This window comes from Clostridia bacterium, from assembly GCA_017410375.1.
Taxonomy (GTDB): domain Bacteria; phylum Bacillota; class Clostridia; order RGIG6154; family RGIG6154; genus RGIG6154.
The window spans coordinates 1-57,671 of the sequence record JAFQQW010000058.1 but is presented as its reverse complement, the minus strand read 5'-3'; the positions used below and the strand labels follow the sequence as shown (position 1 = coordinate 57,671).

The following is a 57,671-nucleotide window of genomic DNA, read 5'->3' as shown; positions in this document are numbered from 1 at the left end:
TTATCATGGCAACCGTTATGGGCGGATGGTTTTGCACAAGTTACTTTTTAAGACCAAACTGGTTTTTTAACGGAACAATATGTGGTGTGCTGGCATTCCTTTTTATCGGGATATATGTATATTTTGCCTTGCTTGGTATCGGTAACGCGGCAGAAATGTTTATTATGATTGCAGGACCGTGGTATGTATTTCTTGTATACTATTACTATTATTATACCGATAAAAAGCAAGCGCTCGGTTCTTTGGGGTGCGTTGTTTTTCTTGCATTTGCGTTTACGCTTTTTACAACATTGCTCGGTCTTATTGAAAATCCGGCATCCTATCGTGAATTTTCAAGTCAAACCGACATGATAGCGGAAAACTATTTCAAAAATATCGGTAATGTGCATCATATTTACTGCTCTATTCTGATCGGTACAATGCTTTTGTGTATGTTACAAGGCAAATGCTTAAAAAAATGCTGGGTGAGAGTGGCGGCTTGGATTATTGTTATCATTTGTTTTTGTCTTGCACTTATTTGCTCAACCGGTACTGTTTTTGTTTGCGCTTTTCTTGCGCCTGTTTTGGTTATTTTGCAAAACAGAACGCCTGCAACCAAATTTGTGGTGACTATTTTTTCGCTTGCTTTCTTGCTGTTTTTTAAAAGTGTTGTTGGTGCGTGGTTACAGGAAGCGGCAACACACATTGAAAATCACTATATATCCTGGAAGGTTTATGATATGGGCAGCTCGCTGATTGGCGGTGAGGCGACCGGTGATATGGCGGCACGAAGCGACCGTTGGCTGTGGGACTTGGAGACTTTCTTCAACACCTATGGTCTCGGGGTTGGCTCTTACTATCAGGGGGCGGGCAACGGTACATATGTTGTGCACGAACATTCGCAGTTGTTCTCGGATATGGCAAGATATGGATTTTGGTTCACTGCGGCTATGGGTGTTTTTTACTACAAAATGGCTGAAACTATCAAAAAGGGGTTTGAAAAATTAAATTTAAACTGCAAATATACGGCTTTGTATATTATCTTCTTTATTATGTATGTTGCACAGCCCGTTATGTTAAATTTTATCATTCCTACATGTATTCTTTTTATGGTGCCGGCTTCGCCCTACATCATAGATTATGTTAATCAAAAAACCACGCGGAAATTGAAAAGGAGGTAAACATGGCGGAAAGCAGAACGCATAGTTCGTTTCAAAATTTAAAATACGGCATGTTGAATACACTCTTGATTACAATTTTGCCATTTGTTACCAGAACATTTTTTATCAAATTTTTGGGGCAGAATTATTTGGGGATTGATGCGGTTTTCTTAAACATCATCAATATGATTGAAATCGTAAATGTGGGTATCGGGACTGCCATTACATACAGTGTGTACAAGCCTATTGCGGATGGGGATACCGAAAAATGCCGTACATTGTTCCGCTTGTACAGAACGTGTTATTATATAATAGGCGTTGTGGTGCTGTGTATCGGGCTGGCTTTGATGCCGTTTTTGGATTCTTTGCTGAAAGAAACGCCGGATATCCCTGAAAATCTTTACGTAATTTATCTTTTTATGTTGCTCAGCACGGTTTCTTTCTATTTTTTTGCAGACAAGCAATGTGTGATTGTTGCACACCAAAAATCGTACATTGTTTCAAAAGTCAAAATAGTCAGTGTTGCGGCAATTAATATTCTGGAGATTTTCTTCTTGTTCCTGACAAAGAAATATATGGTATATCTCGCACTGCAGTCCTTACAGAATACCGTTATATACGGATTTGTTTCATATAAAGCCAAAAAGCTGTATCCGCAATTTTTTGGTGGTAAGGTGAATCCTGTTGACCCCGAAGACAAAAAGAATATTGTCAAAAATACCACTGCGTTGGTGTTCAATCGCGCGGGGAGTCTGATTATTAACTGCACCGACAGCTTTATTATTGCTTCTTGTGTAAATGTTGCTTCGGCAGGTTTTTATTCTAACTATCTTGTTATTAAAAATGCGTTAAACAATTTCACCATGATGTTTACCTCTTCTTTGACGGCAAGCATCGGTAATCTGAATGCATCTGAAAAAAGTGCCGACAAACAGAGGTTGTATGATGTATTCTGCCATACATATTTTGTTAATTATTTCATTCATGCTTTCTGTAGTATTTGTATGATTTGCCTGTTTGAACCCTTTATAGCACTTTGGTTGGGTAAAACTTACTGTATGGGTATTGAGGTTGTGCTGATTGTTACGGCAAACTTTTATTTCCTGGGTGTGCAGAAGACAGCTGAACAATTTAAATCTGCCTGTGGTCTGTTCTGGCAGGACAGATACAGAGTGTTTATTGAATCTATTATGAATCTGATTGTTTCGCTGATATTGGTACGCCATTACGGTGTGTTCGGCGTTTTGGCAGGTACGTTAATCAGTAACATTCTGGTTACCTTTTGGGTGGAGCCTTTGATTGTGTATAAACACGCTTTGCAACGCAATGTGTGGCTTTATTATTCCAAAAATGCGGCGTATCTGCTGATTGCGGCGGCAGGGGCATTCTTGATGTACAAACTGAATTTCTTGGTATTCGGTATGAAAACGAGTTTGGTCGCATTTGTGTTGCGCGCAGGGTTTACTGCCGTTTTGACCGCAGCATTCCTGCTTTTGGTGTTTGCGCGAAACAATTATTTGAAAGAAACTGTTAAAATGGCGAAAACACTTTTATTTTCCCGCTTTCTTAAACACGCAAAATAAGCTCAATATATAAATTGAAATGAGGAGAAAACGATGAAAAATATGACATCACTTTTCTTATCACAATCCTATAAAGATACCTGGGATGACTATAACCGCTCTTTGACCAAAGCCGGATTTGCCGGGTGGGATTATGTGGTGCTTACTGCATCCAACCAAAAGCAGGCAGAGGGGTTTATGATGCAAATTGAAGACAGACAGAAAAATGGTATGCTTCCGTCTGAAACTCATTTTGCGGTCATTCCCGACCCCGAAGGTAAACGTGTCGGCTCGGGCGGTGCAACTTTGGGCGTGTTGAAATATATTTCGGAACACGCAAAAACAACTGATTTTAAAAATCTGAAAATTCTGGTTATTCATAGTGGCGGTGACAGTAAGCGAGTACCACAGTATTCTGCGCTTGGAAAACTGTTTTCGCCTGTACCTCATACTTTGCCCGACGGCAGAGCATCTACTTTGTTTGATGAATTTATGATTTGTATGTCTTCTGTGCCTTCGCGCATCCGTGAAGGGATGTTGCTTTTGTCGGGCGATGTTTTGCTATTGTTTAATCCCCTGCAGATTGACTATTCCGGAGTAGGTGCTGCGGCAATTTCCTTTAAAGAAGATGTTCAAACCGGCAAAAACCACGGCGTATTTTTAAATGGTGAGGACGGCAATGTGCGTAAATTCCTGCACAAGCAAACGGTGGAAACTTTAACCGAACAAGGCGCGGTGAATGAACGCGGTGCGGTAGATATTGATACCGGTGCAGTTGTTTTCTCTGCCGATATGTTAAAAGCCCTTTTCGGACTTATTGCCGAAGAAGGTAAATTTGATGCTTTTGTAAACGAAACGGTTCGTCTTTCTTTGTATGGTGATTTCTTATATCCTTTGGCGAGCGACTCTACTTTGGAACAGTTTTATAATGAAGCACCCGAAGGTGAGTTTTGTGCAGAATTAAAAGAAGCAAGACAAAAGGTGTGGGAAGCTTTAAGACCTTTCCGCATGAAGCTTTTGCGTTTAGCACCTGCCAAGTTTATTCATTTCGGTACTACCCGTGAAATTATGGAGCTTATGGCAGAGGGCGTTGAAAATTACAAGGATTTGGGCTGGAGCAGACAGGTCAATAGCAGTATCACCAAAAATGCAGGTGGCTACAACAGCGTACTTTCGGATGAAGCGGAAATTGGCGAAAACTGCTATTTAGAGGTTTCGTATGTGCATCATGATGCGAAGGTGGGCAACAATGTGGTGCTGTCTTACATTGACATTCATGACGAAACGGTGCCTGATAATGTGGTTCTGCACGGCTTAAAGCAAAAGGATGGGAAATTTGTGGCACGCATTTACGGCGTGACCGATAATCCCAAAGAAAATATGTTCTTTGGACAGAGTTTAGAGGTGTTTTTAGAGAAAAACGGTTTAAAAGAAACCGATATCTGGGGGTCAGACAATCATACCCTATGGATGGCGAATTTATATCCTGCTTGCGACAACATTAAAGATGCGGTTGCAGCAGCACTTAACGTGTATGCTATGGCGCAGGGTAAGGGGGATAAAGAGGCATGGCGCAAGGCGGAAAGACAAAGCTTATCGTCAGGCTTTAACCATGCAGACCCCAAAGCCATTATTGACTGGAATCAGCGCATGCATGAGTTGGTTTGCATGGACGGTTTGGTCAAGCTTATCAAAGCAAAAGTGCCTGCGGAGGACGCGAAAAAACTGCTTCAGGCAGACAAATTAACCTGCATTCAGCAGGAATGGTTAGAGCGCAGACTGGCGCAGGCGGATTTCTCTATGGCGATGCGTCTTTACTATTACATCGGTGTAGCTTTAGGCGGTGCCGAGGGTGAAAAATTCATTGCCAAATGCTTTAAAACCATTCAGGAGGGCATTTTAAAAGGAACCCTGAATAATCTTAAATTTAATGAAACCTGTAAAATTGCAAAGGATAAGCACACCGTAAAACTGCCCTTAAGAGTCAACTGGGGCGGTGGCTGGAGCGATACGCCGCCTTACTGCATGGAAAACGGCGGTACAGTATTAAATGCGGCAATCTTCTTAAACGGCGAAAAGCCTGTGGAAGTGACTTTAATCAAGATTCCCGAAAAGAAAATTGTGTTTGACAGCCGGGACATGGATGTGCACGGAGAATTTGATACCATTGAGCCTTTACAGCAAACAGGTGACCCTTATGACCCCTTTGCGTTGCAAAAGGCGGCACTTCTGGCATGCGGTATCATTCCCAAAGAGGGACACAATTTAGAGGAGATTTTAACCCGTCTCGGTGGTGGGTTTGAAATGCATTCCGAGGTAACCAATGTACCCAAAGGCTCGGGACTTGGTACGTCCTCTATTCTGTCTGCTGCATGCGTGAAAGCTGTGTTTGAGTTTATGGGCATTGCGTTTACCGAGGATATGCTCTACAGCCATGTGCTTTGCATGGAACAGATTATGTCCACAGGCGGTGGCTGGCAGGATCAGGTGGGCGGTGTCACAAGCGGCATTAAATACATCACTTCCCGTCCTGCACTTAATCAGCAATTAAAGGTAGAGCATGTGGAAATTGATGAACAAACCAAAAAGGAATTAAACGAACGGTTTGCGTTAATCTATACGGGACAAAGACGACTTGCCAGAAACCTGCTTCGGGATGTGGTCGGCAGATATGTGGGCAATCAGCCCGATTCGCTGTATGCCTTAAACGAAATTCAGCGTGTGGCAGTGCTCATGCGATTTGAATTAGAACGTGGCAATGTGGACGAGTTTGCAAAGCTGTTAAACCGCCATTGGGAGCTTTCTCAAATGGTAGATGCAGGCTCTACAAATACCCTGATTGACCAGATTTTTGCATCCATAGAGGATTTAATTTGCGGTAAGCTCATCTGCGGTGCAGGCGGTGGCGGATTCTTACAGGTTATCTTAAAAAAAGGCGTGACCAAGGAAGCCGTACACAAACGATTAAAAGAAGTGTTCCAGGACAACAGCATTGATGTGTGGGGTTGTTCGTTGGAATTTTGAGTAAGGAGTATATAATGAGAGAAAAGAATGTAAGCTTTGAAAACAAAACCATACTGGTAACCGGTGCGGCAGGCTTTATTGGTGCAAATTTGGTGTTATCGCTCATGAAAACCGATACGCCCATGCATATTGTGGGGTTGGATAACATGAACGATTACTATGATGTGTCTATCAAAGAGTACCGTTTAACCGAAATTGAAAAGGAGCAGGCAAAGCATAACGCAAAATGGACCTTTGTAAAGGGCAATATTGCAGATAAAGTGATGCTGGAGGGCTTATTTGAAGAACACAAATTTGATGTGGTGGTAAACCTTGCGGCACAGGCAGGGGTGCGGTATTCCATTACCAATCCCGATGTGTATATTGAGTCCAATTTAATCGGGTTTTACAACATTTTAGAGGCGTGCAGAAACCATCCTGTAGAGCATTTGGTGTATGCCTCCAGTTCCTCGGTTTACGGTTCGAACAAAAAAATTCCCTATTCCACAGACGATAAGGTGGACAATCCCGTGTCGCTGTATGCGGCAACCAAGAAGTCCAATGAGCTTCTGGCACACTCCTATTCAAAGCTTTATAACATTCCTTCCACGGGGCTTCGGTTCTTTACCGTTTACGGCCCTGCAGGACGTCCCGATATGGCATATTTCGGCTTTACCAATAAGCTGATTAAAGGCGACACCATTGAAATTTTCAATTTCGGCAACTGCAAGCGTGATTTTACCTTTGTGGACGATATTGTAGAGGGTGTGATGCGTGTTATGGCGTGTGCACCCGAGAAAAAAGCAGGGGAGGACGGCTTACCGCTTCCGCCCTATGCGGTATATAACATCGGCAACAACTCACCCGAAAATTTACTGGATTTTGTGGATATTCTGCAGCAGGAATTAGTAGGTGCCGGCGTGCTTCCGAAGGATTTTGATTTTGATGCACACAAAAAGTTAGTACCCATGCAACCGGGTGACGTGCCGGTAACCTATGCAGACACCTCTGCTTTGGAAGCGGACTTTGGCTTTAAGCCGTCCACGTCACTTCGAGAGGGATTAAGAAAATTTGCAAAATGGTATAAAGAATTCTATTTATAATTGGAGTTAATATAAGTTATGATGAGATGTCAGGAGAAGTTTTTTGAAATTTATCACAGAGAAGCGGAGGCGCTTGCCTTTTGTCCTTACCGCATTTGCCCCATTGGTGCCCACAGCGACCATCAGTTGGGCAAAATTACGGGCTTTGCCATTGACAAGGGCATTCATATCGCCTACCGTCCCAAACAGAACGGGGTCATTGAATTAAATTCCCTGCAATTTGACAAGCGTGCGCAGTTCCATGTATCGTCCATTCCAAAGGAAAAGCAGAACGACTGGGCAGATTATCTGCGCGGTGCGGCACTGGCCCTTGCCAAAAGAAGAAACTTAGAAATCGGGCTTTGCGGTGTGATTGAGGGTAGCTTGCCTATCGGGGGCTTATCTTCCTCGGCGGCGGTTATCATTGCGTTTTTGTCCGCACTTTGTAAGGTGAACAATGTAACCCTTTCTCCGATTGAAATGATACTCACTGCAAAGGAAGCGGAAAATAAATATGTGGGTGTTTCTTGTGGTAAGCTGGACCAGTCTTGCGAAGTGTTTTCCAAAAAGGATAAGCTTTTGTACTTAGATACAATGGACGACAGCTTTGAGTTGATTGACACAAATCCCAACATGAAGCCCTATAAGCTTATGGTGCTGTTTTCAGGCGTGGAAAGAACCCTTGCAGGCTCCAAATTTAACATGCGAGTGGACGAATGCCGTTCGGCGGCGTATGCGTTGCAGGCGTATGCAGGTATGGAGTACGGCAAATTTGAAGAAGCGAATTTAAGACACGTTCCGTATGAAGTGTATTTGAAATACAAAGAAAAACTGCCTGAAAACTGGGCAAAGCGTGCCGAGCACTGGTACACCGAATTTGACCGGGTGCAAAGGGGTGCAGAGGCCTGGAGAAAGGGCGATATTGAAACCTACGGCAAGCTTTCTTTTGAAAGCGGTCATTCTTCCATTTATAATTGGGAAACCGGCTCGCCCGAGCTTAAAACCCTTTATGAAATTATGACCAAAACTGACGGTATTTACGGCGGAAGATTCTCGGGTGCAGGCTTTAAGGGGTGCTGTATGGCGCTTATCGACCCTGCCTTTGCAGAAAAAATTGAGCAACAGGTAAGCGAAGAATATTTAAAGGCGTTCCCGGAACTTAAGGGCAAGTACTCGGTACATTTTTGTGACAGTGCCGACGGTGCAGAATTAGGAGTGTGAACAATATGAAATGTTTGATTTTAGCGGCAGGCTATGCCACAAGACTGTATCCTTTAACCGAAAATTTCCCCAAGCCTCTTTTAAAGGTTCAGGACAAGACCATTTTGGACTGGCTGATTGACGATATTGACACTTTGGGTGAGATTGACGAATATGTGGTGATTTCCAACCACAAGTTTGCCCATCATTTTGATGCCTGGGCGGCTGAAAAGAGCCAGAAAATCACAGTTGTGGATGACGGCACCGAATCCAATGAAACCCGCTTAGGGGCGGTAAAGGACATTCAGTTTACCATTGATCAATTAGGGCTTGATGACGATATGTTGGTTATCGCAGGGGATAATCTGTTGGATTTTTCGCTTACCGAGTTTATTAAGTACGCAAAAGCAAAGCAGACCTCCTGCATTATGCGTTACTATGAAGAAAGCGATCAGAAGCTTTTAAAATGCGGTGTGGTAACCGTTGATGAAAATGATTTGGTTTTGAAAATGACCGAAAAATCGCCCAATCCCGAAACCCATTGGGCAACCCCGCCCTTTTATTTCTATACCAGGGACGATGCGCGCCTTGTGGAAAAGGGCATCAACGACGGCTGCGGTGTGGACGCGCCCGGAAGCTACATTGCATGGCTTTGTCAGCAGACTAAGGTGCATGCCATGGAAATGCCCGGCAAGCGCTATGACATCGGCAATTTAGAAAGCTACGAACAGGTACAGAAGGATTATAAAGGTATAAAATAAATTTTAATACAGCACATTGCATTTTCGTTGCCATAGGAGACACCACAGGGACGAGTAGTGCATAAAACCTACCGGCTGTTTGAAACCGCCACAGAGATGTCGGGCGGGGAGAGCAGAAAACTTAAGAAAGAGGTATGTTTTTATGAAAATTGCAGTTGCAGGCACCGGGTATGTAGGACTTTCGGTTGCCGTTCTTCTGGCACAGAAAAATACCGTTACGGCGGTAGACATTATTGAAGAAAAGGTGAATATGATTCACAATCGCATTTCACCCATTCAGGACAAGGAAATTGCAGAATATTTAAGCAAAAAAGAACTGAATTTAACCGCAACCACAGACGGGGCGTCTGCGTACAAGGATGCGGATATGGTTGTCATCTCCACCCCCACAAATTATGACCCGAACAAAAATTATTTTGATACGTCCTCGGTAGAAAGTGTGATCGAGCAGGTGATTGCAGTAAACCCCGATGCGGTGATGATTATCAAATCCACCGTGCCGGTAGGCTACACCGAATCGGTGCGGGAAAGATTTTGCTGTGACAACATTTTGTTCAGCCCCGAATTTTTGCGTGAGGGCAGAGCACTTTATGACAATTTGTATCCCAGCCGTATCATTGTGGGTGTGCCGGTAAAGAATGCACGCCTTAGAAAAGCGGCAGAAACCTTTGCAGGTCTTTTAAAAGACGGGGCTTTAAAAGAGGATATTGAAATCCGCTACATGAACCCTACAGAGGCAGAAGCGGTAAAGCTTTTTGCAAACACTTACTTAGCCCTTCGCGTATCTTTCTTTAATGAGTTGGATACCTATGCACAGGTGCGGAATTTAGACACAAAATCCATCATCGAGGGGGTTGGCTTAGACCCCAGAATCGGCAATCACTATAACAATCCCTCTTTCGGGTACGGCGGCTACTGTCTGCCCAAAGACACAAAGCAGTTGCTTGCAAACTACAATGATGTGCCCCAAAACATCATTTCGGCAATTGTGGCGGCAAACGGCACCCGAAAAGATTTTATTGCAGACCAGATTATCGCAAAGCAACCCAAGACGGTTGGCATTTACCGTCTGACCATGAAGGCGGGGTCGGACAATTTCCGTCAAAGCTCTATTCAGGGGGTTATGAAGCGTATCAAGGCAAAGGGCATTGAGGTGGTTATTTATGAGCCGACCATGCATGATGACAAATTCTTTAACAGCCGTGTAATCCGTGATTTGGCAGAGTTTAAGGAAATCAGCGACGTAATTCTGGCAAACCGCTATTCGGAGGACATTGCGGATGTTTTAGATAAGGTGTATACCAGAGACTTATATTTCAGAGATTAAGAAGCGGAGCGAAAGCTCCGTTTTTTTTGCGGAAAGTATTGAAAGTTAATATTTTTTATGATATAATGAGTTTGCAAAGCAAACTCAATGAATTGCCTTCGTCGTGAATTGAAATCTGTGATTTCATGAATTGAGCCTTGCGGCTCATGAATTACACTTCGTGCATTATATAGGCAATTCAATTCATGTTGCGATAGCAACAATTCATGGCTTTAGCCAATTCATGACAACGAAGTTGTCAATTCATTAAAAACAAGGTGCATCTTTCCTGTAACCTAATTATATAATTAATATAAATAATATATTGTTTCGGATTTTCATAAAATTATAGGGATACATTAAAACGGGGTGAAAAATGGGCGTCAGAGAGATTACTGGACAAGTTTTCGGTATATTCGGACTTTTGTTGTTTGTGTTGTCTTTTCAGTGCAAAAACAGTAAAAAACTGGTTTTTGTGCAGGGGATAGGCGGACTGATGTTTTTTATAAACTTCTTGCTTATAGGCGCATATGGCGGTGCACTTTTTAATCTTACAATTCTGGTAAGAGGCGTGCTGTATATGAAGAAGAACAATAAAATATGGAAGATGCTACTTGTAGAGGCACTGTTTACGGTTGCGTATATCTATTCACTGACCTTGCTTGAAGGGGATATCCTTCAAATTATATTAACGACACTTCCGTATGTTTCGCTTTTGGTGGTGAGTGTATTGATGTGGTATGAGGCCGGAAAGAAGATAAGATATTTTCAGGTTGCAGCACTTTCTCCTGCTTGGCTGATTCATAATATTTTCAATTTTACACTGGGCGGAATAGTGGCAGAGGTTTTCAATATGATTTCAGCGGTTGCTTCGCTGGTAAGGTTTAAAAATAAGGTCTGAACGTAAATAAAAAAGATATTGACGAGGAAATGGCAATATGGTATGATGGTTTTAGGGAGAAAGGAGAGAAAATATGGGTCAGATTATTCTTGAAATGAAAGACATAGACAAGAGATTTTCGGGAGTCCATGCTTTGAAAAATGTAAACCTGGAGCTGGAAGAGGGCGAAGTGCATGCTCTTATGGGTGAGAACGGAGCAGGAAAATCAACTCTTATGAAGGTTTTGTGCGGAATTCATAAGCGCGACGGCGGTGAAATCCGTCTTTTTGGACAGGAAGTGGAATTTGGCACCATTAAAGAGTCTCAGGACGCCGGCATAAGCATTATTCACCAGGAACTCAATATGATGAATCATTTAACGGTTGCACAAAACATTTATATAGGCAGAGAGCCTATGGTGAAGGGGATATACATAGACGATAAAAAGATGGAGCAGGACGCGAAGGAGTTGTTTGACAGAATCGGTGTTAAAATAGACCCCTCTGCGGTGCTCGGTACGCTTACTGTGGGAAAACAGCAAATGGTTGAAATTGCCAAGGCGGTTTCAAGAGATTGCAAAATACTGATTCTTGATGAACCTACTGCTGCCTTAACGCAGGTTGAAGTTGAAGAACTTTTTAAAATTATGAATGACCTTAAGGCTAAAGGTATAGGCATGATATATATTTCGCACCGTATGGATGAAATCAATCGGATTTCTGACCGGATTACCGTAATGCGCGACGGTGAGTATGTAGGAACTGCCCTGACAAAAGATACAACCAAAGATGAAATCGTTAAAATGATGGTCGGAAGAGTCATTTATGGCGATAAAAAGGAACAAAGTAGTGTTCCGGAGGATGCAGAAGTTGTACTTGAGGTTAGAAACTTAACCAGAGGCAAGGAAATAAAGAATGTAAGCTTCAAATTAAGAAAAGGCGAAATATTAGGCTTTTCGGGGCTTATGGGCGCCGGAAGAACGGAGGTTGCACGTGCAATCTATGGTGCAGACCCTATTGACAGCGGTGAAATTTTCGTGAATGGAGAAAAAGTTAAAATCAAGACACCGGAGGATGCAGTAAAGAGAGGCATTTGTTATCTTTCGGAGGACAGAAAAAGATACGGGCTAATGCTTGATAAATCTGTTGCGGAAAATTCAGCGCTGGCATCCCTTGAAAAATTCATTCAATTCGGATGGATTAACGATAGAATGGTCGAAGCGGAAACGGCAAAGGAAAATGAGAAGCTTAAGACCAAAACTCCTTCCATGAAGCAATTGCTTAAAAATCTCTCGGGCGGAAATCAGCAGAAGGTTATTATTGCAAGATGGCTTCTCGAAAATTCAGATATTTTTATATTTGACGAACCCACAAGAGGTATTGATATTGGAGCAAAGAGCGAGATGTATACTTTGATGGAAGAACTTACATCTCAAGGCAAGTCAGTTATTATGATTTCATCTGAACTGACAGAAATCCAGAGACTTAGTGACAGGGTTGTGGTAATGTGTGAAGGTCGTATAACCGGTGAGATTGACATAAAGGATGCAACACAGGAAAAAATAATGGCTTATGCTACAATGAGAGAACAATAAGCAGTTGTTTGATGAAGGGAGAGAATATAGTATGAAAAATTCATTTGCAGCTTTAGTAAGGAAAAGCATGCAGAACATGATTATCATCGCTGCGCTTGCAGTTCTGGTGCTTGTATTCTGGATATTGAATCCAAATTTTTTAGGGAAATATAATATAGTCAGTATGGCACAGTCATTGGCTCCATATGCTATTATGGGACTTGGTGTTACATTTGTCATTGCAACAGGCGGTATCGACCTTTCGATCGGTACAACTTGCATTGCGGCAGCAGTTGTTGCAGGTAAGCTGTATATGAACGGCATGCCTCTTGGGTTTACAATTCCTGTTATGATAGCAATTGGTGCCGTAGTTGGCTTTGTAAATGGACTTTTGGTTGCTAAGCTTAAAATTCCGGCATTTATAGCTACGCTCGGAACAATGATGTTTGGAAGAGGGCTCAGTGCAATTATAGTTTCGATTCCCAATATCTTTTTCCCGGGTGGAACATGGTTTAATAAAGTGTTTTCAAACTTTAACGGCGTACCTGTGGGCTTGCTGTGGGTGTTGCTGTTTGCACTGATTTGTATGTATCTTATGTACAAATGCAAAATTGGAAGATACATACTTTCAATCGGCAGTAATGAAGAAGCGACAAGGCTTTCGGGTATAAACACAGACAAATACAAAATTATTGCTTATACAATCGCAGGAATTGCAACAGGTATTGCAGCGATTTTCTGGGCAGCATCCTTTACAACAGTAGCATCCGCAACAGGCAATGGTATGGAGCTTGATGCCATTGCAGGCGTATACATCGGCGGTACATCCGCTGCTGGCGGTACTGCTTCAATTGCCGGCTCTGTAATCGGTGCGATTATGCTTGTTGTAATCAGAAGTGGACTTAACTTTGTACTTGCACGATTCAATTTAAATGTAAATTCAACGTATGTTACATATGTTTTAACAGGTATCATTGTCGTCGTAGCAGTACTTATGGACGTTATTAAAAACAAAAATGCGAGCAAAGTTAAAATAGAAAAGAAGCCTAAAAAAGAAAAAGTGAAAGCTTAATATTAAGCAAAAAAATAAAGCGCGCGCAAAACAAAAGAAAAGCAAAAAATAAAAAAAAGGAGGATGTTTTATGAAAAAAGTATTATCACTTATTTTGCTGGCAACAATTCTTGTGGCTACTCTTACAGGTTGCGGTGGTACCGGCGAAGCAACAGGAGGTAAGACCATTGCTGTAGTTGCAAAAGGCGAATCACACGCATTCTGGCAGTCTGTAAAAGCAGGTGCGGAAGCAGCGGGTGCTAAATATGGTTACGAAATCACATTCAGAGGGCCTGCGAGTGAATCGGCAAAAGACCTTCCCTCGCAGATGGAAATGGTTCAGACAGCGCTTTCCAACAATGCATCGGCTATCGTATTAGCGACTATTGGTGAAGGCTTTGTTGATCTCCTGACACAGGCTAAGGATAATGATATTCCCGTAGTTCAGTTCGACAGCGGTATCTGGGCAAACGATATTGCAGCATTGGATGCAGCAGGCAAAAACCCGTTGGTTGCACATGTTTCAACAAGTAACTATCTTGCAGCAGGCACAGTTGCTGAAAATTTCTATGCAGTGCTCAAGGACGATATTGCAGCTTCTGACGGCTATATCATCGGTGTGATTCAGCACGATGAAACGCAGACCGGTATTGACAGAGCGGCAGGCTTTATTGATAAGTTCAAAGAGCTTGCAGATGCTGACGAAGCAACAAAGGGTAAATACACAATTGAAAAGGAAGTTAAGCCCGGTGATGCAGATAATGCTTATAAAGCAGCTCTCGAAGCACTTGCCGAAAAGGGTGCAGATGCCATCTTTATGTCAAACGAAGGCGTTGTTAAACAGGTTTATGATGCTATCGGTGCTGCCGGTGCAAAGTATGATGCAATCAAGTTTGCAGGATATGATGCCGGTACAAAACAGATTGAATGGATGAAGAAAACAACAGGTCCTAAGCTTATAGGTTCTGTTGCACAGGATTCGTTCCAGATTGGTTATCAGGCAGTTGAACAGGCGGTATTTGCTCTGGAAGGCAAGGAGGTTCAGAAGAAGGTTGATATCTCCGGTGCATGGTGGGATGCAACAAACGTTGACGAAATGATTGAAAAGAATCTGGTGTATCAGGGATAAAAATGAATAAGTGCGCAGCGTTTTAGATTTTGAGTAAGCGTCCTCGTAATGGGGACGCTTGTTTTTGTGCAGAAAATGGGGATTTTTGTGCAGAGGTTATTGAAATCGAAATTTGTTTGTGATAGAATAGAACTAACTTAATTTCAATCTGTCCGGAATACGTTCGCAAATTCTATGGGGAACTTTGCAAAATGGGTAGTGGACAGACCAATTTTTAGGGGAGGAATAAAATATGAAACTTACATTTTTAGGAACTGCGGCGGCAGAGGGCTTTCCGGGTGTTTTTTGCAGATGCGAAAAATGTCTTGTATCCAGACGGTTAAAGGGTAAAAACATCCGTACCCGTTCTCAGTCTATTATAAACGACGATTTGCTGATTGACTTGCCTGCAGATACGTTTCATCATTTTCTGGAAAATGATATTGAAGGAGATAAAATCAAGTTTTTGTTGGTGACACACAGCCACAGCGACCATTTTTATCCCAACGAGCTGCACTACAAGCATCCGCCCTTTGCACACAACATGCGCGAGAACAATCTGAAAGTGATTTGCGGAGGGGATGTGTACCGCTACTTTGAAGAAAATGGTGCATCCAAGCAGACAGAGGTTATTAAAATAGAGCCTTTTGAGACGGTTGAAGCAGGGGACTATCAGATTACCGCCCTGCCTGCCCGTCATGCGGAGGGAAGCGGTGCGCTGATTTATATCATCCGTCAGGGTGACAAAACCCTTTTCTATGCCCATGACACGGGCTACCTCTACGATGAGGTATTTGCGTATATTGCCGAGAATAACATTCGGTTTGACATGATTTCCTTTGACTGCACCAATGTGAATATACCTGCATCGGATGAGGGCGGACACATGGGTATTGCAAACATTCAGCGTGTGCGCGAACGGTTAGGCGATGCAATCAAGCCCGATACAAAGCTTTACATCAACCATTTTTCTCACAACGGCGCGCCCATTCACCATGAGCTGGAGGCACAGGTAAATCCCATGGGACTGGAAGTGTCTTACGACGGTTGCGTGGTGGAATTTTAAGAGGTGTCTGTTATGAGAATTATGACAAGCAATATCTGGGGCGACTATTTCGGGAACCCGGTAGAGGTGCGTGAGGACGGCATTTTTGAAACCTTCCGGAAATATGCACCCGATGTAATCGGCTTGCAGGAAATTACCCAAGGATGGTACAATGCAAAGCTGTTCAAACGCCTTTCGGAAAACTACCGTATTTTGGGTACAGAGCTTTTTTATAACAACAATTATGTGCCTATGGCAATTTCAAAGACATGGGATATTTTGGCAAAGGGATATGAATATTTAACCGAAACGCCCGACCAATCCAAAGCCGTTACCTGGGCGGTTATTGAAAAAGACGGAAAACGGCTTGGTGTTTTCAACACCCATTTCTGGTGGAAATATGATTGTCCAAAGGATGATGAAATCCGTGTGCGAAATGCCAAACAGCTTGTTGGATTGATGCGTTTTGTGAAAGAGCGTTTTGATTGTCCCGTGTTCGGGTTTGGCGATTTGAACAGTAAAAGAGACCATCCGGTATTTAAGGTGTTTCAGGGCGAAAAGGCAGAGGTGCTTTTTGACCTGACCGAAAATAAAGATGATGTGTCCACCATGCACGGGGACCCGGTGGCGGATGAAAAGGGCTTTTACCATGGCAAGACCACCCAAAATCCGTACAGTATGTCGCTGGATTATATTATCGGCATGGGCACATTTAAAACAGAGCAGTATCGGGTGGTTTGCGATAAAGCCATATTGGATGCCACAGACCATTCTCCCGTTTTTGCGGACATTTGTTTATAAAAAGGAGAAAATAACATGAAAAATACAGATATTAACATCAGAGATCCCTTTGTGCTTTATGAGGACGGAAAATATTATATGTACGGAAGCCGGGGCAGCGAAACCTGGGGCTTATGCACAGGGCTTGATGTGTATGTAAGCGACGATTTAGAGACCTTTTCCGACCCCATTGAGGTGTTTACACCCCCTGCGGATTTTTGGTCGGACAGAAATTTCTGGGCGCCCGAGGTGCATAAATATGAGGGTGCATATTATATGTTGGCTACCTTTTATGCCAAAGACAAAATGCGCGGTACGCAGATTTTAAAGGCAGAAAGTCCTTTGGGTCCCTTTAAATTACATAGCGAAGGTCCCGTAACACCTGCTGACTGGATGTGCTTAGACGGTACGCTCCACATTGAAAACGGCACGCCTTATATGGTGTTCTGCCACGAGTGGGTGCAGGTGCACGACGGAGAAATGTGCGTCATTGAATTGTCAAAGGATTTGACAAAAGCGGTAGGCGAGCCCAAGGTGTTGTTTACGGCATCCTCCCTTCCCGGGGTGTGTGAAGTGGGGTATGCGCCGGGGCAGAATTGTGACAGTAAAGGCAACTTTGTTACAGACGGTCCGTTTATGTACAGAACAAAAAGCGGTCGTTTGCTTATGATTTGGTCGAGTTTTACCAAAGAGGGCTACTGCGAAGCCATTTCTTATTCGGATAACGGCTCTGTACTTGGCAACTGGGCACACGAAGAAAAGTTGCTTTTCTCCAAAGACGGCGGACACGGTATGCTGTTTTATGACAAAGCAGGCGACATGAAATTTGCATACCATCAGCCCAACAATCCCAAAGGTGCAGAACGTCCGCATTTTGCAGATGTGGAAGAGAAAAACGATACTTTGATTGCAAAATAAGAGGTGTCTTATGTTAAAGGACAGTTTATGGATTGTTCCCCAAAGCAATTTTGAGGGGATTTGTCCTGAGTATTTAAAAAGCATAACGGTCAAAAAAGGTTTGCAATCTGCAAGCCTTACCTTGACATGTCTTGGGGTATATGAAGCAAAAATAAATGATGCGCGTGTGTCGGAGTATGTACTGGCACCGGGCTGTACCGATTTTATTACACGCTTGCAGTACCAGACCTATGATGTAACCCATCTTTTAAAAGCGGGAGAAAACACCCTTTCGGTACTTGTGGGCAACGGCTGGTTCAGAGGCGGCATTACCAGAAGCTATCAAAGTCAGATTCAAAGTCAGCCGTCTCTTATTGCAGAGCTTATTTTAGAGTATGAAACGGAAACCGAGCGCATCGGCACCGATTTAAGCTGGCAGGTCAAAAAGAGCAAGGTGCTTTTTTCTGATATATATGACGGTGAAATTTTTGACGCCAACTTTGAAAGTGAGCCGGAAGCAGTACAGCATGCCTGCTACAACAAGGCGATTTTAATTCCGCAAGAGGGGGAAGAAATCAAGGAGCAGGAACGTTTTAAGCCGATTGCAACCTTTGTGACCCCGAAAGGCGAAAGGGTTTTGGATTTCGGGCAGGAAATTACGGGCTATATCGGGCTTGAAACCAATGCAAAAAATGGCGAAGAAATTTCTCTTTCCTTTGCGGAGGTTTTGGATAAAGACGGCAATTTCTATACCGAAAATTACCGCGATGCAAAATGTATTTATAAATATATTTGTAAAGACGGAAAGCAAAGCTATAAGCCTAAAACGGTGTTTTATGGCTTTCGGTATGTCCGTGTGGACAGCGCGCCCGAGCAAACGAAATTTACTGCCATTGTGGTGCATTCCGAATTAAAACGCACGGGGTATATAGCAACAAGCCACGAAAAGGTAAATCAACTGTTCTCAAATATTTTGTGGGGACAAAAAGGGAACTTTTTGGACATTCCCACCGACTGTCCGCAACGCAACGAGCGATTGGGCTGGACGGGAGATGCGCAGGTATTTATCAAGACCGCGTCGTATCAGTATGATGTAAAGAAATTCTTTACCAAATGGTTAAACGATATGCAGGCTGAGCAACGAAATGACGGTGCCGTTCCCGATACCGTGCCGAATTTTGTGGTGCAGAACAAAATCAATGCCGATTTTCTGTCCCCTGCCTGGGGCGATGCGGCGGTCATTTGTCCCTGGGTTTTGTATGAGATGTACGGCGACAAAGACCTTTTGCAAAAGCATTTTCCCATGATGGAGAAATGGATTTCGTACATGGAATCCACTTCGAGGGAGCAGAATTTATGGGTCGGACACAGCGGTCACGGGGACTGGCTGGGTCTGGATAATGAAGAAGGCTCTTACAAAGGCGCAACGGATGAGGACTTGATTGCTTCGGCTTACTTAAAATACTGTGCCGATTTAGTGGCAAAATCCGCAAAGGTTTTGCAAAACGGCAAATATGATTTTTATGCCCAAAAAGCAGAGAATGTACGAAAGGCGTTTATCAAACGGTTTCCTGTCTTTAAAACCCAGACCGAATGTGTGTTGGCACTGCATTTTGATTTGACCGACCATAAAAAGCAGATTGCAGACCAATTGGCGGAAATGATAAAGCAAAACGGCAACCGCTTAACCACAGGGTTTGTGGGTACGCCCTATCTACTGTTTGCGTTAAGCGAAAACGGCTATACAGAGCTTGCGTACACGCTGTTGCTGCAGGAAAAATTCCCGTCCTGGCTGTTTTCGGTAAACCAGGGGGCAACCACCATCTGGGAGCATTGGGACAGCAAAAAAGAGGACGGCACATTCTGGAGCAAGGATATGAATTCCTTTAATCATTATGCCTACGGCTCGGTTTTAGAGTGGGTGTATGCGGTCTCTGCAGGCATTCGCGTTTCGGAAAAGGGCATCGAAATTGCACCCAAGCCTGATAAGCAGTTAGGCGATTTAAATGCAGAATTCCATTCGATGTATGGCTTGATAAAATCGGCATGGCAGTATGAGGGAGAAAGGGTACATTACGAAATCGAGATTCCCATTGACTGCTATGTGACAATAGATGGCAAAACCGAATGGAAAAAGGCAGGGAAATATAGATTTTGAGGGACGCTTGCTTTGCAAGCTACACCTCATCAGTCAACTTCGTTGACAGCTTCCCCTCAAAGGGGAAGCCTTTTGAGGTAGATGGAACTTAAAAGCCTTCCCCTTGAGGGGAAGGTGGGTTGCGGAACGCAACTCGGATGAGGTGGAAATGAACAAAACAAATAATAAAAATCTGACCGGCAACGCGAAAGCCTTGCGTAAGAACATGACCAAAGAAGAAAAGCATCTTTGGTATGATTTTCTGAAAAATTTGCCCGTTACCGTAAACCGCCAAAAGGTTATCGGTTCATATATTGTTGATTTTTACATCGCTTCTGCAAAGCTTGTGATAGAGCTTGACGGCTCTCAGCATTTTGAGCAGGCGGGCGAAAAGCGGGATGCGGAAAGAGATGCGTATTTAAGCGGGCTGGGGATTCAGGTTTTCAGATATTCCAATTTGGAATTAAACCAAAATTTTGAAGGCGTTTGCGAAGAAATTTTAAACAACTTAGAAAAAAGCAAGTCGTGAGACTTGCTTTTTTGCTTGCAATACGGAGAAAAATGTGATATACTAATTCTATTATGAATGTATGAAGGGTGAAAGAAATGATTTATCAGAATATTGACAGACTGATTTCGTACGGTTTGCTGACGGGTTTGATTGGCGAGTACGATAAAATGTATGTAAGAAACCGTCTTTTGACCAAGCTGAAATTAGACGAATACGAAGAAACGGGTGCGGTTTGCACCGATGTTTCGGAGCTGGACGAAATTTTAGACGGCATTTTGGATTATGCGGCAGAATCGGGCTTGCTTGAAAACAACAGCGTGGTATACAGAGATATTTTTGATACCGAAATTATGGATACTTTAACTCCGTATCCGTCTACGGTTATCCATACCTTTAACAGCCTTTACGAGAAATCCTCTAAGGATGCGACCGACTATTTTTATAAACTGTCCTGCGACAACAACTACATCCGTCGCGGCAGAATCAAAAAGGACGTAAAATGGACGGTGGATTCTTCCTACGGTGAGATTGAAATTACCATCAACCGCTCCAAGCCTGAAAAAGACCCCAAAGCCATCGCTGCGGCAAAGAATATGGCACAGGCTTCTTATCCCAAGTGCCAGCTTTGTGTGGAAAACGAGGGCTACGGCGGAAGAGTGAATCATCCTGCAAGACAGAACCACAGAATTATTCCCATTGAGATTCAGGGGCAGGACTGGTGCTTCCAGTATTCGCCCTATGTATACTATAACGAGCATTGCATTGTGTTTAATTCCAAGCACATCCCCATGGTGATTGACAAAAGCGTGTTCGGAAAGCTTTTGGATTTTGTGACCCGCTTTAATCACTACATCATCGGCTCTAATGCGGATTTGCCCATTGTGGGTGGCTCCATTCTTACCCACGAGCATTTCCAGGGCGGTAACCATGTGTTTGCCATGCACAGAGCCAAGAGCGAAAAGTTCTATACCGTAAAAGGCTTTGAGGACATCGAAGTAAGCCGTCTGGACTGGCCCATGTCGGTTATCCGTCTGGTGGGTACAGACAAGGAAAAAATCATTGAATTGTCCGACAAAATTCTTTGTGCCTGGAGAGGGTACACAGACGAGGATGCCTTTATCTTTGCAGAAACCGACGGCACACCCCACAACACCATTACACCTATCGCTTCTATGCGTGACGGCAAGTATACCATGGATTTGGTGCTTCGCAACAACATCACAACCGAGCAGTATCCTTTGGGTGTCTATCATCCCCACGATGAACTGCACCACATCAAAAAGGAAAATATCGGCTTGATTGAGGTTATGGGTCTTGCGGTGCTTCCGTCCCGTCTGGTGGAAGAATTAGACGCAGTGGCAGATGCCCTGATCAACGGCAAGGATTTAACCAAAGATGAAAAAACCGCTTCCCATGCAGACTGGGCAAAGGACGTGGTGCTGAAAAAGCATCCCGAATTGAATGCCGACAATGTGGATGCCATCTTAAAAGAAGAGGTGGGCAAGGTATTCGTAACTGTTTTAGAGCACGCAGGTGTGTATAAGCGCGACGAAAAGGGTAAGGCTGACTTTGATAAGTTTATGGCAACTTTATAATTGGATAAAAACTGCACCTTGGTGCAGTTTTTTATCCATGAAAAGGGTGAAAAGCAATGGAAATGTTGAAATTTGATTTAAACAAAGCGGGGCAGAAGTTTAAAATTTTGAATGCCACAAACGGTGGTCCCTGGCACAAACGACATACCGACGGACAGAATCAGAGTAATTTTGAAGCGTATAAAGCGGCAAGAATTCCTTATTCTCGTAATCACGATTCGGGGGTTGTGAGTGTATACGGCGGACCGTACAGTCACGATATCACAAAAATATTTCCTTTTTTTGATGCAGATGTGCACACACCCGAATCTTATGATTTTCCGTGTACCGATGAATCCGTTCTTGTAACTTTGGATGCAGGTACGCAAACCTTTTTCCGTCTTGGGCAGACCATTGAGCATCACGTGGTAAAACACGGTGCAAATCCGCCAAAAGATTTTCAGAAATGGGCGGAAATATGTGAACATATCATTCGCCATTACAACCAAGGATGGGCAAACGGCTTTGAACTTGGGATGGAGTATTGGGAAATCTGGAACGAGCCTGATGTAAAAGGTGGCGGTTGCTGGACAGGCACGGATGAACAGTTTTTCGACCTGTTTGAAACGGCGGCGAAACATTTGAAAAAATGTTTTCCCAACATTAAAATCGGTGGACCTGCCATTGCGTTTGATGTGGAATGGGGCGAAAGATTTTTAAAAGAAATGCAGGCAAGAGGGGTTGAATTGGATTTCTTCTCGTGGCATTGTTATTGCACCGAACCAAATAAAATGATGGCAAGGGCAACGCAAGTGCGTGAAATGATGAATCACTACGGTTACGGCAATGCTGAAAGCATTTTAAATGAATGGAATTATGTTAAGGGTTGGACCGACGAATATATTTATTCCATTCAGACTATGCACGGTATTAAAGGCGCAACCTTTACCATGGCTTGTATTTCGGAGGCGCAAAAAAATGACGGCATTGATATGTTGATGTATTATGACACAAGACCAAGCGTGTTTTGCGGTGCTTTTGATTTTTACACCACACTTCCGTTGAAAGGGTATTATCCTCTTTACTGGTATGGTATGTTTTATGATTTAACTGTCGAAATCAGATGCGAAAATCAGCCTGAAAAAATATATACCTTGTGCGGAAAAGATGAACAGGGCAAAGTGATGTGTATCGTAACCTATTATGATGACCACGACGAAAATGCACCATCAAAAGAGGTTAACATTGACTTTGGAAAAGAAGGAAAGTATGAAATATATCTGCTTGATGCCGAACACGACGGCACCTTTGCAGAGATTACCGATAACCTTACCTTTAAAATGGATGTGTGCAGCAGCATTCTGATAAAGGAAGTGTAAGACAGGAGGGGGAACAGATGTTTGAATATGTTGTGCCGGTGCTGTTTGGCATGGAGGCGATTTGTGCGAAGGAGATTCGCAATTTAGGATACGAAACCACCGCTGTGGAAGACGGCAGGGTGGTGTTTCGGGGCGACAAAAATGCGGCGGCACGGGTCAACATCGGACTTCGGACGGGCGAGCGGGTGCTTTTGAAATTAAAAACCTTTAAGGCGCTGTCCTTTACCGAGCTTTTTGACAAGTGTCATGCCATCAACTGGGAAGATTTTATCCCGAAGGATGCAAAATTCCCCGTAAAAGGCTCTTCGTTAAAATCACAACTGCATTCTGTGCCCGATTGTCAGAAAATCATCAAAAAAAGTGTGGTGGAACGGTTAAAAAAGGGACACCGCACCGAGGATTTGTCCGAAACGGGCACGGTGCATCAGATTGTGTTCCGCATTTTTAAAGATGAGGTAGACCTGATGCTGGACACCTCGGGACCGGGCTTACATAAAAGAGGCTATCGCCTTTTGCACAACGAGGCACCCTTAAGAGAGACTATGGCGGCGGCAATGGTGATTTTAAGCCGTTTTAAATATGACGGTGTGTTTGCAGACCCGTTTTGCGGGTCGGGGACAATTCCCATTGAGGCAGGACTGATTGCCAAAAACATTGCACCGGGTCTTTTCAGACGATTCGGGGCGGAGCATATGCCCTTTTTCGGGGAAGACATGTTTAAAACTGCAAGGGGAGAGGCAAAGGATTTGATGCGCCCGTCCAAGCTTAAAATTGTGGCGAGCGATATTTTGGATTCTGCGGTAGAGCTTACCGCAGGCAACTGCGCAAAAGCGCATGTTTCGGATTTGGTGACCGTAACCAGACGGGACGTAAAAAACTTCAATCATGCAGAGGCAGGCGGTTATATCGTTTGCAATCCACCCTATGGCGAGCGTCTTTCGGACAAGGAAACCTGCCGGGAAATTGCCCGGAATATGGGCGCGGTATACGAGCGGCTGAATGACTGGAAAATGTTTGTTTTAACCCCCTTAGAGGATTTTGAAAAATGCTTCGGCACGCCTGCCGACAAAAAGCGAAAGCTGTATAACGGCATGATTAAATGCGATTTGTATCAATATTTTAAAAAATGAGGTATAGTCTAAAAAAAATCGGGGCAAACTTTAAGTACCTCACACAAAAACACATATCTTTGTTTTGCACCCCTCTGCGGGTGCTTCTTTTTTGAAAAAACAACATTTTGCTATTTTTGCGCAACATATTGCTATTGACAGCAATTTAAAGGGTAGTGTATAATAGTTTTATACAATAGGTGTAGTTTTTACATCACCTGTAAAAAGTAAGAAAGGATGAAGAAGTATGAGTAAAAAACTGACTTCGTTGTTTGTTGTGCTTTGCATGCTGGCATCCATGCTTGCATTCGTGCCTGCAACCGTTAGCGCGGCAGACAACATCACGGTTATTTTAAACGGTGAAAAGCTGGAATTTGATGTACAGCCCATCTTAATGAATGACCGTACCATGGTACCTATGCGTGCCATTTTTGAAGCACTGGACACAACCGTGTACTGGAGCGAATTGAACGAAACCGTTACGGCATACAGCAATACCTCCGGCTCGATGGTATTGCCCATTGGTGACACCACCGCAACCGTAAACGGTGAAGCGTATGAATTAGACCAGCCTGCTGTATTAAAAGACGGCAGAACTTTGGTTCCCATTCGCTTTGTATCCGAATCCTTAGGTGCGAAGGTAGGCTGGGATGACAAGACCCAGACCGTTACCATTGACCGCGTTTTAGATCAGGAATCCGCCGAATCCTTTACCCGTTACTATTCGGTATCCGACTGCTATGATTTGGGTGTTTGGTCTGTAGACGGCGACGGCATCATTAAGGGCAGAACCACCACAAAAGACGGTGAAACCTTAGAAATCGGTGCAACCGACGGAGATGCAGAGCTTTTGATTGACATTCCCTTTGACGGCAAATACAAAATCTGGGGTCTTTCCAAGGACTATAAGACCAACCAGCCCGGTACCCGCTTTTTCCACATTGCGGTAGACGGTCAGCGTTCGCCCACAAAGTTTGGTGCACACGGTAAGGAAGGCTTTTCCTTTGACGAGGTTGGCGTGTATGAGCTGACCAAAGGCGCACACAAGATTTCCTTCCAGGATACTTCAAGATTCTTTGCCCGTGCGGCAGGTGTTATGGTGAGTCCTGACTTAAACTTTGTGCCTTCCGATACAGGATATATGGATTATTATCAGGAAAGCTCTAAAGTCGGTGCGATTATTCCCGGTAACTATCCCCAGTGGGCAAAGGGCGAAATCGAAGACGTTGCTTCCGAAACCATCGGCAACGACAAGATTAAAATTGAATTCTATCAGGGTACCACAAACCGTGGCTCTGTTATCCAGAACCGTATTTTAATCAACAAAAACGGCAATTGGATTGAAGTAAAGGGCAGAAACGAGGATTTGGGTGTACTGGCAGTTCGTGCAAACGACGCACCGCTTTCCACTACCAGACCGCCCGTTGCATCCCTTTCCGAAACACCCTGGCACAGATTTACCTCTACCTTTGATACCCATGACGGTGAACTGACCTTAAGCGGTCACAAGAATTTCTACAAATCAGGTACCTCTGAGTGGTTAATTCCCACCACCATGCAGAAGCTGGATGACCAGACCGTTGTTTTGGGTCTGTCTAACGCAAATGTAGATGCAACCCTTACATATACTTATAACGATGTAACCTATGAACCCAAAGTTACCTTTAATGCAACCATCAAGACTCCCGGCTCGTATTCGTTTGCACACTTTACCGGTTCTGATTTTAAAGACGGTACCTATGACCGTGTAACCGCACCCTTGATGTACACCAAGGATTTTGTGCCCGAAGACGATGCGGTACTGGCAGAATACATGATGTTTACACCTATGGTAACCTTTACCTTCGGTGAAGGCGAGAACGCAATCACCAAGGGTATTGCAGTTGACCCGCTGTTTGTCCGTCAGGACATTGCAACCCCCGGCAGATCCGATTACGGTATCTTGTTCCGTGCCCCCAACGGCAATGTAAGAGGTCAGATTATTGCGCCGCTTCAGGGCTCTGAAGGCTCTGTTTTCGAAGCAGGCGATGTACATACCTTCGGTTACCGCTTGATTTACAACGGCGATGACTGGTATGACAACTACAAGCATGTGGCACAGGACATCTTTAACTGCGTTGACCTGCGTCATAATGTATATCATTCCTTGAACGAAGCCATCTACAACTGTACCGACCTGATTATGGACGATACCTACGGCGGTTGGGATGACAAGGATATGGCATTTTATAACATGGAAGCGAAAATGGTTACCACCCAGTCCAACGTTGTGGAATTGATGCAGAGATACATGCTCACCGACAACGAAGAAATTTTGGAAGAACGCGGTATTCCGTCCATCGCTTACATGATTTCCAGAGGCGGTATGCACTTTAAGCGTGTGGAAGGCTCTAACTCCTACACTTCTGTTACCCCCGTGCCCCTGAATGGCTTTAACGGCGGTTTCGGACCTTCCTCCTACCTTGCGCTTTACCGTATGTCCCAGGGCAGAACGCCGTTCCTGATGAACCATGCGGTATCTAAGCTTGGCGCAGGCAATAACCTTTCTGCGGTTACCGGCTACACCGCAATGAACGATATGTTCCCCGGTCAGTATGAAGAAGAAATCAAGGCAGCAACCGACAAATATATTGACAGCACCTTGAAAGAAGGCACAACCTTCTATACCAAGCCCTACGGCGGATTTATCTACTCCAATGATGTGCCGATGCTGCAGTCGTTCATTTCTGCGTACGAAGCAACAGGCGAACAGAAATACTTAGATGCGGCAGAAGAAGTGGGTCAGCTGATTATGATGGCGCTCTGGACCACAGGCTATCAGAATGATTATGCGACCACCGACTACACCGTAACCCCCGAAAAATTCTATTCCAGACCCATGGCAAACGATAAAGCAACCTGGTTCTTCCATAAGGACGGTACCCAGTGGCGTATCGGTAACCCGGTTGGCGTAAATAAGCCGGTATTTGATGCCGAAAATCCGAGTGAAAAGCTGATTGAAACCGAAACAGGCCCCGGTTGGGTACCTGCAAGAGCAGGTATGTCCACCGAGCACACCATGACACCTTCAAACGGTAATGCCATCATCATGAACATGTGGGCAGGTACCGGTTTAAGACTTGGTGAATATACAGGCGATGATTTCTTCATCACCCAGGCAAGAAATGCCATGATTGGTCGATTCGGAAACTATTCGGGTTACTATTACGAAAGATATTCGTTCCATGACAAGAAGGCAAACTATCCCATCGACGGTCCTGACTCCAACCTGATTTACTGGCATCATATTCCGGTATTCTTGGGGCTCATGGAAGACTTCTTAATCAATGACATCTGGCAGAAATCCGGCGGAAAGGTAGAATTCCCCACCGCTGTAAACCAAGGTTATGCATACTTTGTAACCAACCAGTACGGTTTTGATTCGGGTAAATTCTATGATGAAGACGGTATGTGGATGTGGTTAGACCGCGGTATTGTAGAGCCCGATTCTCCGGACGTTGACTACTTACCTGCGAAAAAGGACGGCGTTTTAGGCGTTGCATTTGTAAACGAAGGCGCAGATACCTTAACCACCACCATTACTTTGGGTGACAAGATTCCGAACGCTTCTTCGTATAGCGAAACCGCAACCCTTTACGATAAGGAAGGCAACAAGTCCACCGTTGAAATCGTTGACGGTAAGTTTACCTTAACCATTCCTGCAAAGGGCATTCAGTCTGTGGTATTGCACCCGGATGTAAAGGTGCCGTCTTATGTAAGAGAATATACACCTTCCCAGTCTATCGGCAACACCGTTGCACAGTTTGACGGCGGTAAGGCATATCTCATGCAGTTTAACGACAATAACTACTATGCATACATCTATTCGACCAAGATGGCAAAGGATGTAAAGGATGTGACCTTTACCTATACGGTTGACGGTAAGACCGAAAGCAGAAAGATTGATGTATATCCCTTCGAAACCATCGTTAAGGTGGATAATCCCAAGGCTGACTTTAATTTCAGCGTTAAGGCAACCGACCATTCCGGCAAAGAAATTGATTTGGGCGAAGGTACTTTAAGCCCCATCAAGGCAAGCGAGCAGAAGGCATATAAAAAAGGCGATAAGGTTGAGGCATTAAAGTCCGGCTTAAAGCCCTTTGAAAACTTTACCGCTTCCATTCACGGTATGGGCTGCGGCAACAACCTTTTGCGCTTTGTAACAAGACTTGAGGGCGCTCCCTGGGAAAAGATTACCCCGAACATGCTTGCAGGCTTGCAGATTAAAGGCATTATGACCGATAAGGCGACCGGACAAAAGGTGCTTTTAGAGAGTGTTATTACGGCTAACGAAGTGCGTGATGACGGTACGTTTGTGCTTTGCGTTGAACCCACCGAGGCTGTTCCGTATCAGGATTACAGACTGATTGCAACACTTCCTTGTGACATGGTGATTCTCTCGCCCGACAAGGATTTTGAAGATGTGAAATTAAACGCAAGCGGTAAGTTTGACAGCGATGCTGCCCAGCAGGGCGCAGCACCCGGCAGCAAGCTTCCCGAATTCAAGAGCTTCAGCATTCCTTACAGCACCCAGGGCGTAAGCAGTGAAAGCCTCCGTTTTGTAACACCGCTTGACAAATATCCCTTTGCACTGGCTGAGGATATGTTAAAGGGTCTTAAGATTAAAATTAAAATGAAGAGCGTAGACAATGGTGACGAACAGGAATTTGTGGGCACCATCATGAAGAACGAAATGCGTGAAACCGCAACCGTTCTGCAGCTTGACCCCGTTAACGGCTTAAAGGCAATTGACTACGATAATGACAAGGCAAAGACGCACAAGTTTACCTTAACCATTATTGCGCCCGGTGAGGATGCAGGTGCGGTAGAAGCACCCGAAGTTACTTTGCCGCCTGCAACCTCTGATGCAACACTTCCTGCTGACTTTAAGACCTTTACGGTTAAGCCCACCAACGCAGGTGAGGGTACAGGCTTACGCCTGGTTTGCAACAGAAAGGATTTCCCCTTTGAGGTGGCACCCGGCATGCTCAAAGGTCTGGAGATTGAAATTGCTTACAAGGATTTAAACGGTGATGAACAGAAAATTACCGCAAAAATCGACAACAATGAGGACAGAAGCAATTCGGAACAGTTGCTGTTGCTGGTAGATTGCAAAACAATCACCGAAGCCTATAACTCCGATGCAGACTGGTCGAAATTTAAGCCTACAATAACCATTAAAGGCAAATAAACATAAAAGGGAATGTAAAAAAAGTCCGGATCGCAAAAACGCGAGTATAAAGACAAACGAAGTTCCTACAAGCTTACAAGAAAGGCACAAAATGAAGAAAACACGCAAATTTTTTGCGTGTTTTCTTTTGATTGATGCGTTTTTGCTATAAACGAATCAAACCCGCAATATACCTTTGTATAATTGCGGGCATACCCCTTTGGGGTTCGATTCGTTCATTCCAAACATTTTTTCCTATTCCCCAAAAAAGGGCTGTAATAAATTTACAGCCCTTTTTAACGGCAGAAGCATCTGCTTTAATCTAATGTTAACTGATATTTTTGGATTAGCTTTAAGATTTTTTCCACCTTTGTGCTGTCATCTAACTTTTCGCTATGTATGATTTTTTCCAATGTCTTAAAAAATTTATCAAAGGAGTTGTTCAGAACTTCCTCGAAATCCATACGCATCATAGTGTTCTGCACATAGTCTTCTATATAGTATTTAATCATGCGCATTCGTACATCTTTGAAAAAATCCTCTCTGTCAGTGAATTGCCCGGACATATCATTTTCCTCCTTGAATTAAAAAAAGTGCACAACGAAGTGTGCACCCAAAAAACGCAGAGCTCCAACTTCGTTACGTGCGACCAAACACAAAATATCCTTCCATATGAGAGATACAACAGAAGCAGAGGTACGCTTTTTACAGATAGCATATCTCTCTTGGAAGTAAATATTCATTTGTGTTTGGTCGTATTTATTTTACCATATCTTTTTGCAAATAGCAACCTTTATCTTTAAAATTTATTTAAAGTGCTATTTTGAATCTGTTGCTTACCCCTTCTTAAATTAAAAAAAGTGCACAAAATACTATTTTTTAATATACTTTTGCTTTGTAACACAAGATTTTACGGAATTTTTTATTAAAGTAAAAAAAGGAACTCTGTTTAACACAGAGTTCCTTTTTGATTATAACATTTTGATTCTGGGTTTATATTTTTCAAGATAGCCTGCGTTCTTTTCGTCACCGCCGGGGGTGTTGGCGCTGTTCCACACGGGCGGTGTGATGCCACGTTCTACGCACTGGCGTACTGTTTCGATTTCCAATAAATGTGCGATATAAAAATCCACAATGTTGGAAATGGGCGCGATGGGGGTATCAAGACCCGGCACGTTAACCACCGCATCGCCTACGGGATTGAAATCGTCAATGCAAACGTCTGCATAATCAAAGAGGTTTGTCTTATTGGGATGACGGATAAAATGGTCAGCCGGCATTTCGTCCTGCCAGTAAGAGGATGAAACCGCAATGATTTTTGCACCCTGCTTTTTGGCTTCCATAGCCGCATCAATGGTGGCAGGGTTGATGCCGATGTTGTGGAAAATAATTAAGACATCGTCTTTTTTTAAGTCATAATACTTCATGATAGAGCTGCCGTAGTTTACGGTGCGCTCTAATTCTAAGTATTTTAAAGCCTGATTGAATACCGAAAGGCCTGTTTCCATAACGGGGTTGATGCAAGAAAGCCCACCTGCACGGAAAAACATTTCACCCACCGGCAATGTGGTGTGACCGCCACCGCCGTACACATGAATTAAACGGTCCTCTGCAATGGCATCTGCCATCAGCTTGCCTGCCGCCTTGATAGTTTCTTCCTGGGTGGCATTGACCTGTTCTAAATTTTTAAGTATAGATTCATAATAACCAAAATCCTGCATTTATTTGTCCTCCTTTTTCAAAACGCGCTTATAGTTTCTGCCGATGTTGTCCCAAAGCTCTAAAGCATCCTTTGCGGCAACCGATGTGCCGTAGCCGCCTCTGTATGTCCAGGTTGCCAGGCGGTCAACGCCTAATTCTTCGTACATATCAACCACTTTGTCAATCTGACTAAAATCGGCAGGGCGGTTGTTGTAGCCCATCAGCCAGCGCTCGGACTGCTTGCCGTACTTTTTCGCCATGGCAACGGTGCGCTCGGTGATTTCACGGAAAAAGCTTTCGGGCAGGGTCCAGTTGATGATGGTGGTGGAGAATACGTCAAAATACGGACAGCTTGCCACCATATCCCAGTTGTCATAGCCCCGAAGCTCGGTTACATAATACGAGTTCAGGGTTGCGTGTACACAGCAGGTGATTTCCAAATTCGGATTGTATTCCTTTAAAGCCTTGGAAACATCTGTTAAGGTGTAAAGCGCTTCTCTCCATCTGAACTGCTTTACGTCATCGTTCATGAATTTGGGCATTTCATAGCCGTAGTAGTCCTCAAACTTTTTCATACATTCGGGACATCTGCAAGCCCAGTCATCTCCGGCACCGCCTGTGATGGAAGCGTAAGCCTTAGGATATGCGTAGTGGGGTTCGTCCCAGAAAAAGCCGTCCACTTCGGTGTTTTTGGCAAGCTTTAAGCAAATGCCTTTGAAATAGTCCCGGAACGAATTGGTATTAAAGCAAGCGGCGTTTAACACTTCGCCTGTGTATGCCGAAACCTGACGGTGATGAATGTTGTTCTGTAAGAACAAGCTTACCTGCTCACCGCCGAAATATTTGCCGATACCCCAGGGGTCTGCGATAACTCGAAGTCCTAATTCATGTGCTTTTTTTACAATGTTATTGATGTTGGGAAACCAGAAATCCATGTCAAATTCGGTGATTGCCAGGATAACGGTGTCCACACCGTGTTCAAGCATTTCTTTAAAATCTGCTTCGGCATGCTCTACGTAATTGATGCCGTAATAGCTGATACCTGTGTGTTTGATTGCCATCTTAAAACTCTCCTTTATTTTTGTGTCGCAACACGACCGTTTGTCTCGTTGTGTTTTGGCAAACCCAACTTCGTTTTTCGGTCGGTTGCTCCTTTTTCGTGAAAAGTTTTCTTCGAAATACTTTTCACGAGGGGCGAGCGAAGCTCGCTTTATCTCTCCCTCAGACAAACCTGCGGTTTGCCAGCTCCCTCGTCAGAGGGAGCCTTTTTGTCATCACTCCGTGGTCGCAATTATTATACCATAAGTGCAAGCCGTAGTCGGCTTGCTTCATCACTCCGTGGTACAATAATTGCATAAATGTAAAACACGAAGTGTTTTTTCTTTGGTCGCAATTATTATACCATAAGTGCAAGCCGTAGTCGGCTTGCTTCATCACTCCGTGGTACAATAATTGCATAAATGTAAAACACGAAGTGTTTTTTCTGTAGTCGCAATTATTATACTATAATGCAATGGGTAAGCCCATACAAATACTAAAAAGCAATTTATAATTTTCAAAACTTATTTCTTTAAAAACCATTTCTTTAAGACCGCTTCTGCAGGCTTGCCCTGAATGGTAAAGCCCTTGTCTACCCCCGGCTCTGTGTGATAGTGCGGACGGTGCTGGGTTTCGTCCCATTTCCACCAAAACAGTCCCATCCAGCCCGGGATGTCATGGAAGGTCCGGAACAGTGCTTCCATGTAATTTGCCTGTTCTTCACCGTCATAGCGGGTTTCCCAGTTGAAGTTATAGGGAAGCATACTGCACCCATGCGACGAACGCACGCCTGCTTCGGTAAACACAATGGGCTTGTTGCCAAACTGCTCTATGATAGACTTGATTCTGTCTCTTCTGGGCTTTAAGAATTCCACCATTTCCTCCACTGTGGGGGTGGGGAGTGCGTTAATTTCTTCTGCCTTTGCGTTGTACGTGTCGGGAAGCTGTTTTTGTGCAGGCGGATAGTAGCTGTAGCTTAAATAGTCCAATTCCTTCATCCATTCAAGCGCATGTTTTTTGCGGGATGCGAAGGTGAATTCATAGGTAATCGGTCCATCATAAATACTTCTTACCGTTTTGATGATATCCAGCCAGTATTCGTCCTGTCCTGCAGTACCTTCTAATTCTGCACCAATCATCATACTGTCTACCCCTGCCCTTTGAGCCAGGTCTGCAAAATAGCGCATGCTTTCGGTGTAGGAAGCAAACCATTCTTTCCAGTAGTCGGTTACAACCCCCTCAATCTGACGGCAGGCTTCCTTGGTGGGGAAGTCTACACAGCACATGGGCGCACCGTCTAAAGAGGTAAAGCACGGCTTTAACAGCACCTTAACATTCTTTTCATGCAAAAGACGGGTCATTTCAATGATTTCGTCTTCGCCAACCGTGTACTTGAAATCAATAAACAGCTTGGTGGAAAACACCTTTTCCTGACAGAGGTTGATGTTAAGTGTAGTCCAGTTGATGCCCATTTTTTGCATCAGCTCGGGCTGTTTTTTGGCATTTTCGGTGCGGTAGTAGCCTCTCGTGTTTAAAAAACCGAAATTTGTACCGCAAATCCGCTCGTTAAAAATCGGATGGTCTTTAAATTTTTCGGGAATGCTTACCATAACATATTTCCTTTCTTATCTGTACCACTTTTCCTTATGGGTTTCAATCAGCTCTTTGCTCGGCTTTTCACCGCACCACTGCAATGCACCCGACAGAATCACAAAGGGTGTTGCACTCTGGGGTCTGTGCCAGGTGGTCTGCACGATACCGTGGCTTCCTCTTTCGTGGCAGAGGGCAACCATGCTCTCGATGCTCTTTTCGCCCATGAACGGGGAATAAACGGTCTCAAAACCTTTGTTTTCAAAGAATGCCGCATCCTGCCATTTTCTGCCCGGGTCGTTGTGGGTCCAGATGTTAATCAAAACATTCTTGGGAATGAAATCAGAGGTTTTTTCGTCACACTTCCAGTACAGAGCATCCATAGAGGAGTAGAGCATATCGCCCCACATCACCATTCTGACATCCTTTTCGCGCAAGTAGGTGTTTAAGAACGAAATATGCTTTGCAAACAAAATGTCTGCGCTCATGGTTCTGTCCTCTTCTGTAGAGCCAAAGCCAAATGCCTTGTCACAGCAGCAATGTAAGTAAGGCGGATTGCGGAACATTTCCACCAGCTCGTCAATCAAAAGCTTGATAAATTCTTTTGTTTTGGGGTTTTCGGTGGCAAAGCACCAACCGCCCGGGATGTACATGTCTGCCATGTCGGGTCTCTGGTCCAAAACGGTGTGCTGACGGGTTACAATTCGGCTCCAGCCTGCATGGGTGGTCAAATTCTGTGCAGGGAGCGGACGGATGTGCATTTTATCCATGGCAAAGGCAATCAAATCTGCAATTTCTTCCTTTGTATAGGCGTTCGGCCAGTGTGCGTAGTCTAAGCTGTACGGGAACATGCCCCAGAATTCAATGAAAATGTGATTGTAGCCTGCAAGAGCCGCGGTTTTAATCATCTTTTTGATGTAATCGGGATGGCTTTCTTCCTTGTCACTGCCGTCATCGGGACGGAAAATGCAGGTGTGTACCGCACGGAACGGAATGTTGGGGTAATCGTAAATGTCCATAACGGGAAGGCAATCGGACAATTCTTCTGTCATGCGGATTATCGCCTTTAAGCCTAAAAGCAGACCGTCTTCGGTTTTTGCCACAATTGCAAAGCCCTTTTCTTCTATATTTAAATAGAAGGCTTCGTCGTTATCGAATTCGGCTTGTTCTGTAAAAGTTGCCTCGCCTGCGGTAAGGAAGAAGATTTTGGTGTCTGCATCCACCACTTGAGCATTTTTAAGGCTTGCCAGCTGTAAAAGATACGAAATGTCTTTGGTGCAGTTGGTTTTAACGGTTGCGCTTGCGTCAAGCTGCATTGTGCCTTCGCCAAGGGCGATTTTCTTAGGCTGAATCAGCATTTTGCTTAAAATTTCTTTTTTAGTCATTTTTTTAAACCTCACTTTCTATCTATAGAGTAACACGGTTAAAGTGGATTGTAAACGCACAAATCGCACTAAAAGGTGGACAAAACGATACTTGACTTTCGAAGAAAAACAAGATATACTGATTAAAGAGGTGAACAAAAGATGTTTTTTGGAAATGACAGCGTTCTGGTGGATTTAATCGGGGTGTTTAAAATCAGGCGGTCTGCGTCGGTTTTGCGGATTGCCCATGACAGACATTATGACAGCTTAAGTGTGCGTACCGCAGGAAGCGGAAGCTTTACCTGCGACGGCAGACAGTATACGGTGCAGACCGGAGATTTTATTTATCTGCCCCAAACAAAAAAATACAGTCAGGAAACCGCAGGGGAGAGCATTATTGCCATTCATTTTATACGGTACAGCTCGGAAAAAAGGTCGGAGGTGGAAACCGTTTCGCCCGAAAACCGCGAAGAAGCGATGGCGCTTACCCAATCCATGTACAAGCTCTGGACCGAGAAAAAAACGGGATATAAGCAGGCGTGCATGGCGCTTTTGTATCAGCTTTTGTACCTTTTGCGGCTGCAGACCGAAAAGGAGAGTGTTTCTGCGGTGGGGACGGATAAAATTCCCGACAGCATCATAGACTATATGCATAAGAATTACCGTAAAGAGAAAATTTCGGTGGCGTATCTTGCGGAGATGGCATCTGTTTCGGAGGCGTATTTCAGACGGGTTTTCAAAAGCATTTACGGGATATCGCCTGCGCGGTATATTATCAATTTAAAGCTTGAGTATGCCTCGGGACTGTTGCAGAGCGGGTTTTACAACGTGACCGAAACCGCTGAAAAGGCGGGGTTTGCGGATGTAAAATATTTCCAGCGCCTTTTCAAGCAACACTTCGGACAAACCCCTGCAAGCTATAAACGGCTCAATTTAGAGCACATGTATAAATAAAACTTGTAAAACTGCTGAAAATGTGGTATATTAAGGATAGCAGAATAGAGAGGATGGGATAATATGGATAAAACGGCATTGTTTAAGATTGGGTACGGCTTGTATGTGCTATCTGCGCACGAAAACGGGTTTGACAACGGTTGTATTGTAAACACGGTGATGCAGGCGGCGGACAATCCGCTCCGTCTGGTTTTTTCGGTGAACAAGCAGAACAAAACCCATGATATGATTGTAAATACGGGACTTTTTGCGGTGTCCTGCCTGACAGAAAGCACGCCCTTTGAAATGTTTAAATGGTACGGCTTCCAGAGCGGAAGAGCGGTAAACAAATTTGTGTCCGAGGCGGCGTATACCCGTTGCGAAAACGGTGTTTTGCGCTTAAATACCTTTGCAAATGCTTACATGGCAGGCAAAGTGCTTTCCATGACCGATTTAGGCTCGCACACGCTTTTTGTGGCAGAGCTTACCGAGGCGGAGGTGTTAAACAACGAGCCGTCGGTGACCTATGCGTACTATCACGCAAACATCAAGCCCAAGCCCCAGGTGAAAGCAGACGAGGGGGAAAAGTGGGTATGTAAAATTTGCGGATATGTGCATGAGGGACCTTTGCCTTCGGATTTCATTTGTCCGCTGTGCAAGCATCCGGCATCCGACTTCGAAAGAATGTAATAAAAAGAAACCGCTTTGGCGGTTTCTTTTCGTTAAAATATATTGACAACGCACAAAAATTCGTGTACAATAGTAAGGAAAAAAGGAAGAGGGAGGAAAGAGGATGAAAAAATGGCTTTGTCTGTTACTCAGCTTAAGTCTGATTTTTGCAACGGCGTTGCCCGTTTTTGCAGAGGACACCATCCATGTGGTGTTAAAAGGACAGGAGCTGGTGTTCCCCGACACACAGCCGCAGTTGGTAAACGACAGAACAATGGTTCCCATGCGCTTTATTTTTGAAGCCTTAGGTGCAAACATTTACTGGGAAGATGCAACGCAGACCGTGTTTGCCTTTGCAGGGGACGTAAACGTGATTATGCAGATTGATTTACCGACTCTGTTTGTTAATGACAAACCGATTCAGTTGGATGTGGCACCGCAGTTAATCGGTGAACGCACCATGGTGCCTTTGCGCGCCGTGTCCGAAAGCTTCGGACTTAATGTTGAATGGAATGATGAGACATCAACGGTCATCATTACAGAATAAAATAAGTGAGGAGTATCACAAATGAAAAGATTCAGTTTGAAAACACTGATTGTTGCATTGCTTGCAATTATGATGCCCGTGGTTGCATTTGCGGCAGTGGAAGGTCAGTCGGCACAGTTCTACAATTCTTTCTGGGCTCTTGTGCCGCCCGTAGTTGCCATTGTTTTGGCACTTATTACAAAAGAAGTTTATTCTTCTTTGTTCGTTGGTATCGTGCTTGGTGCTTTGTTCCATGCAGATTTCAACATCATTAATGCGATTCAGTCGGTTCTTTCCGCTGAAATTTTAGTAGACGGCGAAGCACAGACCGCAGGCTTGATTGATTCCATCGGCGGTACTGCAGGTATCTTCCTGTTCCTGGTATTGCTGGGCGTTATCGTTGCGATGATTAACAAATCCGGCGGTTCCGCAGCATTCGGTCGTTGGGCAAAGAAAAACATCAAAACCAAGGTTGGTGCAGGTCTTGCAACCTTCGTTTTGGGTGTTCTGATTTTCGTAGACGACTACTTTAACTGCTTAACCGTAGGCTCTGTTATGACACCTGTAACCGACACCCACAAAATCTCCCGTGCAAAGCTTGCGTTCTTAATCGACGCAACCGCAGCACCGATTTGTATGATTGCCCCCATTTCTTCCTGGGCAGCAGCGGTTTCTGAATTTGCGCCCGATGGCGTGAGCGGTATTTCTCTGTTCATTCAGGCAATCCCTTACAACTTCTATTCTCTCTTAACCATTTTGTTCGTGGTTATGATTGTCTGCCTCAAGTTTGACTTCGGTCCTATGAAGCGCTTTGAAGCAAACGCAGAAAAGGGCGATTTGTTCACCGTTGTTGCAGATAAGGCTGAACAGGCTGAACAGGTGGCACAGAACAAAAAGAGCAACATGTTTGACCTGATTTTCCCCATCGTGGTTTTAATTGTAGCTTGTATCTGGGGCATGCTGTATAACGGCGGTTTCTGGGCAGGCGAAACCTTTGCGGGTGCATTTGCAAACACCGATGCAACCTTTGCTTTGCCCTTAGGTGCAATCATCGCGCTGGTTATTATTGAAATCTATTTCCTGATCCGTCGCTCCATCAACTTCAAAGAAAGCATGGACTGCGTAACTGCAGGCTTTAAGACCATGGTTCCTGCTCTGGTTATCTTGACCATGGCAACCACCTTGAAGAACATGACACTTCTCTTGGGTGCTGACATCTATGTAGCAGACATTATGAGTGGCGTTGCAGGCGGTCTGCAGGCACTCCTGCCCGCAGTTATCTTTGTGGTAGCAATCTTCCTGGCATTCTCCACAGGTACATCCTGGGGTACTTTCGGTATCTTAATCCCGATTGTGGTAAGTGTATTCCCCAACGGCTCTGAAATGCAGATTATCGGTATGTCCGCATGTCTCGCAGGTGCGGTTTGCGGTGACCACTGCTCGCCTATTTCGGATACCACCATCATGGCTTCTGCCGGTGCACAGTGTGACCATGTGAGCCACGTTTCCACACAGTTGCCTTATGCGCTGACCGTTGCGGCTGTATCGTTTGTTTCCTTCATCATCGCAGGCTATGTTCAGAACGTATTCATCGCTCTGCCCGTAGCAATCGTATTGATGGTTGCAACCACTCTGGTGCTCAAAGCAACTCTTGGCAAAAAAGAGGCATAATTAAAAAAGTACATCCAAAGGAACTCCAACCGCGGAGTTCCTTTTTTTGTACATTTTTTATAAAAAAAACAATCGGTTTTTGTTGAAATCTAATATAAACACATATTTTTAGAAAAAAAACCAATTTAAACACATTTCCTTTTTTGGTGGAAAGTGGTATGATATAAGTACTGTAAAAGTATAATCTTTTGAAAGGGAGTGACAAAGTTGGGTAAAAAATTACAAGCGGTTTACCCGGAGGGCGTTTATGTTGCCCCCAAGAAGTCATTGTTTAAGTACATCATTACAAACAAATGGCTTTATATTTTGCTTGTGCCGGCAATGCTGTATGTATTGATTTACAACTACCTGCCTATGTTCGGTATCGTGATTGCGTTCCAGGACTTTAAAGCGGTTGACAGCATTGCAGACAGTGAGTTTATCGGTTTTGAAAACTTCAGAATCCTCTTTGGTTCGGATGAATTCTACCACGTATTCTTTAACTCAGTTGTACTTTCATTCTACAATCTGATTTTCGGTTTTCCGTTCCCGATTATTCTCGCAATTCTCTTAAATGAAGTAAAACAAGACCTGTTCAAACGTTTTGTGCAGACGGTATCTTACCTCCCGCACTTTATCTCTTGGGTTGTTATCGCAGGTATGTTGATTAACTACCTGGATTCGCAAGGTCCTATCAACTTCATTATACAAAAACTGGGCGGCGACCCGATTCTGTTCCTGCAGGATCCGAAATACTTCCGTGGCGTTATCGTTATCGCCAACATCTGGAAGGGCTGCGGTTGGTCTTCTATTATCTACCTTGCAGCACTTTCTAACTTAGACCAGCAGGTTTACGAAGCAGCTCTTATCGACGGTGCAAACCGTTTCCAGAGAATTCTGCACATCACCCTGCCGGGCATTATGTCCACCATCGTAACCGTATTGATCCTGAACATGGGTACCGTTATGAACAACGGTTTCGAACAGATTTATCTGTTGTCCAACAGCTTGAATGCTGAGGTATCGGAAGTATTCGAAACCTATACATACAAAATCGGTATCGTTAAGGGCGACTTCGGTTTCTCTACCGCGGTTGGTTTGTTTAAGTCTGTAGTAAGCTTCTTCTTAGTTATGACAACAAACTTCATCTCGCGTAAAATCGGACAGAAAGGATTGTGGTAATCAATGAAAAATAAGATTTACTTTTTTGACTATATTAATTTCTGCCTCGTTGGTTTGGTAGCGTTGGTTACTTTATATCCGTTCTTAAACGTATTTGCAGTATCCTTCAGCTCATACAATGACATTATCAACAACCCCCTGATGGTTTGGCCTACAAGCTGGAACACCGGTGCTTACACCGAAACCTTAGCAAAGGTAAGCCTGTGGCGTGCATACGGTAACACCATTTTCGTAACCATCGTTACAACCGTTATTGCCGTTTGCATGTACCTCTTAACCGCTTATCCGCTTTCCAGAAAGGATTTGAGAGGTAAGGGCGGTATCATGACCTACTTCATCATCGTTATGATGTTTAGCGGCGGCTTGATTCCTACTTTCTACTTAATCCGTGGCTTGGGTATGTTAGATACCATCTGGGCGCTGATTTTTGTTGCTTTGTTCTCCACAAACAACATGACCCTGATGAAGAACTTTATGGAAGGTATTCCGGATTCGCTGGTAGAAGCAGCAAGAATCGACGGTGCGTCCGAATTCTTTATTCTGTTTAAGATTATGGCTCCGCTTTCCAAAGCAATCATTGCAACCCTTGCAATGTTCGTGGCAATCGGTCAGTGGAACTCTTATGCAGCAGCTGTTTACTACATCAGAAGCACCGAAAAATGGACCCTGGCGCTGTTCCTGCGTGAAGTTATTATCGGTTCTTCCATCCAGCAGCAGATGACAGGTGCGGAAGAAGATATCGTAGATGAAGTTATCGACCCGATTAACTTCCAGTATGCGGCGCTTATCATTACCGTTGCCCCGATTCTTATCGTATACCCCTTCATTCAGAAATACTTCGTTAAGGGTATGATGGTAGGTTCTGTAAAAGAATAATAGGTCAAAAAATATAATAGGATGATAAAAAAGATATAAAAAAGAATAGGTACACTTTAAAGGAAAGTGTTCTTATAAAAGCAAAATTAAAAAGGAGAGAAGAAAAGATGAAAAAGTTAAGCAAAATCTTGGCTCTGATGCTGGCGCTTACTCTGGTACTTTCTTTGGTAGCATGTGACGGCTCCGGCAAAGACGGCGGCAAGAAAAATGCAGCCGACACTTTAACCGTGTTCGGTAACATTGGTAGCGCTGAAGGTCCTACCGTTATCGATGAAATGATCATCGAAGGCTTTAAAGAAAAGACCGGCGTTACAGTTGAAATTCAGACAGCATCCGGTTCCGGTTATCTGGAACAGTTACAGCTCATGATTGCTTCCGGTGAATATCCGGACGCAGCATTGTTCCCGACCACAACCGTACAGGCTTACATCGACGTATGCGAAGCTGGTAAGGTTGTAGCACTGGACGAATACTTAACCGAAGAAAACTGCCCCAACCTGATGGCTTACACCTATCCCACCGCTTGGGAAGGCGTTAAACCCCTCGATGACGGCAAAATCTATGCGGTTCCGAGAACATCTCTGACCCGTAACGAAGGTATCATCGTTCGTGCTGACTGGCTCAAGAACATCGGCCTTGGCGAATACCTCGACCGTGAATTCCATGAAGTTTCTGCAGACGAATTCAAAGAACTCTTAAAGAGAATGACCGAAGACGATCCGGATAACAACGGTAAGAACGATACTTTGGCTACCTCTTGCTGGACTGACGATACCACAAAGCAGTTTGGTCCTTTTGAATTCACCCGTGGTTTCTATGGTGACTATGGCTGGTACGCTTACGAAGGCGAAGACTATGATTACATGTTCCCGCAGTATTCTCAGAAGTCTGACATCTTCAAGAAGCAGCTCGCTTACACCCAGGAAATCCAGAAGGCAGGCTATCTCGATAAGGACGGCCCGACCCTCACCAAGACCGCTGTTAACGATAACTTCAAACAGCAGAGATATGGTCTCGGTATCGGTTTCGTAGGCGATATCGCTAGCCATGAAAAATCTTTGATGGAAGCAAACAACAATTTACAGAGCCCCGAAGGTTCTTACGTTGAATACCTCTTTGCAAAGGATGATAACGGCATTGTAGCAGGTAACGGTTACTACAAACCCATGTGGGGTCAGTTCTGCGTATTCACCGCATGTGCTGAACCGAACAACTTCATCCAGCTTTGCGACTACATCCTTTCTGACGAAGTTTGGGATATGGTAGCAAACGGTGTTGAAGGTATTACCTATGAAATGATCGGCGGCGTTAAGACCAGCATCCAGGTTGAACCCGGCGAACAGGGCAGAGGTGCTTCATTCCCGGCCGGTATCGTAAGAAAAGCAGGTGACCCTGAATTCTTCGCACTGCGTGGTATCGACCCCGCAAAGACCGCTCATATGGAAGATATTACCTTAAACAACTTCCACATTGGCCAGGTTACCCAGATTGACTCTTTGGATAACGGCTTCGTTCCCGCAATCGCATCCAGCACTCAGTTCATCACCGCTCAGGACGAATTGGTTCAGGTTGTAACCAAGATCTGCGCAGGTCAGATGGAAGTTTCTGAATACGATGCAGCATTGGAAAAATGGTATGCACAGGGTGGTAAGGAATATGTTGAGCAGATGAATGCTTACATCACCGAAAACCAGGCATCCGGTGCAGCTCCGGCTCCCGAAGTTCCGCTCCAGCCCTCCGAATGGACTGCAGCTTACGATGCACAGAAAGCCGCTGTTGAAGGCGAATAATATTTAAATTTGATATTTTGCTTTTCGAAGACCTCTTTTAAAGAGGTCTTCGTTTTTTGTCATTCTAAAGGCAAAGCCAGCTCTGAACACAGCACCATCCATAGCCTTCCCCTTGAGGGGAAGGTGTCAACTGTAAGTTGACGGATGAGGTGTCATTCTGAATGCGAAGCCTGAAAAAGCGCATACACATAGCATTTCTGCCATACCAAGCTCTCTTGCGGTAACCCGAAACGACAGGAACTTACGCTCCTGCGTTTCGACCGCGGCGCCCCCGCGTCAGAGCAAACAACGGTATTATCACACTTTGCCTTACGACAAAGTGCTCCTTTTCGTTGTTGCTCTTCCTTTTAGCCGAAAAGTTTTCTTTGAAATACTTTTCGGCTTGCCTGCAAAAAGTATTTTGCTTAACCGCTCGCGCATTCTGAATGCGAAGCCAGCCCTGAACACAGCACCATCCATAGCCTTCCCCTTGAGGGGAAGGTGTCAACTGTAAGTTGACGGATGAGGTGTCAATCTGAGCGATAGCGACAGTGGCGCTTAACCAAATCAAAGATTTGGAGCGCTGTTGCATAGGGGACTGTTAGCCAAATCAAAGATTTGGACAGCACCCCTAAAGAATCTCGTCGCAACAAGCCTTCCTTTTACACATACGCCTTGTCGGCATATGCTTTTTTATCAGGCTGTTGCTCCTTTTAGCCAAAAAGTTTACAAGTAATACTTTTTGGCTGGTGCTCACTCCGTTCGCATTTTCTCTCCCTTAAGTCTCACTTTGTTCGACAGCGCCCTTTACACAAGGGAGCCTTTTTTGCCTCCCTCTGACGAGGGAGGTGGCACCGCAGAGCGGTGACGGAGGGAGAGAAATGAATTTCCTGTTAAAAAAGGTTGATAAATTAAAAAAAGTATGATATACTGAACATGCAACATTACATAAACAATTACATAAACCACATAAACAGAGGGTACGCTATCTTTGTAAAAAGCGTACACTCTATTCTTGTCATACCTCTGTTATGTGGGATGATGTTTATGTGGTGTTGCAACCGTAGGAATGGAGTCACTGCGTCTTTTTGGTGCGTGGCTCTCGGGCTGCGCACTTTTTTTATTTAAGGAGGACAAACAAATGTCTGAAATGTATTTTAATAAAGAAGATTTTCGGAAAAGTATCACAAACCGTATGATTAAAACGTATATCAGCGATGCGGTGTGGAGAACCATGCAGAACATGGATTTTGAGCAGATATACAACGAGGCGTATAATATGTTTTTTGAAAAGGTGGAAAAAATTGTGCGTAGTGAAAAACTGGACGACACCGAAAAAGTAGAAAAACTTTTGCGGTTGATTCAAAAATATGAAATTAAACTCTATTAAAAAAGGGATTGTGAAGCAAGCGAGTGTTTTGCGAAAGGCAAAAAGTGTGTAAAAAACAAGAAAAAGTTGCATAACGCAACTTTTTTGCCAAAAACTATTGACAAATTAGGGATTTTGTGGTATAATAATGGCATCGGTTGCGAAAGCAACCTTAAGCACGTCGTACCGAGACCTTTTTACTCGTTGCGTTTTGAAAAACACAACTTCGTTTTTCGGTCTGGTACTCCGTTTCCGCAAAAAGTTTTCTGCGAAATACTTTTTGCGATACGCAAGCTCCGCTTGCTTATTTTTTGAAGTGTTCGTTGCGTAACGCAACAAGCAAAAGTACTGAGGAAACTTGTAGAGAGGGTAGAAGGGTACGCTAGGAAACTTATTTTTTTGAGATCGTGTTGCGTAGTGCAACTGAGAAACGAACGAAGGTTGTTTTGGTATAAAATCATCTGCACGGGAGATTCTTCACTTCGCGTTGCTCGTTCAGAATGACAAAAAAGGCTTCCCCTTGAGGAGAAGCTGTCGAGCAAAGCGAGACTGATGAGGTGGAAGCGAGTAGCTGGAGGCGCAGAGCGAAAGAGGAGCAACAGCCTGATAAAAAAGCATATGGCGAAAAACATTGCCATTTCGGCAGAAAGGAAAAAGGAAACATGTATGCGAGGCGAAAACATCAGACAGGCTATGCCGAAACGTTGCGTATGCGGCGAAAAAACGGCCTCAAACGGCATTTTATGCAAAATGTGCGAAACAATACTGCTTCGGAAATTGGACTCTCTGGAAGCAGAAGAGAGGCTCTATTTAAAAGAGGTCTATTACTTAAGACCCTAGAAAGGATGTGGGATATGGAAGGTTTTGTCCCCTTAGACAGAGGCATTATGGAGTCGGCAATCTGGGAAAAGCCACCCTATTACTTAAAAATTTATCTATATATGCTGATGAAGGCGGCATATCGGGACGGCTCAGGCTTGGAGCGCGGACAGTTTTACACCACCAAAAAAGAGCTTTGCGAGATTTGCGAATCGGGCAAAGGCGGTTCAAAGCAAACCGTTTCTCAGCCGGCACTCAAAAAAGTTCTGCATTTTTTAGAGTCAGAGTTTCCTGAGAGTCCCGTGAGGGTCCAGTCATGTGGCAATGGCAGACTGCTCATAACCCTTTTAAATTACAGCAAAATCACCTGTGTGAAACCACCTCAGGAACCGTTGAGGGTCCGCTCAGGGTCCGTTGAGGAAAATTCTTCTATTATATATAACAATAATAACAAATATAACAATTTAAACAATAACAAAACAAGCGGCTTTGCGCCGCGTACTAAAAAAAGCAAATTTAACAATTTTTCGGGCAGGGACAATGACTACGAAGCCAAAAGAATCCTGCATCGGGAAAGAGTGAAGGCTCTGGCGGAAAGGATTGATAAAAAATGAAGGGCTATGATTTTAAAAAGGAGACCGAACTGCTGTTAAGGCAGGACGTGACGGCGGAGGAAGCCAAGTTTTTAAAGCGGAATTTCGGGCTTACAAAGCGACGCACGGACAAGGGTGTACTGCTCTTAGCATCGCTGTTTGAACTGGCGGTAAAGAAAGGGTCTGTGCCTGCCGCCAAAGAAATTTTAGGGCTTTGCGGTTTAGAACAGTCCGAAGAAAATACCGTGCTTGAACAGATGATTCAGGCAATGCAGGAGGCGTGAACTATGGTAACCGAAAAACAGGCAGAGCTTTTAAAGCTGTTCAAACAAGGGGGCTTGAAGCGTATCAACATCCTGCAGGGGGCGGTGCGCAGCGGTAAGACCTACATTTCGCTCATTCTGTTTGCGTTTTTTGTTGCCGCCTCGCCCAAAGGGAGCACCTTTCTAATGGCAGGCCGAACCTTAAATACCTTAGAGCGAAACGCTTTGGAGCTTCTGCAAAACATGGTAGGGGCAAATCATTTTACATACTCCCTTGCCAAAAAGAGCGGAAATCTGTTTGACCGCAAAGTATATTTTGAGGGCGCAGGCGACAGCGGTGCGGAAAGCAAAATCCGCGGTATGACGCTGTACGGTGCCTATTTAGACGAACTGACTCTGCTTCCCGAAAGCTTTTTTTCCATGTTGCTCTCGCGCCTGAGCTTAGAAGGCGCAAAGCTGATTGCGACCACCAACCCGGACAGTCCCCGGCACTGGCTGAAAGAAAAATATTTAGACCGTGCTGATTTAAGTTTGCTTTCTGTCCGGTTTCACATAGATGACAACACGTTTTTACCCGCCGACTACATTCGCGATTTAAAAAAAGAGTATACCGGACTCTTTTACAAACGGTTTGTGGAAGGGGACTGGGTGGTTGCATCCGGGTTGGTGTACCCCATGTTCGACCCCGAAAAGCATGTGAGGGAAGTCCAAGAGCGCGCAGGCTATCCTTACTACATTTCGGTGGATTACGGGACTTTAAACCCGTGTTCCATGGGGCTTTGGCAGGTGGTGGGAAAGCACGCCCACCGCATCAGGGAGTATTATCATGACGGCAAAGCCACAGAAAGCTTAAAGACCGATGCGGAGTATTACAAGGCGTTAGAGGAATTGGCGGGCGACCGACCCATTTCGTGTGTGGTGGTTGACCCCTCCGCGGCATCCTTTATCGAACTGATACGCCGCTCGGGCAGGTTTTCGGTGCGCAAAGCCAAAAATCGCGTGCTGGACGGCATTCGGCGGGTGTCCTCGCTGTTGGAGCAGGGATATTTAAGCTTCAGTCCTGCCTGCAGGGCGACAAAAAAGGAGTTTGAGACCTATGCCTGGGACACCGATGCCACAACCGATACGGTGGTGCAGGTTTCAGACCACGCGATGGATGACATCCGCTATTTTGTGAGTACAATTTTGTGTTATGGTGGCTAAAAGGAGCAACAGCCTGATAAAAAAGCATATGCGTAAAAGGAAGGCTTGTTGCGACGCGTACGATCAAAAAGCGAGAAAGGAGGAACAGATGTTGGATTCAGATAAAATATCCGAAAAGGGAAATACGCTTCGGTTGGAAGAGAGTATTTCCCGAACGGTGGCAGAGCTTACGACCCTGGAGCTTAAAACAACCGTCGCACCTGCTCTGCAGGATACGGCAAATGCCATTTTGCAAAACATCACAAGCCATGTGACCGAGGGGCTGCTGCATGGCTCGGTCATCTTAAAGCCTTATTTTGCAGGCGGTAAAATGCAGGCAATGGCAGTTAAAAACGGGGATTACAAAATTTTAGAGCGGGATGAGAGCACAGGCAAGCCCACCGTAGTTGAGTTTTACGAACGGCAGGGAGATACGGTGCGTGTGGAACGGCATACCCAGTTGCCAAATGAGTATGTAGTTATGAATTTTGCCATGTATAAGGGCAGAATTTTGGAAACGATGCCCGAAAACTGGAAGCAATACCGTGCGGAAGTGCGTTTTCCCAATCGCACCACACCGCTTTACGGCTATTTTTCCACCACCGACGGGATGCCCTTTTGCGAAAAGGCGCACCGATTGATTTCCGAGGCAGAGGCTCAGTTTTCGCGCCTGCTCTGGGAGTTTGAAAGCGGAAACCGTGCGCTGTATGTGGCAGATACCGCCTTTTTCAGGGACAAAAAGGGTGAGCCTAAGCTTCCCGATAAACGGCTGTATCGCCTGCTTTGCACAGGCAAGGACGATTTGTTCTGCGATTATTCGCCTGCCTTTCGTCAAAAAGACATTATAGAGGGCTTAAACTGCATTCTGCAGAGGATTGAGGACTGCTGTGCGCTGTCCCGCGGAACGCTGTCGGATGCAAATCTTTCGGCACGCACCGCGACCGAGCTTAAAATCATGCGACACCGCACCTATGCGACTGTGAAAACATTACAAAGGGCATTGGAAAAAGCCCTTTATGATATGTTGCAGGCAACAAAGGATATTTTAAGTGTGTACGGGCTTTGCGAAGAAGGTAAGGCAGAGGCGGTGTTCCACTTTGACGATTCGGTTTTAACCGGAAAGACAGACGAAATTTCGGATTTGCTGTTGCTTTTAGACAAAGGCGTTTTAACACCGCAGGAGGTACGAAGCTATTTGTACGGTGAAAAGGGAGGTGTGTTGTAATGGACAGACAGTTTTTGGAGGGCTATGCCTTAGAGGATGCGCAGATTGCTGAGATTTTAAGCGAGGTGCGCAAAGAGGTGACAAGAGCACATTTAAGCGCCCGTTCAGTGCGTTCGGTATCGGCGGCAGAGGGCATTTTAGCCGAGCAGGATATGTCCGATCTGACCCCCGAGGCATCGGTGGAGAAGTTGTTTTCCGAGCACCCTTATTTGTTTGAGGGGCAGGCGGTACAGTTTACGGGTCCTGCAGGCGGTGAAAGCGACGATCCCGAGGCAGAGCGATTAAGACGGGCATTGGGGCTGTAAGCGAACGGCGTGCGCATCAGCCAAAAAGTAAAGAAAAAATTAAAATACGAAAATGGAGGAAATGAATATGGCAATTGAAAGATTTAAGAAATATGCGGCAATGTTGGACGAGGTTTATGTAAAGAGCGCCAAGACCGGCGTTTTAGAGAGCGGTTCCGAGCTGTTCCGCTTGGGCGCAAATGCCTCTGAAATTATCATTCCGAAAATGACCATGGACGGTCTTGGCAATTATTCCAGAAACAGCGGTTATTTGGACGGCTCTGTGGAGCTGACTTTAGAAACCGTCCCCTTTAACTACGAACGCGGCAGAGCCTTTACGGTAGATGCCATGGACAACGAAGAAACCGCAGGGGTGGCGTTTGGCTCTTTAGCAGGGGAATTTATCCGCACAAAGGTTATCCCCGAGCTGGATGCGGTGCGCTTTGCAAAGTATGCATCCAAAAGCACAATCATTACCAAAGTTCTTTCGGGCGCAGAAGAAATTTTAGATGCTATTCGCGCGGCAAAGGCGGAAATGGACCTGGCGGAAGTACCGGAAAATGACAGATACCTGTTTATCACCCCTGCACTCTTAGACGAAATCCACATGGCAGACACCACCGTTTCCAAGGCAATTTTAGACAGCTTTTCTGCCATCATTACCGTTCCCGCTTCCCGTTTTAACACCGAGGTTTCCTTGAAAGACGGGGAAAGCGACGGTCAGCAAGAGGGTGGCTTTGAACTGACCGGTACGCCCATCAACTTTATGGTGGTGCATAAGGACGCGGTGCTTCAGATTACCAAGCACGCCGCACCTAAGGTGATCACTCCCGACCAGAACCAGACTGCCGATGCCTATAAATACGGCTACCGCATCTACGGCTTGGCAAACGTGTTCGAAAACAAGTCCGCAGGCATTTATACCTGTGCAAATGTGTAAAACCATTTTACACACGGGTTGCGTAATGCAACCCGTGTGGTTAGGAGGGAGAACGAATGCGACCGTTTAACTACTACATAGCTGTGTATTTGGGCAAAAAGTTCAAAGACGAGCCGACCTTTTTGCAATGCTTCCGTATGGCAGAGCGGTTTGCGACGCATCTTGTGTGCGACGGGGCAAGGCTTGATTTGGAGAATACGCAAGTATTAAATGCCCTTTGTATCGGGGCAGAGCTTCTGCTTCCGTACTTAGGCAACCCCTATGTGACCGAGGAGCGTTTTGACGGCTACACCCTGAAGGTGGAAAACGGCAGACTGTTTCAAGAGCTTTCGGCACTTTTGCAGATGCATTTGCCCCAAAACCTTTTGTATCGGGGGGTATGCTGATGGAAGGACATATTAAAATCTGTCACAAATACAAGGACACCGACAACAAAACCCGTCTGCAGACGGTGTACGAAGGCCCTTGCGTGTATGCCGAAAAAGCATCGGTGCGCGAGGTGCTGGGCGGTGTGGAATCGAGCAGTGACATCACGGTACGGGTACATACTGTAAAAGGATTTGACATCGCTTGCGGAGATTTGTGCATTTTAAACGGCAAAGAGTATGCCGTAAGGCGCTGTGCCGGCTGTACCGGTGCCATGGCAGGCTTTAGTCATATACAGCTGATTTTAAGATAAAAGAGGATGATGAAGGATGATGCAGGAACTGATTGAATTTGTGTCGGGCTGTCCTGCGGTTTCGGGTCTTGACGGGGGTGTGAACCCCGATTTCGGCGGAAATGCCGGTCTGACCCTGACAGCAGACCCGACCTTAGATGTACTTTGCAGGTATCAGGACGGCAGTGTGCTGTTACGGCGAGGCTTTAAGGCAGAGGTGCACCTTTCTTTTCGGGGGGATACCGATGCAATCTGTACGGCACACCGTATGTACGAGGACATCCAGAGCTACATTTTCAAAGCCCCGTACCCCAAAATACGGGACGGGGAAATTATAAATATTGTGCCCGATTCGGGCGGTAACTTAATCAAAAGCGGAATTTTCGAGGGCTATTTACCCTTTAAATTTTCGGTTTATTACATAGATAAATTAAGGGGGCAGGCGAATGTACAGTATCGAATATAAAACGGCTTCAGGTGCGGTACGCCTTTGCGGCGGTTCAAATCCGCTCCTTAGGCCCCTTTCGGTTTCGGGGCTGGGTCTGCCCGAAAAGGACGAAGCAACCGCTACCTTTGCCTTTCAGCCGGGTCAGGTTTTAACGGGCAGTCGGGACAAGGCAAGAGATATACAAATCACAGGCCATGTGTACTGCGACTACACCCGTGTGGCAAGGGCTTTAAGGCTTCTGTATATCCCGGGTGAGCTGATTTTCCGTTCCGACCGGGGCGTAAAAAGCATTGGCGCGCGGTGCATCGGCGTTTCGGACAAAAAAATCACCGAGACGGGCACCTTTTATTTAGAGCTTGCCTTTCGATGTGACAATCCCTATTTTAAGCATCCTGTTGAAATTGTAAAAAACATTTACAATCGGGAAAAGAGGCTTCAGACCACCTTTACTTTGCCCTGCGTGCCTTCGGTGCGCGTAAAATCGGGCATTCTGCTAAACGACGGAGATATCGCTGCTGAGGCGGTATTCCTGGTGGAAAACCGCAGCGAAAGCGTGGCGGATGGCTTTGTAATTACCAACCAAACCACAGGCAAAAGCTTAAAATATACGGGGGAAATCCCGTCAGGCGGTAAGGTGATTCTTTCGGTGCCCGACCGCACTGTAACCGATGAAAAGGGCGATGATTTGCTCGGCAACATGCAGGCAGACAGCTATTTAAGCGATTTTGCCCTGCAAAAGGGCGAAAATAAGCTGGTGTTTGATTGCAAAACGGCAGACGTGTGGTGCAGCTGTCACTATAACGTTTCGTTTGTGGAAGCTATTTTGTAAAGGGGGATAGCCATGGATGATATTCGTATTTACAGATATGACGGCACGTTGCTTATGACCGTTTCGAAATATGTACACCTTTCCTGGGAGAACTGCCTGACCGACGCAGGGCTTGTGACGCTGACCCTCACCACACCCCACGGTATCAGCGATTTGCTCGAAAAAGAGCCGTATGTATTGCTGAATTGGCGCGGTATGTTTGCAACGGTGGAAAGTGTGCGGTATGCCGAAAGCTTTATCAAGGTGCAGGCAAGGGCGCTTACGGTACTGCTCGCAAGGCGAATCATTCCGAAGGACAAATTTTCAATTTCAGGAACGGGAGAGGCTTGTGTGCGTGCGGTTTTGGAAGAATATGCTCCGTTTTTAGCCATTGCGCCCCACACCGACCGTCTGCCCGAAAAGGATTTCGTTTTTCAGGAGCCGACCGACCTTTTAACGGCAGTTAAAACTTTCTTAGCCGGTTCGGGACTTGGGATATGCATTGCATTTGACAAAGGTATATTTACGTTCGAATTTGTCGAAAAAAGACAGACAACGGTGCGTATTTCAACAGACAACCGCAATGTACACAATGTGGTTTGTGACATTCCCTATAACGGTGTGCAGAATGCCTGCTACTGTCTGGAGGCATTTTTTCCGGTGGAGAATGTGGATGCAGGCGACGGCTTAAAAGACGGTGACCCGGACAACTACATGCACCAGTACTATCTGACCGAGGCCATTGAATTTGAGGACATTTTTTATGAAAAGGGCGTTTATCTTTACTGTGACACCTTAGATGGCAAGCTCAAATGGGCAAACGGACCGAAGGATGTAATAGAGCGGTATGTGACATTTACCGAAAACCCTCTGGCAGTGTTCGAGCAGGATTTCAGGAATTTAAGCCGTGCAGAGGCAGAGGCGATTTTAGCCCTCCGTCGCTATCCTGTGGAGGACTGGTCGGTAAAGCCCGAAAATATAACCCTTTCTTTGGGGGATATGGTGTCGGCAGAAAAAACGGTGGGGTTGGAAAAGGGGTTAAAATCCCTGCAGGTTCGGCGTATTTTATACGATACCGCCCTGCCGCAGCCGATTATCAGCCTTTCACCCTTAGAAGAATAGCAAAATAAATAATAAATTATAAATTTGTAAAAAGGAGGAAGAATATGGCGTATACCTATTCCTTTTTCGATGACCAGACGGTGGGGGCGGAGGAGCTGAACCGCTGGGTTTCACTGTTTGTGTCAAGCGGTGTTTCGGACTGCTTTGCAGATGGCGTGCCCTACTCGCTGTCTAAGCTGAATGAGATTGTGAAAAACAACTGTACCGAAGGGGTTGTCCCCACCACCGACAGTTCTCTTTCTGTGCGTGTGGCGGGACAAAATGTGCTGATTTCTCCGGGACTTGCCTTTTTTAAGGACGGCACGGTATTGGAAATTACCGAAACCGAGACATTAAGCATCCCCAAGGGCAAGGCGGTTTATGTGTATCTTGTAAGCGCTTTGCAGGAAAACAGGGCGTACCCTGCGGTATCCGAGGCAGAGCCTTCGGGCAATGTGGTACCCTTAGCCAAAATTGACGAAACAGGTGCGGTGACCGACCTTCGCCGTTATGCCAAGGGCAAGGTGCCGTCCTTTTATGCCTCGGATGCAGGGCTTAATGCCACCAAAACTTTCTTAATTGACGGGGAAGGGGACTATCTGCTTACCCGCGGTCCGCACACCTACACGCAGTTGATGCTTCACGGACGGCACGCGGAGGCTCAGCAGTCTGATTTGGCAAGAAACCTTGCCTTTTTCACCGCGAATCTCAAATCGGGCGAGACAGAGAGCCTTAGCATACGTTTGAATATTTGGGGACTGTCTACCTTCGACACCGATGATGTGATTTGGCAACACAGCACAAGCAATAAGGTGGTTTTGTACCATGATAAGAGCCATTCCCGTCTGTACCGCATTGAGGGTGAGCTGATCACCGACGAGGACGGCGCCCTTTGGCTTCGGGTCAGCTTCAACGGCACGGGAGAGAAAGAGGATTACCTGAAAAATAAGCACGGCATTCCGCTCAATTGCCGCGTTGTGCTGGCGTAAAAAGGGGGAGATTTTTATGCAACTGGAAATTAAAACAGTAGAGGACAGCTTTTCTGCTTACGCAACCCGTCCGCTGGTGGTGGGAGATAAGCTTGCGTACTTTGTGACCCACGAGGCAGAGGGGGAAAGCTATCTGATGGTGACCGCCAAGCGCCCTGACGGCAGGGTGGTCAAAAACATCGGGGACATGGCAGAGGGCGGTCAGGCGGTTTGTTTTTTAGAGCCGTCCATGTACAGCGTACCCGGGGAATTACAGCTTCGGCTGACCCTGTTTTCAGGCAATTCCATCGTAACGGTACGGGAAATTTTTGTGGAGGTTTTAGAGTCACTTAAATAATGTTATGAAAAGGGAGGGAGAAAAATGGACAGAATTTTACACACGGCACGGGTACTGCTTTCTATGGTGCTTTCCTATTTGTTCGGGGGCTTTGACTGTCTGATGCAGCTTTTGTGTCTGGTGATGGCGATTGATTTTATCAGCGGGATGATTCTGGCAACCGTGTTTCAGAAAAGCCCCAAGACCAAAAGCGGTGCGTTAAACTCCAAAACAGCGGTGCGCGGTTTGATGCGAAAGGTCAGTCAGCTTTTATTGATTGTGATGATTACACGCCTTTCGGTGGCGGTGGGAGACGGCTATTTTTGTCGGAATACCGCGATTTTGTTCTTTGTGGCGGGCGAGTGCATCAGTATCCTGGAGAACATGGGTATGATGGGTGTAAGCTACCCTGACTGGATTCAAAAAGGGCTTGAGATGTTACAAAACAGCAAAACAGACAAATAAAAGGGAGGCGACAGCATGCAGATTGCATACAACAAAACCAAAAGAAGTCAAAAGCCAATCTACATTGTGGTGCATGATACGGGCAACAGCGGAAAAGGCGCGAATGCCATGGCACACTTTAACTATTTCAACGGCGGTGACCGCAGTGCTTCGGCAGACTTTTTTGTAGATGACAGCGTGGCACTTCAGGTAAATGACTATCACACCTACTACACCTGGCATTGCGGAGACGGAAAAGGCAAAAACGGCATCACCAACAGCAACAGCGTCGGGATTGAGATTTGCATCAACCGTGACGGGGACTATGATAAAGCCGTAAAGCGCGCCCAGGCACTTGTGAAAAAACTGATGGAGGAATTGAATATTCCCCTTTCCCGAGTGGTGCGTCACTATGATGCCTCGGGTAAAATATGCCCCTGCAGTATGTCCAAAAACAACTGGCAGGCGTGGCAGGACTTTAAGGCAGGACTTGAGATGGACGACTTGACCTTTGTGCAAAAGGCGGCAGGGTTAGAGGATCAGACCATGACCTATCTTAAAAACTACACCTATGGCAAAGACCTTTTGTATAAGCTTGCAAAGGCTATAAAAGAATAATGTTTTAAATTGACAGGCATCTGCATATATGGTATAATTGAAGCAAAAAAAGGATGTGTTTGGAATGGAGCCGTTCAAAAAAGTGTATGATGAGGTTCAAAGGGGAGAACCCGAGACGTTAAACAAGGATGCGTTTGAGGATTTTGTGCCTCTCGTAAAAAAGAAAAAGGGCAAAACGGCGGCGCGTCTTGCCATAGTGGTATTGCTGGTTCTCGGTCTGGCTTGCGGTGCGTTCTATCTGTGGAGCCTGCCCGAAACGGTGACGGAGGCGAGCGTGCAATTTAATGTGTCGGATGCAGTTTTGAACTGGCAGGATAACGGGGAGATTTGTGTAATCGAAGCCGGTCAGACCCCTGCGGATATTGAATTTGTTTCCGGTGACCCGGAGGCATACGAGGTGGAAATTTCGTATGTGAAGAAGCGGGATTCCTATCCTGAAGTAAGTGAAACTACTGTAGAGGATTCGCATGTGTTTGAAATGGATTATGCGTATATTATCGGCTTTGATTTTAAGGCTAAGGAAGGCTATAAATTCACCGAAGATACAAAATTTAAGGTTCCCCTGGTAGATAACATCAGCGGAGGGGAGGAAGCACAGTATGAGATTGTGACACGTGCGGCAGACCTTCGGTATAAGCCGGTGATTGTTGGTGCAGCAGTCGAGATGAATGAGTCGACCTACACCATGGGGAAATGGCTCTTGACGGCACATGTAACCGGACTGAGCAAGACGATTGAAAACTGTAAGCGGTTTTGGTATCTGTATTCCTTCCAGACGCCTGAAGAGCTGTATGGCAATATTGAATGGAAATTATATGCACGCTCGCCGGACGGTACAATTCACGAGGTGGCTACCTTTGCGTGCGGTAAGGGAAGCTTAGTCAGCGACTGTATAGAACTGGATGAGACGTTAGATATCAACGGCTTTTTCGCAATGCCAAGCTCCGGCAATATTACGCAGTGGGACACCGATATCCGCATCCAGCGCATTTATGCAGAAGCAGAGTAAGAGAACAATTTACTGTAAAAGGAGCTGTAAATTTATTACAGCTCCTTTTTGGGGTCCGGACTTTTTTTACAGCCCCTTTTTTGTTTTAGTATTTGGGTGGGTAGGAGGCAACGCCCTCTTCGTCCAGCCAGTTGAAGGCGATTTCTTTGCCGTTTAACAGCCAGTGCTCGGGACAGGTGTTTTCCATCCAGTCCAAAGGCTCTAACGTGTCCGCCTGCACCGAATTTACAGCATAGGCTTCCTTTAAATCGGCTCTGATTTGGTCGGTTAAGTCTGAGGGCTTGGGCGATACAAACAGCGAAGTTCCGCTGTTTGCCAGGATAGAAAGCCACTTTTTATTCATGCGCCAGTCAATGGCGTTTGTGATGCCGATACAGTCCGCATCCGCGTCATAAAAGGCTTTGTGGTGGAGCATACGGAAGGCTAAGGTATTTACCCCGAACTTTCGGGTTCTGTCCCAGGTTCTGCCGCTGGTGTCGTCACCGATGCGGTTTAACTGGTGCGTGCCTGCCGCTAAGTGTCCGATGACATTACAGCCAAGCAGTAAAACATCCCTGCCTGCCGCATCTGAAATGGTTTTGTACAAATCCAGCACAATTTCGGCAGAGGTTTTGTGACGGTTATAAAAATGCCAGTCTCCCTCGGCAAGGACGGTGGGACGCTGAAAGCCCCAGGCACCAAACATATCGAAGGTGGAAAAATCGTGTTTAATCAGCTTGTAGCCCCATTCATGGCAAAGCATGCGTACTGTTTTTGCCACATACGCCAGCACCTCCGGGTGGGACGGGTCTAAAAAGCGGTTATCATTTTGCATTTTTTGCAAGGGAAGCACGTTGGTCTGGTCGGACAGCGGACGGAACCAGATGCCCGGGCGTGCACCTTTGGCAGAGATTTCCTCTGCAAGCTTTTTCATATCTGAAAAAGTATCGCACAAAGTATCCCAGGGAGCATCACAGCGGTTTTTTGACCAGCAGTCGTCCACAACCATGTACGGGGGATTTTTAAGACCTTTACAGCCTTGCATTAAGATGTCGGTATCCTGTAAAATTTCTTCATAAGAGGAATTGCCGTAGGCATAATACCAGTTGTTGTTGCCGTATACCTTGTGGTCGGGCAGAATCGGGTCATCACAAAGGCGAAAATAAAAGACGCGGAGTGCTTTGAATGCAGAGGTATCAGTGTAGGTTTCAAATAAGATATCGCAAAGGTCAAGGGTGCGACCGTTCAGCAATACCCCAAGTCCGCCCGAGCGCACGTCCAGCCAGAGCAGTACGCCTTTTCCGTCATATTGCCAAAAGCATAGGGCGCTAGGGCGTACTTTTACGCCAAAGCAGTCGGTAAAGCGACCCTGATAGTCGGTGTTTAAGTCCGAGCCGTTGGAAACGGCACATACCCAGGGCATACAGCGGTGCGCGCAAAGACCGCGCCACTCCGCATCTCCGTAGGTGCGCTCCCAGGCATCCCCGTAAATTTTATAGGGAATGGGGCGTTTTTCGGCATCCGAAAAGTGCCAGTAAAGGCGGATGAACGAAACGGGCGTGGTGTCTGCCGTAAGCGAAACGTTTAGGGTTTCCTCTTTTTTGGAAAGGGAAACGCGGATGTCGTCCTGCACCGCCTCGGTCGTGCCCGTAAAGCGGAAGGTCTGCGCCTCGCTTAAAATATGTATTGAATCAGGAAATCGGATTTGCATGAAAAACTCTCCTTTCTTGTCTAGGGTTATTATATACAAAAAGGCAGAAAATGTCAATAAAAAAAGGGAATGTAAAAAAAGTCCGGATCGCAAAAACGCGAGTATAAGGGCAAACAAAGTTTGTGCAAACTTAAAAGAAAGGCACAAAATGAAGAAAACACGCAAAAAAATTGCGTGTTTTCTTTTGATAAATGCGTTTTTGCTATGAACAAACTTCGCCTCTCGACGTACCTTTGTACGCCTTCGGGTAACCCCAAACCGCGATGCAACGCGGTTTGGGCTCAGTTTGTCCATTCCAAACATTTTTTCCT

50 protein-coding genes (1 of these 50 running past the window's edge) are annotated in these 57,671 nt (G+C 45.2%); 44 read left to right on the top strand and 6 right to left on the bottom strand.

Going from position 1 to position 57,671, the window contains the following annotated elements; all coding sequences use genetic code 11:
• The 20 genes from IJE10_09225 to IJE10_09130 all read left to right on the top strand — a co-directional run.
• A protein-coding gene (locus tag IJE10_09225) for a hypothetical protein (protein MBQ2968284.1) crosses the window boundary here: on the top strand, nucleotides 1-1,160 show its 3' portion. The gene continues 139 nt to the left of window position 1, outside the view; 1,160 of the gene's 1,299 nt are visible here — the last part of the coding sequence; the start codon falls outside the window, past its left edge; it ends in the stop codon at nucleotides 1,158-1,160.
• Nucleotides 1,161-1,162: 2 nt separating this feature from the next.
• The gene (locus IJE10_09220) at nucleotides 1,163-2,722 is read left to right on the top strand and encodes a hypothetical protein (protein ID MBQ2968283.1); all 1,560 of its coding nucleotides are present in this window, start codon (nucleotides 1,163-1,165) and stop codon (nucleotides 2,720-2,722) included.
• 33 nt (nucleotides 2,723-2,755) lie between these two features.
• The gene (locus IJE10_09215) at nucleotides 2,756-5,725 is read left to right on the top strand and encodes a bifunctional fucokinase/L-fucose-1-P-guanylyltransferase (protein MBQ2968282.1); all 2,970 of its coding nucleotides are present in this window, start codon (nucleotides 2,756-2,758) and stop codon (nucleotides 5,723-5,725) included.
• Nucleotides 5,726-5,739: 14 nt separating this feature from the next.
• Entirely contained in the window at nucleotides 5,740-6,807 is a 1,068-nt protein-coding gene (locus IJE10_09210) for a GDP-mannose 4,6-dehydratase (protein ID MBQ2968281.1), read from the top strand.
• Nucleotides 6,808-6,828: 21 nt separating this feature from the next.
• On the top strand, nucleotides 6,829-8,007 hold the full coding sequence (locus tag IJE10_09205) for a GHMP kinase (protein ID MBQ2968280.1): 1,179 nt from the start codon (nucleotides 6,829-6,831) through the stop codon (nucleotides 8,005-8,007).
• 5 nt (nucleotides 8,008-8,012) lie between these two features.
• Complete coding sequence (locus IJE10_09200; protein MBQ2968279.1) at nucleotides 8,013-8,747, top strand: nucleotidyltransferase family protein; 735 nt, start codon at nucleotides 8,013-8,015, stop codon at nucleotides 8,745-8,747.
• 142 nt (nucleotides 8,748-8,889) lie between these two features.
• Nucleotides 8,890-10,074, top strand: coding sequence for a nucleotide sugar dehydrogenase (locus tag IJE10_09195; GenBank protein MBQ2968278.1), 1,185 nt, complete (start codon nucleotides 8,890-8,892; stop codon nucleotides 10,072-10,074).
• A 355-nt stretch (nucleotides 10,075-10,429) separates the two neighbouring features.
• Entirely contained in the window at nucleotides 10,430-10,954 is a 525-nt protein-coding gene (locus tag IJE10_09190; protein MBQ2968277.1) for a YgjV family protein, read from the top strand.
• A gap of 73 nt (nucleotides 10,955-11,027) precedes the next feature.
• The gene (locus IJE10_09185) at nucleotides 11,028-12,527 is read left to right on the top strand and encodes a sugar ABC transporter ATP-binding protein (GenBank protein MBQ2968276.1); all 1,500 of its coding nucleotides are present in this window, start codon (nucleotides 11,028-11,030) and stop codon (nucleotides 12,525-12,527) included.
• Between the two features lie 31 nt (nucleotides 12,528-12,558).
• Nucleotides 12,559-13,578 (top strand): ABC transporter permease, encoded by a 1,020-nt coding sequence (locus IJE10_09180; protein MBQ2968275.1) that lies wholly within the window; start codon nucleotides 12,559-12,561, stop codon nucleotides 13,576-13,578.
• Between the two features lie 70 nt (nucleotides 13,579-13,648).
• A complete protein-coding gene (locus tag IJE10_09175; GenBank protein MBQ2968274.1) occupies nucleotides 13,649-14,686 on the top strand; it encodes a substrate-binding domain-containing protein in 1,038 nt (345 codons plus the stop codon).
• A gap of 232 nt (nucleotides 14,687-14,918) precedes the next feature.
• On the top strand, nucleotides 14,919-15,731 hold the full coding sequence (locus IJE10_09170) for an MBL fold metallo-hydrolase (protein ID MBQ2968273.1): 813 nt from the start codon (nucleotides 14,919-14,921) through the stop codon (nucleotides 15,729-15,731).
• Between the two features lie 12 nt (nucleotides 15,732-15,743).
• Complete coding sequence (locus IJE10_09165) at nucleotides 15,744-16,511, top strand: hypothetical protein (protein ID MBQ2968272.1); 768 nt, start codon at nucleotides 15,744-15,746, stop codon at nucleotides 16,509-16,511.
• 15 nt (nucleotides 16,512-16,526) lie between these two features.
• Complete coding sequence (locus tag IJE10_09160; GenBank protein MBQ2968271.1) at nucleotides 16,527-17,408, top strand: family 43 glycosylhydrolase; 882 nt, start codon at nucleotides 16,527-16,529, stop codon at nucleotides 17,406-17,408.
• A 10-nt stretch (nucleotides 17,409-17,418) separates the two neighbouring features.
• On the top strand, nucleotides 17,419-19,545 hold the full coding sequence (locus IJE10_09155; protein ID MBQ2968270.1) for a family 78 glycoside hydrolase catalytic domain: 2,127 nt from the start codon (nucleotides 17,419-17,421) through the stop codon (nucleotides 19,543-19,545).
• A gap of 148 nt (nucleotides 19,546-19,693) precedes the next feature.
• Entirely contained in the window at nucleotides 19,694-20,053 is a 360-nt protein-coding gene (locus IJE10_09150) for an endonuclease domain-containing protein (GenBank protein ID MBQ2968269.1), read from the top strand.
• A 77-nt stretch (nucleotides 20,054-20,130) separates the two neighbouring features.
• Nucleotides 20,131-21,630: a UDP-glucose--hexose-1-phosphate uridylyltransferase gene (gene galT / locus IJE10_09145; GenBank protein ID MBQ2968268.1), complete on the top strand. Its 1,500-nt coding sequence runs from the start codon at nucleotides 20,131-20,133 to the stop codon at nucleotides 21,628-21,630.
• A 56-nt stretch (nucleotides 21,631-21,686) separates the two neighbouring features.
• Nucleotides 21,687-22,988 carry a hypothetical protein gene (locus IJE10_09140; protein MBQ2968267.1) on the top strand — a complete coding sequence of 434 codons (1,302 nt, stop codon included), beginning with the start codon at nucleotides 21,687-21,689 and terminating at the stop codon, nucleotides 22,986-22,988.
• 17 nt (nucleotides 22,989-23,005) lie between these two features.
• Nucleotides 23,006-24,118 carry a class I SAM-dependent RNA methyltransferase gene (locus tag IJE10_09135; protein MBQ2968266.1) on the top strand — a complete coding sequence of 371 codons (1,113 nt, stop codon included), beginning with the start codon at nucleotides 23,006-23,008 and terminating at the stop codon, nucleotides 24,116-24,118.
• A gap of 226 nt (nucleotides 24,119-24,344) precedes the next feature.
• Nucleotides 24,345-29,327 (top strand): copper amine oxidase N-terminal domain-containing protein, encoded by a 4,983-nt coding sequence (locus IJE10_09130; protein MBQ2968265.1) that lies wholly within the window; start codon nucleotides 24,345-24,347, stop codon nucleotides 29,325-29,327.
• A gap of 296 nt (nucleotides 29,328-29,623) precedes the next feature.
• On the opposite strand, the gene IJE10_09125 is transcribed toward IJE10_09130, so the two are convergent.
• The 5 genes from IJE10_09125 to IJE10_09105 form a co-directional block, all read right to left on the bottom strand.
• On the bottom strand, nucleotides 29,624-29,872 hold the full coding sequence (locus tag IJE10_09125; protein ID MBQ2968264.1) for a hypothetical protein: 249 nt from the start codon (nucleotides 29,870-29,872) through the stop codon (nucleotides 29,624-29,626).
• Nucleotides 29,873-30,277: 405 nt separating this feature from the next.
• Nucleotides 30,278-31,027 carry an SIS domain-containing protein gene (locus IJE10_09120; GenBank protein MBQ2968263.1) on the bottom strand — a complete coding sequence of 250 codons (750 nt, stop codon included), beginning with the start codon at nucleotides 31,025-31,027 and terminating at the stop codon, nucleotides 30,278-30,280.
• Nucleotides 31,028-32,068: a hypothetical protein gene (locus IJE10_09115; GenBank protein ID MBQ2968262.1), complete on the bottom strand. Its 1,041-nt coding sequence runs from the start codon at nucleotides 32,066-32,068 to the stop codon at nucleotides 31,028-31,030.
• Between the two features lie 501 nt (nucleotides 32,069-32,569).
• Nucleotides 32,570-33,655, bottom strand: coding sequence for a hypothetical protein (locus tag IJE10_09110; protein MBQ2968261.1), 1,086 nt, complete (start codon nucleotides 33,653-33,655; stop codon nucleotides 32,570-32,572).
• A gap of 15 nt (nucleotides 33,656-33,670) precedes the next feature.
• Nucleotides 33,671-35,020: a family 20 glycosylhydrolase gene (locus IJE10_09105; GenBank protein MBQ2968260.1), complete on the bottom strand. Its 1,350-nt coding sequence runs from the start codon at nucleotides 35,018-35,020 to the stop codon at nucleotides 33,671-33,673.
• A 141-nt stretch (nucleotides 35,021-35,161) separates the two neighbouring features.
• Between IJE10_09105 and IJE10_09100 the strand changes: the two genes are divergently transcribed.
• The 24 genes from IJE10_09100 to IJE10_08985 all read left to right on the top strand — a co-directional run bounded on the left by IJE10_09100 (nucleotide 35,162) and on the right by IJE10_08985 (nucleotide 55,670).
• Entirely contained in the window at nucleotides 35,162-35,953 is a 792-nt protein-coding gene (locus tag IJE10_09100) for an AraC family transcriptional regulator (protein MBQ2968259.1), read from the top strand.
• 63 nt (nucleotides 35,954-36,016) lie between these two features.
• A complete protein-coding gene (locus IJE10_09095) occupies nucleotides 36,017-36,622 on the top strand; it encodes a flavin reductase (GenBank protein ID MBQ2968258.1) in 606 nt (201 codons plus the stop codon).
• A 103-nt stretch (nucleotides 36,623-36,725) separates the two neighbouring features.
• On the top strand, nucleotides 36,726-37,148 hold the full coding sequence (locus IJE10_09090) for a copper amine oxidase N-terminal domain-containing protein (GenBank protein MBQ2968257.1): 423 nt from the start codon (nucleotides 36,726-36,728) through the stop codon (nucleotides 37,146-37,148).
• Between the two features lie 21 nt (nucleotides 37,149-37,169).
• Entirely contained in the window at nucleotides 37,170-38,798 is a 1,629-nt protein-coding gene (locus tag IJE10_09085) for a Na+/H+ antiporter NhaC family protein (protein ID MBQ2968256.1), read from the top strand.
• A gap of 207 nt (nucleotides 38,799-39,005) precedes the next feature.
• A complete protein-coding gene (locus IJE10_09080) occupies nucleotides 39,006-39,959 on the top strand; it encodes a sugar ABC transporter permease (GenBank protein MBQ2968255.1) in 954 nt (317 codons plus the stop codon).
• 3 nt (nucleotides 39,960-39,962) lie between these two features.
• Nucleotides 39,963-40,835 (top strand): carbohydrate ABC transporter permease, encoded by an 873-nt coding sequence (locus IJE10_09075; protein ID MBQ2968254.1) that lies wholly within the window; start codon nucleotides 39,963-39,965, stop codon nucleotides 40,833-40,835.
• Nucleotides 40,836-40,942: 107 nt separating this feature from the next.
• Nucleotides 40,943-42,625, top strand: a complete 1,683-nt coding sequence (locus tag IJE10_09070; protein ID MBQ2968253.1) for an extracellular solute-binding protein — start codon at nucleotides 40,943-40,945, stop codon at nucleotides 42,623-42,625.
• 1,120 nt (nucleotides 42,626-43,745) lie between these two features.
• On the top strand, nucleotides 43,746-43,994 hold the full coding sequence (locus IJE10_09065) for a hypothetical protein (GenBank protein ID MBQ2968252.1): 249 nt from the start codon (nucleotides 43,746-43,748) through the stop codon (nucleotides 43,992-43,994).
• Between the two features lie 833 nt (nucleotides 43,995-44,827).
• On the top strand, nucleotides 44,828-45,406 hold the full coding sequence (locus IJE10_09060) for a hypothetical protein (protein MBQ2968251.1): 579 nt from the start codon (nucleotides 44,828-44,830) through the stop codon (nucleotides 45,404-45,406).
• Entirely contained in the window at nucleotides 45,403-45,669 is a 267-nt protein-coding gene (locus IJE10_09055; GenBank protein MBQ2968250.1) for a hypothetical protein, read from the top strand. The genes IJE10_09060 and IJE10_09055 overlap by 4 nt, the downstream gene beginning before the upstream one ends.
• Before the next feature lie 3 nt (nucleotides 45,670-45,672).
• Nucleotides 45,673-46,851, top strand: a complete 1,179-nt coding sequence (locus tag IJE10_09050; GenBank protein MBQ2968249.1) for a PBSX family phage terminase large subunit — start codon at nucleotides 45,673-45,675, stop codon at nucleotides 46,849-46,851.
• Nucleotides 46,852-46,939: 88 nt separating this feature from the next.
• Entirely contained in the window at nucleotides 46,940-48,055 is a 1,116-nt protein-coding gene (locus IJE10_09045) for a hypothetical protein (protein ID MBQ2968248.1), read from the top strand.
• Nucleotides 48,055-48,360 (top strand): hypothetical protein, encoded by a 306-nt coding sequence (locus IJE10_09040; protein MBQ2968247.1) that lies wholly within the window; start codon nucleotides 48,055-48,057, stop codon nucleotides 48,358-48,360. The genes IJE10_09045 and IJE10_09040 overlap by 1 nt, the downstream gene beginning before the upstream one ends.
• Before the next feature lie 61 nt (nucleotides 48,361-48,421).
• A complete protein-coding gene (locus tag IJE10_09035; protein ID MBQ2968246.1) occupies nucleotides 48,422-49,279 on the top strand; it encodes a hypothetical protein in 858 nt (285 codons plus the stop codon).
• Between the two features lie 56 nt (nucleotides 49,280-49,335).
• The gene (locus IJE10_09030) at nucleotides 49,336-49,665 is read left to right on the top strand and encodes a hypothetical protein (protein ID MBQ2968245.1); all 330 of its coding nucleotides are present in this window, start codon (nucleotides 49,336-49,338) and stop codon (nucleotides 49,663-49,665) included.
• The gene (locus IJE10_09025) at nucleotides 49,665-49,958 is read left to right on the top strand and encodes a hypothetical protein (GenBank protein ID MBQ2968244.1); all 294 of its coding nucleotides are present in this window, start codon (nucleotides 49,665-49,667) and stop codon (nucleotides 49,956-49,958) included. Before IJE10_09030 ends, IJE10_09025 begins: the two co-directional genes overlap by 1 nt.
• Nucleotides 49,959-49,974: 16 nt before the next feature.
• Complete coding sequence (locus IJE10_09020) at nucleotides 49,975-50,403, top strand: hypothetical protein (GenBank protein MBQ2968243.1); 429 nt, start codon at nucleotides 49,975-49,977, stop codon at nucleotides 50,401-50,403.
• Nucleotides 50,384-51,214 carry a phage tail family protein gene (locus tag IJE10_09015; protein MBQ2968242.1) on the top strand — a complete coding sequence of 277 codons (831 nt, stop codon included), beginning with the start codon at nucleotides 50,384-50,386 and terminating at the stop codon, nucleotides 51,212-51,214. The genes IJE10_09020 and IJE10_09015 overlap by 20 nt, the downstream gene beginning before the upstream one ends.
• 12 nt (nucleotides 51,215-51,226) lie before the next feature.
• A complete protein-coding gene (locus IJE10_09010; GenBank protein ID MBQ2968241.1) occupies nucleotides 51,227-52,315 on the top strand; it encodes a hypothetical protein in 1,089 nt (362 codons plus the stop codon).
• Between the two features lie 44 nt (nucleotides 52,316-52,359).
• Nucleotides 52,360-53,283, top strand: coding sequence for a hypothetical protein (locus IJE10_09005; protein MBQ2968240.1), 924 nt, complete (start codon nucleotides 52,360-52,362; stop codon nucleotides 53,281-53,283).
• Nucleotides 53,284-53,299: 16 nt separating this feature from the next.
• Complete coding sequence (locus IJE10_09000; GenBank protein MBQ2968239.1) at nucleotides 53,300-53,620, top strand: hypothetical protein; 321 nt, start codon at nucleotides 53,300-53,302, stop codon at nucleotides 53,618-53,620.
• 24 nt (nucleotides 53,621-53,644) lie between these two features.
• Nucleotides 53,645-54,064: a phage holin family protein gene (locus tag IJE10_08995; protein ID MBQ2968238.1), complete on the top strand. Its 420-nt coding sequence runs from the start codon at nucleotides 53,645-53,647 to the stop codon at nucleotides 54,062-54,064.
• Nucleotides 54,065-54,079: 15 nt separating this feature from the next.
• Complete coding sequence (locus IJE10_08990; protein ID MBQ2968237.1) at nucleotides 54,080-54,661, top strand: N-acetylmuramoyl-L-alanine amidase; 582 nt, start codon at nucleotides 54,080-54,082, stop codon at nucleotides 54,659-54,661.
• A 64-nt stretch (nucleotides 54,662-54,725) separates the two neighbouring features.
• Nucleotides 54,726-55,670, top strand: a complete 945-nt coding sequence (locus tag IJE10_08985; protein ID MBQ2968236.1) for a hypothetical protein — start codon at nucleotides 54,726-54,728, stop codon at nucleotides 55,668-55,670.
• An 85-nt stretch (nucleotides 55,671-55,755) separates the two neighbouring features.
• Here IJE10_08985 and IJE10_08980 read toward each other — a convergent pair whose 3' ends face one another.
• Nucleotides 55,756-57,360, bottom strand: a complete 1,605-nt coding sequence (locus IJE10_08980; protein ID MBQ2968235.1) for an alpha-galactosidase — start codon at nucleotides 57,358-57,360, stop codon at nucleotides 55,756-55,758.
• Nucleotides 57,361-57,671 lie beyond the last annotated feature (311 nt).

Coding starts and splice junctions, on each gene's coding strand:
- IJE10_09175 (MBQ2968274.1), top strand. CDS start 13,649: ATGAAAAAAGTATTATCACTTATTTTGCTGGCAACAATTCTTGTGGCT.
- IJE10_08980 (MBQ2968235.1), bottom strand. CDS start 57,360: ATGCAAATCCGATTTCCTGATTCAATACATATTTTAAGCGAGGCGCAG.
- IJE10_09065 (MBQ2968252.1), top strand. CDS start 43,746: ATGTCTGAAATGTATTTTAATAAAGAAGATTTTCGGAAAAGTATCACA.
- IJE10_09050 (MBQ2968249.1), top strand. CDS start 45,673: ATGGTAACCGAAAAACAGGCAGAGCTTTTAAAGCTGTTCAAACAAGGG.
- IJE10_09140 (MBQ2968267.1), top strand. CDS start 21,687: ATGGAAATGTTGAAATTTGATTTAAACAAAGCGGGGCAGAAGTTTAAA.
- galT (MBQ2968268.1), top strand. CDS start 20,131: ATGATTTATCAGAATATTGACAGACTGATTTCGTACGGTTTGCTGACG.
- IJE10_09185 (MBQ2968276.1), top strand. CDS start 11,028: ATGGGTCAGATTATTCTTGAAATGAAAGACATAGACAAGAGATTTTCG.
- IJE10_09130 (MBQ2968265.1), top strand. CDS start 24,345: ATGAGTAAAAAACTGACTTCGTTGTTTGTTGTGCTTTGCATGCTGGCA.
- IJE10_09210 (MBQ2968281.1), top strand. CDS start 5,740: ATGAGAGAAAAGAATGTAAGCTTTGAAAACAAAACCATACTGGTAACC.
- IJE10_09220 (MBQ2968283.1), top strand. CDS start 1,163: ATGGCGGAAAGCAGAACGCATAGTTCGTTTCAAAATTTAAAATACGGC.
- IJE10_09150 (MBQ2968269.1), top strand. CDS start 19,694: ATGAACAAAACAAATAATAAAAATCTGACCGGCAACGCGAAAGCCTTG.
- IJE10_09215 (MBQ2968282.1), top strand. CDS start 2,756: ATGAAAAATATGACATCACTTTTCTTATCACAATCCTATAAAGATACC.
- IJE10_09105 (MBQ2968260.1), bottom strand. CDS start 35,020: ATGACTAAAAAAGAAATTTTAAGCAAAATGCTGATTCAGCCTAAGAAA.
- IJE10_09135 (MBQ2968266.1), top strand. CDS start 23,006: ATGTTTGAATATGTTGTGCCGGTGCTGTTTGGCATGGAGGCGATTTGT.
- IJE10_09190 (MBQ2968277.1), top strand. CDS start 10,430: ATGGGCGTCAGAGAGATTACTGGACAAGTTTTCGGTATATTCGGACTT.
- IJE10_09195 (MBQ2968278.1), top strand. CDS start 8,890: ATGAAAATTGCAGTTGCAGGCACCGGGTATGTAGGACTTTCGGTTGCC.
- IJE10_09010 (MBQ2968241.1), top strand. CDS start 51,227: ATGGATGATATTCGTATTTACAGATATGACGGCACGTTGCTTATGACC.
- IJE10_09120 (MBQ2968263.1), bottom strand. CDS start 31,027: ATGCAGGATTTTGGTTATTATGAATCTATACTTAAAAATTTAGAACAG.
- IJE10_09015 (MBQ2968242.1), top strand. CDS start 50,384: ATGTACAGTATCGAATATAAAACGGCTTCAGGTGCGGTACGCCTTTGC.
- IJE10_09030 (MBQ2968245.1), top strand. CDS start 49,336: ATGCGACCGTTTAACTACTACATAGCTGTGTATTTGGGCAAAAAGTTC.
- IJE10_09025 (MBQ2968244.1), top strand. CDS start 49,665: ATGGAAGGACATATTAAAATCTGTCACAAATACAAGGACACCGACAAC.
- IJE10_09115 (MBQ2968262.1), bottom strand. CDS start 32,068: ATGGCAATCAAACACACAGGTATCAGCTATTACGGCATCAATTACGTA.
- IJE10_09155 (MBQ2968270.1), top strand. CDS start 17,419: ATGTTAAAGGACAGTTTATGGATTGTTCCCCAAAGCAATTTTGAGGGG.
- IJE10_09180 (MBQ2968275.1), top strand. CDS start 12,559: ATGAAAAATTCATTTGCAGCTTTAGTAAGGAAAAGCATGCAGAACATG.
- IJE10_09040 (MBQ2968247.1), top strand. CDS start 48,055: ATGGACAGACAGTTTTTGGAGGGCTATGCCTTAGAGGATGCGCAGATT.
- IJE10_09005 (MBQ2968240.1), top strand. CDS start 52,360: ATGGCGTATACCTATTCCTTTTTCGATGACCAGACGGTGGGGGCGGAG.
- IJE10_09110 (MBQ2968261.1), bottom strand. CDS start 33,655: ATGGTAAGCATTCCCGAAAAATTTAAAGACCATCCGATTTTTAACGAG.
- IJE10_09000 (MBQ2968239.1), top strand. CDS start 53,300: ATGCAACTGGAAATTAAAACAGTAGAGGACAGCTTTTCTGCTTACGCA.
- IJE10_09200 (MBQ2968279.1), top strand. CDS start 8,013: ATGAAATGTTTGATTTTAGCGGCAGGCTATGCCACAAGACTGTATCCT.
- IJE10_09090 (MBQ2968257.1), top strand. CDS start 36,726: ATGAAAAAATGGCTTTGTCTGTTACTCAGCTTAAGTCTGATTTTTGCA.
- IJE10_09125 (MBQ2968264.1), bottom strand. CDS start 29,872: ATGTCCGGGCAATTCACTGACAGAGAGGATTTTTTCAAAGATGTACGA.
- IJE10_09045 (MBQ2968248.1), top strand. CDS start 46,940: ATGTTGGATTCAGATAAAATATCCGAAAAGGGAAATACGCTTCGGTTG.
- IJE10_09165 (MBQ2968272.1), top strand. CDS start 15,744: ATGAGAATTATGACAAGCAATATCTGGGGCGACTATTTCGGGAACCCG.
- IJE10_08985 (MBQ2968236.1), top strand. CDS start 54,726: ATGGAGCCGTTCAAAAAAGTGTATGATGAGGTTCAAAGGGGAGAACCC.
- IJE10_09095 (MBQ2968258.1), top strand. CDS start 36,017: ATGGATAAAACGGCATTGTTTAAGATTGGGTACGGCTTGTATGTGCTA.
- IJE10_09100 (MBQ2968259.1), top strand. CDS start 35,162: ATGTTTTTTGGAAATGACAGCGTTCTGGTGGATTTAATCGGGGTGTTT.
- IJE10_09020 (MBQ2968243.1), top strand. CDS start 49,975: ATGATGCAGGAACTGATTGAATTTGTGTCGGGCTGTCCTGCGGTTTCG.
- IJE10_09170 (MBQ2968273.1), top strand. CDS start 14,919: ATGAAACTTACATTTTTAGGAACTGCGGCGGCAGAGGGCTTTCCGGGT.
- IJE10_09085 (MBQ2968256.1), top strand. CDS start 37,170: ATGAAAAGATTCAGTTTGAAAACACTGATTGTTGCATTGCTTGCAATT.
- IJE10_09035 (MBQ2968246.1), top strand. CDS start 48,422: ATGAATATGGCAATTGAAAGATTTAAGAAATATGCGGCAATGTTGGAC.
- IJE10_08990 (MBQ2968237.1), top strand. CDS start 54,080: ATGCAGATTGCATACAACAAAACCAAAAGAAGTCAAAAGCCAATCTAC.
- IJE10_09075 (MBQ2968254.1), top strand. CDS start 39,963: ATGAAAAATAAGATTTACTTTTTTGACTATATTAATTTCTGCCTCGTT.
- IJE10_09160 (MBQ2968271.1), top strand. CDS start 16,527: ATGAAAAATACAGATATTAACATCAGAGATCCCTTTGTGCTTTATGAG.
- IJE10_09060 (MBQ2968251.1), top strand. CDS start 44,828: ATGGAAGGTTTTGTCCCCTTAGACAGAGGCATTATGGAGTCGGCAATC.
- IJE10_08995 (MBQ2968238.1), top strand. CDS start 53,645: ATGGACAGAATTTTACACACGGCACGGGTACTGCTTTCTATGGTGCTT.
- IJE10_09070 (MBQ2968253.1), top strand. CDS start 40,943: ATGAAAAAGTTAAGCAAAATCTTGGCTCTGATGCTGGCGCTTACTCTG.
- IJE10_09055 (MBQ2968250.1), top strand. CDS start 45,403: ATGAAGGGCTATGATTTTAAAAAGGAGACCGAACTGCTGTTAAGGCAG.
- IJE10_09205 (MBQ2968280.1), top strand. CDS start 6,829: ATGAGATGTCAGGAGAAGTTTTTTGAAATTTATCACAGAGAAGCGGAG.